Below are 57,671 nucleotides of genomic sequence, written 5' to 3' on the forward strand. Positions count from 1 at the left end.
TCTTTTTGCTGATCAGTTAAATAATGCTCAATATGATTAAGCCAATTCAAATTGCGTTGCTTTATGAGTATTTGATAAGTGTGGGGATCATGTTCTTTCAATGGCATGATGATAAGCTCATTCATTGCCCGCATATTGCCGTTTCGCCATGCAGCGAGCATGGCAATATAATCATGCTGATAGCGAGAAATTTGCGTTAACTGTGATTCAATAAAGGCATTTTCGTTTTGGCTGCCTAATTCCTTAAATAGATGTAATTGATAAGCTAAGCTTTCAAGGTAGGCTAATTTTTTGCTATCTTTTTTAGCTAATTTAGTAAGGTAGCTATCGACACCTTCACCCAAAAGCGATTGCTTTTTCAGCTCCAACGACATCATCAACAAACCCACCATAAACGGGCGAAAGCTATCGAATTCGCTGAGTTGCATGTCATATCGGTTTAGTTGCTCTTCTAATCGTTGCTTCACGTGTGCTGTCAGCTTGCCACTTAAGGTTTCACCCGCTGGGTAGCTGAGAGCTTTGAGCATTGTCAGTTGTGCCGAGCTATTGCTTGGTGCTGGCATATTAGCTTCAAGTACTAAGGTATCTGCCAGATGATAAGCCTGATTAAACTCTGCAGGTAATGGTATCTCTTTCGGAGGCAAAACATGAATTGAGCCAGCAATGTAAATATATTTATCACCTTTACTTACCAGCCAAACAGCACTTTTAGCAATACTAAATTCACATATTAATAAGCCTGATACTGCAATCGATGAGATGAGTAAGTGTCGAGTCAGTGTTTTCATTACTTAAGCCTGTTAATTAGATGAAGCTTGCCCAGTATATTGGACAAGCTAGATATTACTTATTGAGCTGTTGCTCAATTTGGTGATCAATTTTATTGTTCATTTGTTCAATAGAAGCCTCGATAGAGGTCTCTAATTGCTGATTTAGCTTTTGGGCATTTTGACTATTTAATAAGGTGTTTGGTGATGTAAAAACAATTACCGTTACTGTTAGAAGTGACATCATTTTTAAAACTGAGCTGGTCATAATTTAATTCCTTTAATTGGTTGGTTAGTTTTATCAGCGAAGCAAAATTGGTTGGTAGCCCGTTGATGGAAACTACAATAGCGAGGAAAATAGTGAGTGTCGCTTATCTACATCTAAGCGATTTATTTATAAGGTTCTAAAAAGTTAATCTTTTTAATTTCAATGTTTTATGTCTAATCCTTACGGGGTTAAATAAGGTTTTATTGTCTATTATTTTTGAGTCTGTGCATTTTGATGCTAGTGTAGGTGTATTAAAATAGGAACTAGTAGGTTTTGGTATGGGCTTTAAAGTAAAACATTATGCGGCTAAAACTGTGGCTGCGAATAGCTCATTAGAATGGGAGCTAATTTTAACTGAACTTATTATTGGTAGCCTTTGCGCAGCCTTCGCAAAGGTCGGCTATGACGCAAGCATGCTGCTTATTTTTATACCCAATTTAGTAATCGCCTTAGTTTGCTTTGGCTTTATTGGGCTTTCGGTATTTCATTTCATCAGAGAAAACGCAGTAAGCCAAGCGAGTAGTATTGATTGCTGCGTTACTTTGCTACTGGAGTGACACCAGGTGAGTCACACGCAATGACTTCAAATCGATAGCCGTATTCGGCATTGTGATCCGGGGTTACTTGCACAATTTCATAATCATTCAGCTCAACAGTTTTACTGTTCTGTGATTTTAAACAGCGAGAATAGCTATCAGCCTCAAAGCTATAAGCAAACATAGCAATTAAGCGTTTACTCCTTTCAAAGTAACCCTTAGTGTCTAAAAACTGACGTAGATTTTGCGCAGTTTCGCTATCACCTTCAATATCTACATCTCGCCTTAGAATCGGCACAGAATTGCTGCTGTCTGGTAATTGCTGCTCTATTTTTTCACTGAGTTCTTCAACTGCTTTTTGCTGATCAGTAGGTGTCTCCTCTGCAATAGCTTTGCTATCTGCAAAACTGCTGACAACATCGTCTACCACTTCTTCAACTGGCTTGTCGTCAATAAACGAAATTAGATTAATAAATACGACTGACGCTAATATAAAACGCAATATAGCGGTTAACAGCGGTGAGTAACTTTGGCTAATAAACTTAATTCGCTCAGAACCAAACGGTTTTATCAACAAAAGAATAAAAATATAAAAAGGTAAAAAAAGTTGAAATAACAACAATGTAACTAAGCTAATGCCCATAGCCCAAGGGGGTAAATATAAGAGGGTGGCAAAGTTATGTGTGTAGTTAAAATGACTGGCAGAAACATGTGTTACATCATTTACAATACCGCTCGCACTGGCTAACACAAAATTAGCGACACTGGCGTAGAATATTAAAATCAGTGCTTTACCAGCAAGCGAATGCCAAAGCTGATTAAACTTGGGCCAAAATTCAATAACTAACGCAACAATTGTGATAGAGGCACTTAGCCAGCCCGATTGCACAACAATCAGGCTGCTTAATGCTAAAAGATAAAGCTTTTGTGCGGTACTTAAGTTAAACCAAATAGCTTGTAATCGTTCAACCAGCCTTGTTCTATGTGGCTGCCAGCTACGTTGCTGTTGTTGAAACTGTTTATTAGCGCGCCATTTTGCAATTTTTAAATACCTACGCACGCAATTTCCTTTTTAAAGTAGTGGTTTTAAATATCTTCCGGTGTGTGAGCGCTCACAATCGGCGACATCTTCAGGTGTACCTGAAATTAAAATTTCACCACCGCCTGAGCCACCTTCTGGGCCTAAATCGACAATCCAGTCTGCGGTTTTGATCACGTCAAGGTTATGCTCAATAACAACAATGGTATTACCATGATCGCGTAAGCGGTGAAGTACTACTAATAATTGCTGAATATCGGCAAAGTGTAAACCAGTAGTTGGTTCATCAAGGATATATAAGGTTTTGCCGGTATCGCGTTTTGAAAGCTCACGAGCCAGTTTCACACGCTGCGCTTCACCACCAGAGAGGGTTGTTGCAGCTTGACCTAAGCGAATATACGACAAGCCCACATCCATTAAGGTTTGCAGTTTACGTGCAATAGCTGGAATTTTATCAAAATATTCACGGGCATCTTCAACAGTCATTTCGAGTACTTGGTGAATGTTTTTACCTTTGTATTGTACTTCGAGCGTTTCGCGGTTGTAGCGCTGACCTTTACACACATCACAAGGAACATACACATCAGGTAAAAAGTGCATTTCTACCTTGATCACGCCATCGCCTTGGCAAGCCTCACAGCGACCACCTTTAACGTTAAAGCTAAAACGACCGACTTTATAGCCTCGCGAGCGGGCTTCTTGAGTACCTGCAAATAGCTCACGAATACCGGTAAATATACCGGTGTAAGTTGCAGGGTTTGAGCGCGGAGTACGGCCAATTGGGCTTTGGTCAATATCAATGACTTTATCAAAATGATCTAGACCCTTGATTGACTTATACGGTGCCGCCTCTGCGGTAGTTGCGCCATTTAACTCTGTATGAGCCAGCTTAAATAAAGTGTCGTTGATAAGCGTCGATTTACCTGAGCCTGATACACCTGTGATACAGGTCATTAAGCCAAATGGAATACGTAAATCAACGTTCTTTAAGTTGTTACCTGTGGCACCAAATAGCTCAAGCCATTTGTCGTTGGTTTGATGGCGAGCCGCTGGCACTTCAATTTTCTTCTCTCCAGAGAGATACTGACCTGTGATTGAATCTTTGCTCGCTAAAATATCGTCATGGGTACCTTGTGCAATCACATGGCCGCCATGAACACCCGCACCTGGGCCAATATCGATAATATGATCCGCAGCGCGAATGGCATCTTCGTCATGCTCAACCACGATCACCGTATTGCCTAAATCACGTAAGTGAATAAGGGTTTTTAGCAGGCGATCGTTATCGCGCTGGTGCAAACCAATTGATGGTTCATCTAATACGTACATAACACCAACAAGGCCAGCACCAATTTGGCTTGCTAAACGTATACGCTGCGCTTCACCACCTGACAGAGTGTCGGCACTTCGTTCAAGCGATAAATAATTAAGGCCCACATTAATTAAGAAAGATAAACGATCGCGAATTTCTTTGAGAATTTTATCGGCAATTTGTGCGCGTTGACCAGTTAAATTCAAACCATCAAAAAATGCCATGCTTTCACCAATGCTCATAGTGGTGATGGCTGGTAGGTTTGTTTGGCCAATAAATACGTGGCGAGCTTCTTCACGTAATCGAGAGCCATGACAGCTCGGGCACGCTTGGCTTGTTTGGTATTTAGCGAGCTCTTCGCGAACCGAGTTTGATTCGGTTTCACGGTAGCGGCGATTCATATTATTCAAAACGCCTTCAAACTCATGGTTACGAGTAATTAAATCACCACGGTCGTTACGGTAGTTAAAGGCAATTTTGGTTTTGCCAGAGCCTTCAAGAATAACTTTTTGCGCATCTTTACTAAGTTCTTGGAAAGGCACTTCTAGGTCAAACTTATAATGCTCTGCGACTGCTTGCAGCATTTGAAAGTAATAAAAGCTGCGTTTGTCCCAGCCTTTAATTGCACCGCCAGATAAGCTTAGCTCTGGATTTTGCACAACACGGTTTGGATCAAAGTACTGGCGTACACCTAAACCATCGCAACTTTGACACGCACCTGCTGGGTTATTAAACGAGAATAAGCGAGGCTCAAGCTCACTCATGGCATAGCCACAAGTAGGGCAGGCAAAGTTAGCTGAAAACAGCATGTCTTCGCTAAGTGAGTCGTCCATTGCCGCTACATGGGCAATACCACTCGACAGCTCAAGGGCGGTTTCGAATGATTCAGCTAAACGCTGTTGTTGGCCATCTTTTACTTTAAAGCGGTCAACGACCACTTCGATGGTGTGCTTTTTATGAAGCTCAAGGGTAGGTGGATCAGATAAGTCACATACTTCGCCATCGATACGAGCGCGAATAAAGCCTTGGCTTGCTAGTTGTTCAAGCAACTTAACATGCTCACCTTTGCGATCTTTGACGACCGGCGCTAACAGCATTAGCTTACTGCCTTCAGGTAGGGCTAAAACAGTATCAACCATTTGGCTGATGGTTTGTGCTGCAAGAGGTAAGTCGTGAGTAGGGCAGCGTGGCTCACCTACACGGGCAAATAATAAACGTAGGTAATCGTAAATCTCGGTGATAGTACCAACCGTTGAACGCGGGTTATGCGACGTTGATTTCTGCTCAATAGAGATAGCAGGCGATAAACCTTCAATGTGATCCACATCGGGTTTTTCCATTAGCGATAAAAACTGTCTTGCATACGCTGACAGTGATTCAACATAACGACGTTGCCCTTCTGCATACAAAGTATCAAACGCTAAAGACGATTTCCCTGAACCAGATAGGCCAGTGATAACTATCAGCTTATCACGGGGAATGGTTAGGCTGATGTCTTTTAAATTGTGCGTACGGGCGCCTCGGACTTCAATGTTTTCCATGCTATCTCGTTTTATTACCTAATTATTTTTTCAGTATCTCATAATACGCGATAAGATTAATCCTTGATCAAAGAAAAAATCATCACTTACAGGTGATTATTTAGTTTTCGCTTGTGGTAGAATCCACGCTCAAATTTTAAATAGACAGCAAGATCAGTAATTCATGACAGCATCTTCACTCAACTCTCGAGAAAAACGCGCAGCCGTTTCGTTGGCGAGCGTATTTGCATTCCGTATGCTTGGCCTATTTATGCTGATGCCAGTGTTGGCGATTTATGGTCAGCAGTTGGAAGGGTTTTCACCGCTTTGGATTGGCTTTGCTATTGGTGCTTATGGTTTAACACAAGCTGTTTTGCAAATCCCAATGGGTTGGTTGTCAGATAAAATTGGCCGTAAAAAAGTCATTATAGGTGGCCTTTGTGTGTTTGCTCTTGGCTCTGTGATAGCGGCAACGGCTGAGTCTGTGCAAATGGTTACGCTAGGGCGCGCACTACAGGGGATGGGGGCAATTGCCAGTGCGTTATTAGCGCTTGCTTCTGATTTAAGCCGTGATGAACAACGCCCGAAAGTGATGGCTGTAATCGGTATGTGTATCGGTATGAGCTTTGCAGTCGCCATGTTACTTGGGCCAATTGTCGCTGCATCTTGGGGAGTCGCTGGGGTATTTTGGCTTACTGCTGGACTTGCCATTTTAGGTATTTTAATCGTGTTATTTTTAGTGCCAAATGCCGTTAGTAAGGCACCAAGAGGTGATACGCTAGCGACAGTTGATGACATTAAACAACTCATTAAACACCCACAATTAGCGCGCCTTGATTTCGGTGTAATGCTACTTCACCTTACATTAACTACCGTATTTGTAGCCTTACCAGGGCAGCTTATAAAAGATGGTTTAATTGCAGATCACCATTGGTACTTATATATCCCTGTGCTGTTTTTAGCGTTTTTCCTGATGGCACCGATGATGATTGTGGCGATTCGTAAAGAAAAAGAAAAACAAGCCTTTATTGGCTCAATCGCGCTACTTGTTTTAAGTATGTTAGCGATGTCGTTATGGGTTGATTCGGTGATTGGCATTGGCATTTGTATGCTGGTTTATTTTATTGCTTTTAACTTTTTAGAGGCAACCATGCCTGCACTTGTGTCGCGTATTGCCCCTGCAAACCAGAAAGGTTCTGCGATGGGGGTATTTTCATCTACGCAGTTTTTTGGTGCCTTTTTAGGTGGTTTATTAGGAGGTTACGTTGCTCAAGCATTAAGTGCGCAAGCAGTGTTTGCGGCGGCGGCACTTGTTGGGGTAATATGGCTTATCCTTGCTTGGAATATGCAAGTCCCACCAAGAAGTAAAATAATTAGCTTAATGACTGAATTAAGTTCAGAGCAGCAGGCACAAGCGCTTGCTTCTCGTCTTGTTGCTTTACCGGGCGTAATTGAAGCAACGGTCGTCTGTGATGAAAATCGCAGCTATTTAAAGATTAATGATAAAGAATTTGACCTAGACCAAGCACGCAAAGTGGCTGGTTTAATCTAACGTTTTATAGGAGAAGTTCCATGGCACGCGGTGTGAACAAAGTTATCTTGGTTGGTAATTTAGGCCAAGATCCAGAAGTACGTTATATGCCTAATGGCAATGGCGTAGCGAATATCAGCATTGCTACGACAGATAGCTGGAAAGATAAAAACACAGGGCAAATGCAAGAGCGTACTGAATGGCACCGTGTCGTGTTATTTGGCAAACTAGCAGAAGTTGCTGGTGAGTATCTTCGCAAAGGTTCACAAGTGTACATTGAAGGTCGTTTACAAACCCGTAAATGGACTGATCAATCAGGCCAAGAAAAATACACCACAGAAATCGTGGTAGACATGGGCGGTCAAATGCAAATGTTAGGCGGCCGTGGTGAGCAACAAGGTGGTGGCTATCAAGGTGGTCAATCACAAGGTGGTTACCAAGGTGGTCAGCAACAAGGTGGCGGATACGGCGGTGGTGCTCAGCAATCACAAAGCAATAATAGTTATGCTCCACAGCAACAGTCTGCGCCAGCACAGCAGCAACAGCGTCCGCAACAGCAATCTGCACCACAACAACAAAGCAATAACCAATATGGTGGCGGTTATGGTCAGCAGCAAAGCAGCGCACCTCAACAAGGTGGTTTTGCTCCTAAGCCTCAAAATGCACCACAAGGTGGCGCATCAAATCCAATGGAACCACCAATCGACTTTGATGACGATATCCCGTTCTAAATGACCAGACACCGTTAAGTGTTTGCAATATTTTAAACCCAGCCTAGTAGCTGGGTTTTTTATTTGCATAACACTCCGTATCACTACTCTTTAATTGAGTCGTGTTGGTTACAAAATAATTCTCATTAACTATTATTGCTAGGTGTTTAAAATTACAAAACTTTTGACAGCGCTGGTTATAGGATTTTTCTGATCTTGCTTTAAATCGCCCTGCAGCCTTGTATTTATAGGGTTCTTGGACAACACTTTGTATATGTTTAAGCAACTAACCTGTGAAATGAAACGAGATTTAACTTCACAATTCAAGCAACCGGTGGTCATCTATATGATGGCTGCGTTTTTGCTATTGGTTGTTTTTAATATTTTCTTAAGTGATGTGCTGCATGACAAAGTGCATCGCACAGGAACTGAGCTTGCCAAACAGGTTTATGAGTTAAATCTCGACCCAGTTGCCTCGCAAGATATTATTGCTTCATTAGCTAAGAGCCAAGGCTTTGCTGTGAGTGTCAGTGACGTACCCTCTAACTTTGCAAATTTTATTAACCTTGAACAAGAGGTGTTTAGCTATAAAACGGTTAATCTACGTCTTTTTCATTGGCCTTCTTGGCTGGTCGAAAGCCACTTATTTATTTTCTTAAATTTAATCTTGCTTGGAGCAGGGTATTGGGGGTTTCGCTGGTGGAAAAAAATGTTCAAGCAATTGGCTGTCGTAGATAAACCAATAATTAATCCAACTAAGAAGCCGAGTATTCAGTCGGCGACAAAAAAAATAGCATCGCCAAAACCTTTAGGCCATCAAGATTTGAATATTTTGTATGGTGTACCCACAAATTATAATCACTTGTTTGCGTTGTTTTTTTGGAAGAACCCATTTCCTGCCAACCTCGACGTTGATAATTACTTTAAATTAGTAATAGCTAAAGGGTTTGGTGAGCTTGTAAATCGTTCTGTTAAATTGTTGCCATCTGGTGGTATTGCCGTGACCTTAAATAGTGTACCTGCTACTGAAGTCGACAAATACACTAAGCGATTACATCAAGTTATATATCAAGCTTGCTTAAACTACCGAAGTGACTTGTCTCGCTCTGATATTAAAATTGGCGTATGTAATTACCGTACAGGCGCCGATCAGGCCGTTGTATATCAGCTTACGAAATCGGCATTAGCATTGGCGAAACAAAGTGCTTGGCAGCATATTCACCGCTTGCCTTTTGGTCATACACAGTCAAGTATTTTGGCTGATAGCAAAGAGCACCTTTTTGAATATATAAAGAAAAAGCATTTTATGTTGTTTTTTCAGCCGTTGTTTGACTTACAAACAGGTGACATTTTGCAGCACGAGGCATTGATCCGCATACGCCATAAAAACTTAGGTTTGTTGGCTGCGCGGCACTTTATTCCGCACATGAGCAGTAAAAAAGATGTCTTGCTGTTGGATAAAACAGTGGTTTCGCAAGTGAAGAAAATGCTGGTGAACGAAACTGGCACATTAATAGTAAGCATCAATTTGCATGCAATGAATTGGTTTAATGATGAGTTTTGGGTTTGGTTTAAACAGCAAATGGATGATTTTAATTGTACAGAAAAATTGCAATTTGAACTCAGTGAAGATGATTATTTAAAACAACATAAAAAGCTTAGTGCACAATTTGAATGTTTAGAAACACTGTCGGCAGGTATTGTTATCGATAATGTTCGCAGTGCAGAGCATCTAGCAACTTATAAAAAAAATATCAAAAGTGTACGCAGTATTAAGCTGGCGTTTGAGCTTATTCACAATATTGATACTAATACTCAGCAACAAAAAACCGTTAAACAAATAATTACTAAAGGCACAGAATTAAACTTTCCAGTGTATGCGGTTGGGGTAGAAACTCAAAACGAACTCGCTACCTTGAAAAACCTAGGTGTAGTAGCTGCACAAGGTTTTTACTTTGCAGAGCCATTGCAAAGGCTGGCTGATATTACGCCTCATAGTTAGTCTATTAGCCTTCGATATTTAAGGCCATCTAAACCTTGCAGCCCACCAGTATGGACAGCAATAATGCGCGTTCCTTCACTAAAATAACCTTGTTCAATTAGTTGCCAAACGGCATAAAGCATTTTACCGCTATAAATAGGTTCAAGTGGGATTGCGTGTTGCTTAGTAAACGTTTGACAAAACTGCCACAAAGTATCGCTAAACTTTCCGTAGCCACCATCATGGAAATCGCAAAGCAGCTGCCAGTTTTGCTGTAGCATTGCTTTATTGCTGAGCTGCTTTATTTCCTCAATTAAATAGTGAGCTTGCTTTAACACTGCCACACCTAATAACTGAGTATGCTCTGGCATACCTTCAATTAAGCCCGCTAATGTGCCACCACTACCTGTTGGACAAACAAGCACATCACAACTTGGTAAGCTCTGTGCTAATTCTTTGCAGCCTAAAAGCGCTGCTGCGTTGGTGCCACCCTCGGGTAATATGTACGCATTAGGAAACTGCTTTTGTAATTTTGCCAAATAAGTTTGATCGTGCCTTGAACGGTAAGTAATACGATTAACAGGGTGCAAGCTCATACCACATTGTTTAGCGTAATTTAGTGTTGGGTTTGCTTCATCTAATTCGGGGCCGCGGATAATACCATGGGTTTTAAAACCAAATAGTTTGCCTGCAGTGGCCGTAGCATGGATATGATTTGAAAACGCACCACCAAAAGTGAGTAACTCAGATTTCCTCTGTTGTTTCATAGCATCTAAGTTAAATTTTAACTTACGCCATTTATTGCCACTAATTTGTGGGTGAATAAGATCATCACGCTTGATACTAAGGTGAATTTTACGTGCAGTTAGTAATGGGTGATTAACAGTTTGTATTGGTGATTCAAAGAAAGTGTACACGGTATCATTCAGTAAAAAAACACATCCAATTGTAGCAAAGTTGTCTTACAGATAGAAATTAGTCAATTAAACCAAAATGATTTTGTTATTTACTGGCATCAACTAAGGTAATAGATGTAAACTCAGATAATAATTGAACAAAGCTTGTGTTTTGCTTTGCAAGTACATAGCATAAGAGTTTAATTATAAAAAAATAATAATGACCAAATAATTGCCGCTTTTTGGGAATGGAATATATGCGAATTGCTCCTTTATCTCTGTTAATTTCAGTTAGTTTGCTAGCAACTAGTGCATTTGCACAAGATACTGCTACGGTAACTGGCATTGAATCAGAGATCAGTAAAAAACAAGCCGAATACGATAACTCGACCCTAATCCTCGAAAAACACCTAAAAGAAGAAAGTCAGTTACAAAAACAACTCGAATTATTGCGCGCCCGCTCAACTGAGCTAGACAAAGAAAAGAATCAAGCGCTAGATGCAATGAACGAGATGTACCGCCGACTAATTGATGACCCAACCCTTGATATCAGCAATGCGCAGTCGCGCTATCAAAAAGCGGTTGTTGATCACAAACAAAACAAAGATGATATTTCGATGCAATTGGCGGCAATTGCTTCACATAGAAAAGACATTGAGCAAATTCGTGTATCAAAACATACACAGTTAAACACCTTAGAAAGTTTAAAAGAGCAGTTAGCAACGGCACGTGTTGAGCGTTTACGTAACGAATTCACTCGTGAAGGCACATTAGAGGTTAATCACACAATTAACTGTAAGCGCACTGAAACACTTGCTGCATGTGAACAGCGCGGCCAGCAAATGGGCTTACAAAAAGCCACTAAACGTTTTGTAGACCAAATTTTTGCTAACTTAACTGAAGAGCGTTTAGTTGAACCAAAACGCAACCTTGCTGGTGCACAAGTTAAGATTTTAAGTAGCCATGTAGTGAATAGCGCTTTTAGTGGGCAAGGTAACTACAACGTTAACTTAAGCGTGACGATGCGCGGTGATGTAAATAGTAGCCGTTTATGTAGCTTACTTAATTTAGACAACCGTTTTTGTGCAGACTATGGCACACCTTTAGCTGGAAACTTTCAGCCAAGCTACGGGACCACATATTCAGATAGTCAGTTAACATTCAGTGATCCTCAGGATAATGGGCAGGTGGTATCGGTTTCACGTATGAGTGAACAACCTGTAAGCGATTACTCTGTAAAAAAGCCAATAAAGGTTGAACCATTACCTGATCTAAAAAAATCTAAAATGGTTGAATTAACACTGCGTTCAAATGTTTATGATGACGAAGTGTTTATTGATGGTGTGAGCTATGGCGCAACTAGGTTAACGACATCATTACCAAAAGGTTTCCATGAAATTGAAATTCGCAAACGAGGCTACAAAAGCTATAAAGCGCGAATTGATCTGCGTAAAGCGCAAACAATTAATGCAAATCTAGTGAAAGTACCAGAACCAGTTGTTGCTGAGGTTACTACGGCACCAACTCAACCAGTAATAGCACCCGTTGCAAGTATTGTTAATAAAACCAGCTCTGCCAGCATTGTGGTTATACCCGCTGGTAAATTTAAGATGGGTGATATTAACGGCAACGGTTTAGCGAATGAACGTCCAGTGGTAGAAAAAACCATTGCTAATTCATTTGCAATGCAAAGCAAAGAAGTAAGCGTTGGCGAGTATGAGCAATTCGTTGCGAATACGGGCTACAAAACAGAAGCAGAAAAAGATCGCGGCTGTGCGTATTACTTAAATGGTGAACCAGTGTGGGAAGCAACCCTAAACTGGCGTAACCCAGGCTTTGATCAAGAAAGTGATTTTCCGGCGGTTTGTTTAACTTACAATGATGCCAAAGCGTATGCAGATTGGTTATCGGGTCAAACAGGCCAGTTATTTCGTTTACCCAATGAGGTTGAGTGGGAGTACGCTGCACGCGCAGGTAAAGAAACTGAATACCCTTGGGGTAACGAAATTGGAAAGAATCTAGCGAACTGTGGCTGGTGTGGTAGCGAATGGTCAAATAAGAGCGCTGCACCAACAGGATCGTTTTCTCCTAACGCATTTGGCCTATACGATACAGTAGGTAATGTGTGGGAATGGACAAACAAAAAGTCAGGACAGTCTGATGTGGCTGTTCGAGGCGGTGCATGGAATTTTGCCCCTAGCCTAGCACGTGTATCAACGCGCTTAATCTTAGCGCCTGATTTCCGTGCAAACTATATCGGTTTCCGTTTAGTACGCGAACGATAGGAATTTGAAAAGGAAGCAATGGATGCTTCCTTTTTTAGCAATTTAAATAAAGCAGTTGCGCTTTCTCATGATTAGCATGATAGAGTGAGAGCAGCTAGTATAAGAATGAATTTTTCAAAGGTCATCCAGCCTCATGTTTAAAAAACTCCGTGGTATTTTTTCAAACGATCTATCGATCGACTTGGGTACAGCCAATACCCTAATTTATGTAAAAGAAGAAGGTATCGTATTAAACGAGCCTTCAGTTGTTGCTATTCGTCAAGAGCGTGCTGGTGGCCCTAAGAGCGTGGCATCTGTAGGTACTGAAGCTAAGCAAATGTTAGGCCGTACTCCGGGTAACATTAAAGCGATTCGTCCAATGAAAGACGGCGTTATTGCTGACTTCTATGTGACAGAAAAAATGCTTCAACACTTTATTAAACAAGTGCATAACAACAACTTTATGCGTCCAAGCCCGCGTGTACTTATTTGTGTGCCTTGTGGTGCAACTCAAGTTGAAAAACGTGCTATTCGTGAATCAGCAATGGGTGCTGGTGCACGTGAAGTTTATTTAATTGAAGAGCCAATGGCTGCGGCGATTGGTGCAGGTTTGCCTGTATCTGAAGCAACGGGTTCGATGGTTGTTGATATCGGTGGTGGTACAACTGAGGTTGCCATTATTTCACTAAATGGTGTGGTTTACTCTTCATCTGTACGCATCGGTGGTGACAAGTTTGATGAAGCGATTATCAACTATGTACGCCGTAACTTTGGTAGTTTAATTGGTGAAGCAACGGCTGAAAACATTAAACACCAAATTGGTTCGGCCTTCAAAACTGACGAGCCAATTGAAATTGAAGTACGTGGTCGTAACCTCGCTGAAGGTGTACCGCGCTCTTTTACACTGAACTCACACGAAATCTTAGAAGCATTACAAGAGCCATTAATGGGTATTGTAAGTGCAGTGATGGTTGCGCTTGAGCAATCTCCGCCAGAGCTTGCGTCTGATATCTCTGCACATGGTATGGTATTAACAGGTGGTGGTGCATTATTAAAAGACTTAGATCGTTTATTAATGGAAGAAACCGGTATTCCAGTTGTGGTTGCTGATGACCCATTAACCTGTGTTGCTCGTGGCGGCGGTAAGGCACTAGAAATGATTGATATGCACGGTGGTGACGTATTTAGTTACGACTAATGAAGTTACTGTTTGGTCGTACCATCTCTTTGCAACTGCGACTTTTTGTCGCAGTGCTTTTGAGTGTCGTGTTGATCGTGGGCGATCGCTACACTCAAGGTGGTACAACAATCCGCACTAGTTTAAATACCCTAGTTAGCCCACTTATTTATCTTGCCAATTTACCCTATGAGTTATTTAGTATTGGCGCGAAGAATCTGCACACCCGCGAACAGCTATTAACTGAAAACGAAGCGTTAAAAAAGAAGCAGTTACTACAAAGCGAACAACTACAACAATTGCAATTTTTATCTCGTGAAAACGATAAGTTACGAGCGTTACTGGGTTCATCAGCTAAACAATCAAATCGTAAAATCATTGCACAAGTACTCTCTGTTCACTCTAATCCGTATAGCCATCAGGTGGTTATTAACCGTGGCACAACTGATGGTCTAAGTGAAGGTCAAGCCGTCATTGACGAAATGGGGGTTGTGGGGCAAATCACTCAAGTGGGCTCGACTACTTCTCGAGTACTACTGATGACAGATACAACCCATGCCACACCAGTGCGTATTCTACGTAACGATGTGCGAACCGTAGTTGAAGGGATTGGCAAAATTAACGTAGTAAAGCTTTCGCACGTTCCGCATAGCCTTGATGTTCGCATTGGCGATATTCTGGTTACCTCAGGTCTGGGGGGCACGTTCCCAGAGGGGTATCCGGTTGCAGTGGTGACCGAAATTAACCGCGATGAAGGGCGTCCGTTTGCACAAGTTTATGCTGAACCCATTGCACAACTCGATCGTATTCGCTTATTGGTTGTGCTGTGGCGTAATCAGCAGGAGAGCATGAGCAATGAATAGTCGTCACTCTTTGCTGATTGCTATCAGTATTTTCTTTGCATTGGTTATGGCGTTAATGCCGTTACCGATTTCGTTTGAGCCCTATCGTCCAGATTGGGTGTTAATGGTATTAATGTATTGGTCATTAGCGGTGCCACACCGTTTAAATATTGGCACAGCTTGGGTGGTTGGTTTATTGATGGACCTTGCATCAGGATCGCCATTAGGTGTGAACTCACTGACTTATTCGGTGTGTATATTTATCACTGCTAGTAACTTCCAAAAAATTAGAAACTTTTCTTTATGGCAGCAAAGTATATTAATTGCTTTGTTTTTAACGCTTTATCACCTCATGCAGTTTTGGCTTAACCACTTTTTAATGGGCGTTTACTTTAGCCCCCATTATATGTGGCCAGTGCTAACCGGCATGCTTTGTTGGTGGTGGATTTTCTTAATTTTGCGTAAATATCGCCGTCATTTCAGGATTAGATAATGCAAACCGCAATTTATTTGGCGTCTGCATCACCGCGCCGAAAAGAGTTGCTCAGCCAACTTGGCGTTGAGTTTTCTCAATTTAGCGTTGATGCAGATGAAAGCCAGTTCCCAAACGAAGCCCCTCGTGACTATGTAGAGCGTCTTGCCAGACTCAAGGCACAATCAGGCGTAGCTATGGGTTACATTGACCGTCCAGTACTTGGCAGCGATACCGTAGTTGTAATTGATGATACCGCACTCGGTAAACCGCTAGACCAAGCAGATTTTACTACCACGATGAAGCGTTTATCTGGCCGTACCCATCAAGTGATGACGGCTGTGGCAATTGCTGATAGTGAGCAAGTAAAAAGCTGTCTTGTTGTGACTGATGTCACATTTAAAGTGCTCAGCGATGCTGAAATTGATGCCTATTGGCATAGTGGTGAGCCACAAGATAAAGCTGGTGGTTATGGCATACAAGGCTTAGGTGGGCGCTTTGTTAGTCATCTTTCGGGTAGCTATTTTGCAGTTGTCGGCTTACCTTTATATGAGACAGAGCAGTTATTAAACGAATTTTTAAGAGGGTAACATGAGCACTGAATTACTGATCAACGTTACACCGAGCGAAAGTCGCGTTGCGCTTATCGAAAATGGCGTACTGCAAGAGATTCAACTAGAGCGAATTGGCAACCTAGGTATTGTCGGTAACATTTACCTAGGTAAAATCAGCCGTGTTTTACCAGGCATGCAAGCCGCGTTTGTGGATATTGGCTTAGAGAAAGCTGCCTTTTTACATGCATCGGACATTGTAAACAGTGCCTCGATTGTGGAAGGCGTTGATGAGCAGCCAATAAAGAAAGTACAAGATATTCGTGAGCTTGTGCGCCAAGGTCAATATATCATGGTGCAAGTGGTTAAAGACCCTCTTGGAACCAAAGGTGCACGCTTAACAACTGATATCACCATTCCTTCACGTTACTTAGTGTTCATGCCAGATGCGACTCATGTTGGTGTGAGCCAGCGCATTGAAACTGAAGAAGAACGTTTACGCTTAAAGAAAATTGTTGCTGAATATGGCGATGATGATGGCAGCTTTATTGTTCGTACCGCAGCAGAAGGTGCGTCGGAAGCTGAGCTACGTCATGATGCTGAGTTCTTAAAAAAACTGTGGCAAAAAATTGTTACTAAGCGTAAAAAAATCAGTAAAGAAAGCATCTTGCATGAAGACTTAACACTCGCTTTTCGAACTTTACGTGACTACGTAGGTGAAGACATGGAGCGTATTCGTGTTGACTCAAAGCTCACTTATCAGGAGCTTAAAGAGTTTACAGAAGAGTTTGTGCCTATCTTATCGGGAGCACTTGAATATTATCCTGGTGAGCGGCCTATTTTCGATTTATTCGATGTTGAAACCGAGATTCAAAAAGCACTCCATCGTAAAGTTGAGCTTAAATCGGGCGGTTATTTAATTATTGACCAAACCGAAGCGATGACAACCGTTGATGTAAATACTGGTGCGTTTGTTGGTCATCGTAATTTAGAAGAAACCATTTTTAATACTAATATCGAAGCGACCTCTGCGATTGCACGTCAACTGCGGTTACGCAACTTAGGTGGCATCATTATCATCGACTTTATCGATATGGTCAGTGATGAGCACAAGCGCCGAGTATTGCACTCGCTTGAGTCAGCTCTTGCAAAAGATCGTGCAAAAGCCAACATAAATGGTCTATCTGCACTAGGCTTAGTAGAGATGACCCGCAAGCGTACCCGCGAAAGCTTAGAGCATATCCTTTGTGATGTGTGTCCTGCGTGTTCCGGTCGTGGTTCACAAAAAACGGTAGAAACAGTTTGCTACGAAATTTTACGTGAAATCGTTAGGGTAAACCGTGCTTATGCGGCTGATAAGTTTATGGTTTATGCCGCTCCTTCGGTAAGTGAAGCGCTGATCAACGATGAGTATCACAATCTTGCAGAGCTGGAACTATTTATCGGTAAGCAAGTCAGTATTCAAACAGAGAGTTTATACAACCAAGAACAGTTTGATGTGGTAATGATGTAATGAAGGCAAAAACGGTCTGCTTTTATTGTTTACGTAAGTTATGGCAAGTATTTGCTATCACTCTCGTACTGCTGGCCGTTATTGTCTCTGTTGTGAAGTATTCACTCCCTTATGCGAATGACTATAAAGATGATATTGAAGCGTTTTTGTATGAACGTTTTGATGTTAATTTAGCGATTGGTTCTATCTCGGCTAGCTGGCAGGGCAAAGGTCCTGCCTTAGTCATTGAAGACATTTCGTTTGAAGATAACCAAACCTCACCCATCGCACTAACCATTGATAAAGCCAGCCTTGAAGTAAACTTATGGGAGTCGGTGAAAAGCCGTCAGCTTAAATCGAGCTACTTTGTGATCAATGGCTTTCATGCTGATGTTGATTTACCCACTATGCTTGATTTGGGTAATAACCAGCAAGCAGGCAACTTTGAGCAAAAAGAACTGATTGAAGGCTTATTCCTTGGTGAAACAGGCCACTTTGCAGTGCAAGACAGTAGCCTTAACCTTACCCTCAGTGATGGCAAAGAGCGTAAGCTGATCCTTGAAAACATTGTTTGGCAAAATACCCCAGAGCAGCATCAAGGCTCGGGAACATTAGCGTTACCGGGGATTTCTGTTGGTAGCTTTGACGCCCGTATGGCACTTAATGGCTCAACCCTCGAAACCATGGCTGGTGATATTTATGTCCAAGCAGCGAACGTCGATGTGTCTAAGTGGTTGGCGCAATATATTAATACTGACAAACAGCAGCTTAATTCAGACATCAACTTAAAGACGTGGTTTAGCCTTGAGAAAGGCCTGATCAGCGATGTAAAAGTGCAGTGGCTACCTAGCTTTATCAACTGGCAGCAAAACCAAGAAGCACATCAAATTAGCTTAAGTGAAGGTGGCTTTCATTTATTTCCAAAGCAAAATGGCTGGCGCTTAAAAAGCACCGGACTCACGTTTGAAAGTGACTTAAAAGAATGGCCGACCTTACAATTTGAAGCTCAACTTGGCGATAAAAGCCAAATCTGGCTTAAACAATTTGATTTTGCATTACTCGCCAAGTTATCGCAGTTAAGTAACTTTGAGGTGCTAGCACCATTTTTAGCACGCCAACCCAATGGTCAATTAAGTGATGCCTATTTAGAATTAGGTCAGCAAGATAAGTGGCAGTTCTGGTTTCAAGGTGATCAAATTAATTGGCTATCGCTGCAAGGTATTCCTGGTGGGCAAGCTATTCGTGTTGATGGCTTAATTAATCAATCAGCTGGTCGAATTCAGTTATATGGCGAGAATAATCAACTGCTCACGAACGGCAGCTTTAGCCAAGATATTGCTTATAACCAATTAAATGTCGAGCTAGACCTTCATCGTTACGACGATGGCTGGCGTATTAGTAGCGATAATATCTGGCTTGATAACGACGAAGTTACCCTTGCAGCTGAGATGATGCTTAGTCTTACTGATGAGCCGCGTTTAGATTTATATGCTGAAGCCTATGCCCCTGATGCCAACGTAGCTGGGCATTACTTCCCATTACCTGTGATGAGCGAAAAGTTGGTTAATTACCTCAATGGGGCAATTAAGGGCGGTGAAGTAAACAAAGCTCAAGTGTTGTTTTCTGGGCCATTTAAAGGTTTTCCATTCAAACAGCAGCAAGGTCAATTTGAAGTTTTAGCGAATGTTGAGAGTGCCAAATATAAATTCTCACCGAGCTGGCCTACAGTTGAAAATGCTAACGTCATTTTACATTTTGAAAATGAGCGCATGGATATCTATAGCAAGTCAGGCAAGCTAGTTAATTTATCTCTCGGAGAGAGTGTGCACGTCAGTATTGCAGATTTAATGAATGCAGAGATACTAAAAGTTGCTATAAACAAGCGCGCCCATGGCAATAAGCTTAATCCTTTCTTTACTGAGACTCCGCTTGCAAAGCCTTTAGCAAGTGTCTTTGAAGTCGTGCAACCTCAAGGTGAAGCAACCGCCGAGATTGAGCTGTTAGTTAATTTACGTTCTGGTCATGTTGATGCGATTGGTGAAGTTGAACTTGCAAATATTCCGGTTTACCTTGCACAACCGGGGATCACACTTAATAACATGACTGGTATCGTTAAGTTTAATAACGATAAAATCGACCTAAAAAATGCTAAAGCAAACTGGATGGGGATGCCACTCACTGCGAGTTATAACAGCGAAAGCGTGGCTGATAACTACCTCGCAGAAATTGATATAAAACTGGCGCTTGAAGCTGAGCCTTTAATTGAACAAGCCCATGGTTTGCTTGCAGGTTACTTAAGCGGTCAAAGCGATGTTGATATTAATGTTTCACTTAATTTTTTACCGAATGATTTCAATTATCGTGCAGATGTGAGTGGCGACTTAATCGGTGTGACTAGCCAGTTGCCGGCACCTTATAACAAGAGTTCAGAGCAAAGTTGGCCATTAACCGCGGTGGTACAAGGCGACCGCATCTCAAATCTGATTACTGCTAATATCGATGAGCAGCTTTTCTTTAATGCGATTTTAGATAATGGTAAACAGAAATTTAGTAATGCCCATTTAATTTTAGGCGCACAAGATTTAGGTCTTAATCGTGAAGGTTTTGCTGTATCTATCGATTTGCCAGAAACTAAAATAGTGCCTTGGTTTGGCTTAATTGATCAAATTATTGCGCTCACCAAAGTGAAGTCTGACGCGCCAAGTGTGATGCCTGCATTCAATAACGTAACGGGTAAATTTAATAAGCTGGCATTACATAATATCGACTTTAATGATTTTGAATTTCGCTTAGCACCAAAACAATCAGACTTAGAGTTAAGGTTAAATGCTAAAGAATTACGTGCCGACGCACTTATTCCAACCGGTGAAACGCGCAGACCAATTCAAATTTTTACTGACTATCTGCGTATTAACTTCAACGAAGTAGCAGAGCAAGCAGATCAAGTTTCTGAACCTGAAGATTTAAGATGGTTAACTCGTGTTCCAGCTATCGAGTTTAACTGCGAAGATTGTAAAGTGGCAGAATATCAATTCGATAAAATTAAAAGCAGCTTAGTAGGAGAGCAAGGTAAACTCTTGTTCACTGAGCTTGTTATTGACAAAGGCGATCATGTATTGCGTGGTAAGGGGCAATTTGCTGATGGTCAAACACGCTTTACTGGTAACTTACAAAGTGACGATATCGGTGAGTTATTTGATGAATTTGATATCACAACAACAGTAAAAGATTCTGATGCCGATATTAAGTTTGATCTTGCATGGCAAGGCGCACCTTATAACTTTGACGTACCCAGTTTAGCGGGGGAGCTAGATTGGCGTTTAGGTGAAGGTCACCTTACAGAAATTAGTGATGGTGGTGCACGGGTATTCTCATTACTGAGTTTAGATTCGTTAGTGCGTAAGCTGAAACTCGATTTTAGAGATGTATTCTCTAAAGGCTTTTTCTATAACAGCATGCAAGGCACGATGCAGCTAGAAAAGGGCATTGCTTACACTCAAGATACCAAGCTTGATGGTGTACCTGCCGATTTAACGATTAAAGGCCACACTAACTTAAACACCTTTGAAATTGACTACGACCTGGCTGTTGCACCGCAGGTAACCTCAAGTATTCCTGTTATTGTGGCATGGATGGTCAACCCCGTAAGTGGTCTTGCAGCGCTGGCAATCGATAAAGTAATTCACTCGGCACGAGTGATCTCTGAGATCAACTTTAAAGTAACAGGGAGTATGAATGATCCTGTAGTGAAAGAGCTTGATCGTAAGAGTCGTGAAGTGACGTTACCGCAAGCTGCGCAAAGTCAGCCACAGTCGTCGACGCAATTAAAATTAAAAGATGCCGCATCTTCAGCGAGTTTAGGTAACAATGAAGACTAATCATCAACCACAGGTTGTCGCAGTACAAATGTGCTCAAGCATGAATGCTGAGCAAAACCTCGCTTTTCTAGCAGATACACTGACCAAGTTACCTGCTACTCGGCCATTGCTTGTGTGTTTACCTGAAAGTTTTTTGATTTTTAGTAAGCACAGCCAAGCAAGCTATGAATTAGGTCTACAGAGTGAGGTTTATAAAGCGAAACTTGCCGATTTATGTAAGCAGCATGATATCTGGTTAGCTGCTGGTACCCTCCCTGTTTCGCAGCAAAATGGTAAGTATTTAGCTGCCTCGTTTTTATTTAATAACCAGGGTGATGTGGTTGCACAGTACAATAAAATTCACTTATTTGATGTAGATGTTGCCGACACGACGCGCAGTTACCGAGAGTCTGATGCGACGCAGGCGGGCGAGGATATTGTGGTGGTTGATTCGCCATTTGGTAAAATTGGCCTAGCAGTATGTTATGATCTACGTTTTAGTGGCTTATTCACCGCGATGCAGCGCCAAGGGGCTGACCTCATTTTAGTGCCAAGTGCCTTTACTACAGTCACCGGCGCTGCTCATTGGCATATTTTATTAGCTGCGCGCGCAATCGAAACACAATGTTATGTGGTTGCCGCAGCACAGTGGGGCGAGCACGAGAATGGCCGTCACACTTATGGCCACAGCATTATTATTTCACCATGGGGAGAAACGCTCAGTGAGCTTGCCTCTGGTACTGGGTTTATCAGCCATTGGCTTGATTTAAACCGCTTGAATACAATTCGCCAAGACATGCCTATGCAGTCTCAGCAACGATTTAGAGAGCATTTATTATGAACACGGTTGAACAGCATTTATTACATGACAGCCAACTAACGAGAGAAGAATTAGAAAAAACGCTCGCTTTTATTCATCAACACCAAGTTGATTATGCCGACCTGTATTTTCAATCTAGTCACCACGAATCTTGGGTGCTTGAAGATGGCTTAGTGAAAGAAGGTTCTTACAACGTTGAACGCGGTGTGGGTGTGCGTGCTGTTAGTGGTGAAAAAACCGGTTTTTCATACTCAGATGCGATTAATCTTGAAGCGTTAAATAAAGCCGCAACCGCAGCGCGTAGTATTGCCAATGCAGGCGAAAACAAAACGATTCAGGTGTTCAGTGATGTTGCTGCTAAAGAGCAGTATGCGCCGCATCAACCTATTCAAAGCATGAGCAATGATGACAAAGTAAGTCTGCTACGTGAGCTTGAAAGCTATATTCGTCAATTAGCACCTGATGCTGAGCAAGTGATCAGTTCAATGTCGGCGGTTTATGAAGAAGTGTTAATTGCTGCAAGTGATGGCACCTTTGCAACCGATATTCGCCCGCTTATTCGTTTAAATTGTTCAGTGTTACTTGAGAAGAATGGTCGTCGTGAGCGCGGTGGTGCAGGGGGCGGTGCTCGTTTAGATTATGGTTATTTTAAAGAGTTAGTCGATGGCAAACCGCGTTGGATGGAATACGCGGAAGAAGCTGTTCGCCAAGCGAAAGTAAACCTAGAAGCTATCGATGCACCTGCAGGTAGCATGGAAGTAGTACTAGGTGCAGGTTGGCCGGGCGTGTTACTACACGAAGCGGTAGGTCATGGCCTAGAAGGTGACTTTAACCGTAAAGGCGCATCAGCTTTTAGCGGTAAGGTAGGTCAAAAGGTGGCATCTGAGCTGTGTACAGTCGTGGATGATGGCACCATTGCTGATCGCCGAGGTTCATTGAACGTAGATGACGAAGGCACTCCTGCTGCGTATAACGTGCTTATTGAAAACGGTATTCTAAAAGGCTACATGCAAGATAAGCTAAATGCGCGTTTAATGGGGGTTAACCCTACCGGTAATGCGCGCCGTGAATCGTACGCTCATTTACCTATGCCACGTATGACCAACACTTATATGTTAGGTGGAGAGCACAGCCAAGCCGATATTATCAGCTCGGTGAAAAAGGGTATCTTCGCGCCTAATTTTGGTGGCGGCCAAGTGGATATCACGTCAGGTAAATTTGTATTTAGCGCCTCTGAAGCCTACTTAATTGAAAACGGTAAAATCACGCAACCTATCAAAGGTGCCACACTAATTGGTAATGGCCCAGAAGTGATGCAACAGATCTCAATGGTAGGTAACGATCTAGCACTTGATAAAGGCGTTGGCGTGTGCGGTAAAGATGGCCAAAGCGTACCTGTTGGGGTAGGTCAACCAAGCCTTAAAATTGATAACTTAACGGTGGGTGGTACGGCTTAATATTCCCACATTATAGTTATAATGAACGCGAGGGGAATCCCTCGCGTTTTTGTATTAGCTTACTAGCATCCATATACCTGCGGCTATCATAAATAAGTTTTCACTCAGAGAGATAAAGCCGAGCGGCACATTACTGTCGCCACCAACACAGGCGCATTTCAGATCTCGTTTATCGATATACACAGCCTTAATAACCGATACTGCACCTATACCACCAATAAATAATGAAAATGGGGCAACAGCTAAGTCAGGTAATTCAGCTACCATACCTATCGCTACATACGCCTCAATAAACGGGTATACATAAGCGTAGGGCACAATACGCATCGCTAGTAAGTCATAGGTAATAAATGAGTTAGAAAAGCTGTATAAGTCTTGTAGCTTTTGTATCGCTAATACCGCCATTGATACTGCAACGAACAGCATCAGGTTTTGCAAAGAGAATAAAGCCTCACCGCTGGCATAAGTAAAACCGCAGCTAAGTAGCATAGCGACCGCAAAAATGGCTAATACAGGCGTGTAACTGGTGCCCTGTTGACCAGCCTTAGGTAGATTAAAAAAGTCGCGCAAATCATCGTAACCACCAATGGGTTTATCATTGATAAAGGTTTGTGGTGTGGTTTTTACATCATGCTGCTGTTTGAATGCGTCAGTTTGCTCACGGCTGGTTAAGTGACGATCGTCAACATCGTAACCATGTCGCTCTAATAAATCTTTTGATTTTAAACCAAACGGGCAAATATGCTCATCGGTCACCATGCGGTATAAAATTGCAGACTTAGACACAGTGCCTCCTTGTAAAAATGCCTTGAGTACTGCGTAAAAGTTGCTTAATTACACAGTAAACAAGGGCAAATTGTTGCTATAACTGGTTACTTTATTAACAGTTACAAGGTTTGTGCCAGCACTGTTTATTGCTTGGTTATGGTTAAAACAGCATCCATTACTGGGTCTACACCTGCAAAGTAGTCTTTTGCAGAAAGCGTAATTGGCATATCGGGCGCTAACCAAATACGATGGTCTTCAGCTCTGCTTTGCTGGTGGAATTGGCTCGAAATAAGGCCTGTTTGTTTACTGTATGGTAGGTTAAACCAGCCTGCTTCACCTGCCACGTTAGGGCGGGTGCCTGATGGTTCACCTACAAAAATTGCTGGCACTATATTGGTAATCTTAACTGCTAGATCATGGCCTGCCGAAAATGTATTTCGGCCAATTAATATAAATAACTTTCCTTGTGGCTTTAATACTTTAAAAAATGCGGCCGTTGCTACCAAAGGTGGGGTGAGCGAGCCATTACCACCACTGTTATGGCGAAGGTCTATCACCATATGCTCAATGTCATCGTGTTTGATTTGTGCTTGTAGCTGCATAGCAAATTCAGCAAGGGTGAGATCTTTGCTATTACGTACATCATTGAATTGTACATACAGTAATTTATTCGCTTTTATTTGTTCGCTCCAAAACGGTGTGTTGTTTTTCGCTAAGTATCTAAGCGTAGGGTGTTCAGCAAGTTTTGGTAACTTAGGAAAACCTGCAAATTGCATTGGCTTGAGCGCTGGTGTAACTGTGGTGAGAGCGCCTTTTGGCGAGCTGAGCGTGAGCGTTACCTCGTTACCTTTGCTAATGCCAAGCCCGTTTAGTACATCAAGCAAACTTAAATAATATGGTCCCAGCCAAAGGGTTTGCATTTCATTATCGCGAGCATTAACACGTTTAGTTAACTCAAGAGCTTGCTGGGCTGGTGTATCGGCAAATGCCTCAACTTTATGGCCAACATATTGCTGGTAATCGCTACTTGCTTTGGTGATGTATAAGCCGTCACTAAATTGATAAAACTGAAATGGTAGTTGCTGAAAGTTGCCTTTTTCACCCCATGCTGGGATCAATAGATTATGACCATTGCCAAGTAACGCAATTAGCTCCATAAACTGAAAAACAATTTGCTGATCAGTCAGATCAGGAATCGATTTATCAATCTCAGCTACTTTTTCTGCAAACTGTTGTGAGCTCATGTTTTGATACATTGCCACGTGTAAACGTTTAATCTCTGCAACTAAAAACGCTAAATCGGCGCGCCATTTTTGATCTCGATTGAGCTCAGTATTTAAATCATTACCTGCAAGTGATTTGTAACTGGCTGATTGCGCAAAGCGTTCAAAGTGAGGATTAGTACCAGATTTAAATAAGCTGGTGCCAGCAAGTGTTGGGCGGTCATCCCATCTTGCTGCCAGTGCTTTTTTAAGCCAATATTCTGCTTGCTGTTGGTTGTTAAGCCCTGCGTATGCCTCTGCAATTTTCACCATTAAATCGTTAGGGTTACTGGCCCCATTAGGAATGCCTTTTAAGCTAGTCCCAATTGCAAGTGCGCGTTGCAAAGCATTGCTGGCATTTTGATAATCAGCCAATTGAAAATAACTGAGACCAAGTAAATACCAAGTATCGCCATCATTTTGATATTCATTAATGAGCTGTTTTGTGAGTTTATTCACCAGAGCCCAGTTTTGTTGTTTAGCTAATTCTATAGCCGTTGTTTTCGATTGAAAGTAAGCGATTGGGTCGCTTGCACCAACACGACTTGGTTGCACTTTTAAGGCTTGATTCGTTACTTCTAAAGAGTGATTCGTTGCTAAAGCAAAGCTCGAAAAGCTTATTAATAGGCACAATGTTAGTAGTAAAAAATAGGACTTGTACATCTGGAGTCTCAAAGTTGTTTTTTGTTTAAATTAGCGTTAGGGCTGTAAAAAAGCGTCCTAAAACAGGATTTAGGACGTTTTTTGTCTGTTTTATGAGCAGGTTTTTAGTGTTTGCTTCTTAAATTGACTCGGCGTTAATCCCGTTTCTTTTTTAAACACTGCATTAAAAGTCGATTTAGAATTAAAGCCAGCTTGAAATGCCAGTTCTATCAGGCTGAGTTTTTGAGATGAGTCTTGCTCTATTTCGCGTTTAACATCATTCACTCTATGCTGGTTGATGTACTCACAAAAGTTGTTCCCCGTTGTGCTGTTAATAGCCCAAGATATTTCTTTACTACCGAGCCCAGTTTGATTTGCTAAGTCGTTTAATGACAACCTAGGTTGTCGATAAAGCGATTCATTAATAATCAAGTTATCAATGGTTGAGAAAATTTGCTGCGCAAGTTGCTCGTCAGACGAATCAGTTTGTTCAGCTTCGGGTTCTTCAGGCAATGTGACTGGCTCGAATTGAAAGCTATTTTTGATGGTGTGAAACAACAAAAAGCTAAACATTAGCAGTAACAGTATTTCGTTTAATAAATACCAGTGCATCTTTAAATCGAGCGGCGTGATTGGTTGCACATTCATACGCAGCAAATCGAATACGACAATAATGGCAAAAATAAATAATGCTTTGATCAGCCACTTTAATTTAAGGCTCTCAGCATCTGAGCGCGCATGCATAAGTTGTTTGTGGTAGCCCTTTAAAGTGCCATAAGCAAAGTAGAAGTAGCCAAGTTGACTGAGCGAACCGAGTAAAATGATCTCCTGCGTGTAGTGGGTAAAGGCCAAGGAAATAGCCGCAGGAATTAAGTGAACCGCGTAGTGTGATGTTATAAAGGGCTGCTTACCTGTAATCGACAAGGTAAAAAAGTAAATCATAGGCCCATACAGTAATGTAAATGCCGGTGTGATTAAGTAATCAGAAAGGCCTAACCCTTCTAACAGGTTAAAGGCGCATACACAGCCTTGAAATACAAATAGCAGTACCAAGGAACGACTTTGTTTTTGGCTATTAATTAATAATGCACCAAATAACATTTGGAACAGAAAGATACTCTGTACAAGGTGTACAGGGAATAAAGTGATTGATTGCAAAGTAGTTTACGTTCTTATTCTTTTAACTGAGTTTAACAACTCATCATCACTTTGTAATCATAGGCATAAAAAAACCTTGTGGCAGCACCACAAGGTTTTAATTTAGCTTAAAGCTAATCTTATCTCATCGTCACAAACTCTTCTGAGCCTGTTGGGTGAATAGCCACAACAGCATCAAAGTCTGCTTTTGTTGCGCCCATTTTCATGGCAACCGCAAAACCTTGGATCATTTCATCAACTGTGAAGCCAATGCCGTGTAAGCCAACAACTTTTTCGTCTTCTCCAGCACACACCAGCATCATGTTACAAGCTTGGCGGTGCTGAGTAACCGCTGTGTACATTGCTGCAAAGCTTGATTTATAAACCTTTACGTTTTCAGCACCATATTGCGAAATAGCTTCTTGTTCTGTTAAACCAATCGTGCCAATAGGCGGGTGGCTGAATACCACAGTCGGTACTAGCTCGTAGTCCATTTTTAAATCATCAGGTAATTCTTTATTAAATAAGCGCTCTGATAAAATACGACCTGCTTTAACGGCTACTGGCGTAAGTTCAATACCGTTTTCGATGATATCACCTACTGCATAGACGTTTTCAGCGGTGGTGTTTTGGAATTCGTCTACTTTTACGTAACCGCTTTCGTTCACTTCAACACCTGCTGCTGCAAGGTTGATCTTGTCAGTTGTTGGTGTACGGCCAATTGCCCAAATAACTTCATCAACGTTTTGGCTGTGACCATTTTCAAAGTGAATTGTTAAGCTACCATCGCTTTCTTTAATTACTTCTTTTGGAGTGCAATCAGTGTGAAGCGTAGGGCCTTCTTTTACCATGATATCGACAAGCGTATCAATAATGTACGGGTCAAAAGTACGTAGTGGTTTGTTTTTACGAACAAACAGGTGGGTTTCTGTGCCAAGGCTATGAAGTACACCAGCGATTTCAACGGCAATGTAACCTGCACCAACCACAGCAACACGTTTAGGTTGTGCGTCTAGCTCGAAGAAGCCGTTTGAATCAATACCAAGCTCAGCGCCAGGGATGTTAGGAATAGTAGGACGACCACCAACAGCAACAAGGATATGATCTGCGGTGTAAAGTTCACCGTCAACTTCAACTGTTTTGTTATCAACAAACTTAGCAAAGCCATTGATCACAGTCACACCATTGCTAGATAAGTACTTGTTGTAACCTTGGTGAATACGACCAATGTAAGCTTCGCGGCTTTCAACTAATTTAGCCCAGCTAAAACCTTTTAACTCAACATCAAAGCCGTAATCAGGTGCATATGCGTTAATAGCTTCAGCGATTTGTGCGCCGTGCCACATAACTTTCTTTGGAACACAACCGACATTTACACAAGTGCCACCCATGTGTTTTGCTTCAATAAGAGCGACTTTTGCGCCACGCATTGCTGCACGGTTTGCAGAGGCAATACCGCCACTACCACCACCAATTGCAATGTAATCAAAATGCTGAGCCATAGTTTGTCCTCAAAAATAGATAATTTTTTATTAATTAATCGATTTAGTAATAACTTGATAATAGCATAATAAAGACCAAGGTTAAGCCCCTTGTATTTCATCAATTCGCCCCAACTTCAAAATCATCTTCGCATAAAATTTGAGAACAAAAATGACAATTGCAGAAAATAACCCACTCATTGGTTTAGAAGGGCTTCCGCCGTTTTCTAAAATAGAACCTGTACACGTAGTGCCAGCAGTAAAAGCGGCAATTGCTGAGTGCCGCGCTAAAATCGATGAGGTACTGGCAACCAAATCATACACATGGAATGATTTGGTACTTCCGCTTGAGGAAGCTGATGACAAGTTATCACGCCTATTTTCACCGGTATCACACATGAACTCAGTCGTTAACAGTGATGAGTTACGTGAAGCCTATGAGCAATGTTTGCCATTGTTATCTGAGTATTCAACGTTTGTTGGTCAGCACCAAGGTTTGTACGATGCTTACAACACACTTCATAATAGCGATGAATTTAAATCATTAACGATTGCCCAACAAAAAACCATTACTAATGCATTACGTGATTTTGAGCTCTCTGGGATTGCTTTAAAACCTGAACAACAAAAACGTTATGGCGAAATCAGTGCGCGTTTATCTGAGCTGGCTTCTAAGTTTGGCAACAATGTTATGGATGCTACACTTGCTTGGCAAAAACACATTACTGATGAAAGTGAACTGGCTGGCTTACCTGAGTCTGCTTTAGCACTTGGTGCTGATACCGCACAAAGTAAAGAGCTAGAAGGTTGGGTGTTTACTTTAGACTTTCCATCTTACTTACCTATTATGACCTACGCAGATAACCGCGAGTTACGTGAAGAGTTTTACACTGCGTTTGTGACCCGTGCCTCTGATCAAGGCCCTAATGCTGGTGAATTTGATAACTCTGCCATTATGAGCGAAGAGCTTGCACTGCGTCATGAGCTTGCCGAGTTACTTGGCTTTAGCAGCTACGCTGACATGTCACTGGCAACTAAAATGGCAGAAACGCCTGAGCAAGTTTTCTCATTCTTAGAAGATTTAGCTGATAAGTCAAAACCGCAAGCTGAGCAAGAGCTTGCTGAGCTAACAGCTTATGCAAAAGACAAGCACGGTGTGACGGAACTTGCTGCATGGGACTACGCTTATTATGGCGAAAAACTTAAGCAAGAGAAGTATGCGATTTCTGATGAAGTACTGCGCCCATATTTCCCAGCCAATAAAGTATTAAGTGGCTTATTCACTACAGTAAATCGTTTATTTGGCATTAGTGTTAAAGAAGTAACAGAGTTTGATACTTATCACCCTGATGTACGTTTCTTCGAAATTTACGACAGCAGCAATACCTTACGTGGTCGCTTTTATCTTGATTTATACGCCCGCGATCGCAAACGCGGAGGTGCGTGGATGGATGACTGCATGGGTCGTAAAGTACGTGCTAACGGCGAATTACAAACCCCTGTTGCCTACTTAGTGTGTAACTTTAATAAAGCAGTGGGTGATAAGCCCGCCTTGTTTACTCATAATGAAGTGACAACTTTATTCCATGAGTTTGGTCATGGTATTCACCATATGTTGACGCAAGTTGATGCTGCGCCGGTTGCAGGTATTAACGGTGTTGCATGGGATGCGGTTGAGTTACCAAGTCAGTTCCTTGAAAACTGGTGTTACGAAGAAGAAGCGCTGAGCTTTATTTCGGGTCACTATGAAACAGGTGAGCCGTTACCAAAAGAGTTATTAGATAAACTCCTTGCGGCGAAGAACTTCCAATCAGGTATGCAAATGCTGCGTCAGCTAGAGTTCTCGTTGTTTGACTTTACTATTCACCATACTTACAAAGCGGGTGAGCCATGTAATATTCAAGCAACACTTGACGAGGTGCGCAGTAAAACTGCTGTTGTTAAAGCGCCAGCGTTTAACCGTTTTCAGCATGGCTTTAGCCATATTTTTGCGGGTGGTTATAGCGCAGGTTATTACTCTTATAAGTGGGCTGAAGTGCTCTCGGCTGATGCGTTTTCTAAGTTTGAAGAAGAAGGTATCTTTAACCCTGCAACGGGCGAAGCTTTCTTAAAGAACATTTTAGAGAAAGGGGGTAGTGAAGAGCCTATGGAGTTATTTAAAAAGTTCCGAGGACGCGAACCGCAAGTCGATGCACTACTGAGACATAGCGGCATTGCTGCATAATAATTTTTGTTGATTTAAAGCGCCGTAAGGCGCTTTTTTTATTAATATTTCTTCGCAAAATTACGCTCTCGTACTATTCTTCTTAAAAAAGAGTTTATAGGAATTAAGCATGTCAAAACTGGTATTAGCCATTGATGATGATAAATATATCCATCATGTGATTGAGGAATCGCTATCGGGCTTCTGCACACTGATCCATGCTAAAAATGGCGACGAAGGATTAAGACAGGCGTTAAAGTACAACCCTGACATCATCTTACTTGATATCGAAATGCCGGGTAAAACGGGCTTTGAGGTATGTAACGAATTAAAAGCCAACCCGCAAACAAAAGATACGCCTGTGATGTTTTTGTCGGGTAAAGCTGATTTACCTGACCGTGTAAAAGGTTATAACGCAGGTGCAGCTGATTACATTGTAAAACCATTTAATGCTGAAGAGCTCATGGCACGTATTCGCGTGTTATATCAATATCGTCAGCACTCTAAAAAGCTTAAAAGTGATGTAGAGCGAGCGCAAATCACTGCCGAAATCGCGATGACAGATTCAGGCGATATGGGTCGTATAATGCGCTACGTTGGGCAGAGCTATCATGCACACGATATCAAAGCGTTATCTGAGCATATGTTTGAGTTTTTTAATCCGATGGAGCTCGATGTAGTGCTGGCGTTTTGGTATCAAGATATTGGCGTATTTTGTAGTGCTGAGGGCGGAGTGTGTCCACTAGAGCAAGAGCTACTCGAAAAACACCGTGATGCAAATCGCTTTGTTGACTTTAGCCATCGCACAATTATTAATTACCCTAAAGTGTCGATGCTGGTTAAAAACATGCCACTTGATGATGCCCAGCTTTATGGCCGTTATAAAGATTTATTTCCGCATATTCTTGAAGTGACTAACGCTAAAGTACAAGACATGGAAAACAATGAGCGGGCACTGACTCAGGCGCAGCAAATAGGTAACTCGTTTAATGAGTTATCTGATCAAATGTACCAAAACAGTGATTCGCGCGAACGTGCTGTTGAAAAGTTTGCCGCCCAACTAGATGAGCTAAATAAGTCAATTGAACAAAGTGGTTTATCAAGTAGTGAAGAAGTCGCATTTCACCTACAGCAATTAAAACAAACTCAATTGCAGTTTACCTCGCTCAATGAAGACTTAGCGTTTATAAAGTATCAGCTAAAGCATATTATCGAATCGCGTAGTGAACTTTTAGCTAGCTTACAAAAAATGGCTGAACCGAGTGAGACCGAAGATGTCACTTCACAAACGGATATCGAGCTATTTTAAGCCATGCTATACTGGCGCCGAATAATTTAGCTCGGAGTTTTGCGTGGTAATTCATTGTCCTTTTAAAGAAATGCGTCCTTATTTAGATGCCATCGAACAGCGTTTTGGTTTGGCTAAGTGGGCTGAGCAGAATGTTGGCTTTTCGCTTCATTATGACGATCAGGGTCTCAGCTTAAAGAAAAAGGACGAGCCAAAACTTGGTGCTATCCATGTTGATTTTGTAACCGGTGCTGCCGCCCATCGCCGTAAGTTTGGTGGTGGTAAAGGGCAAGCAATTGCAAAGGCTGTAGGGTTAAACAAAGGTGCCACGCCAGTGGTGCTTGATGCCACTGCAGGCCTTGGCCGCGACGGCTTTGTACTGGCATCGCTAGGTTGTAAGGTGATTTTGCATGAACGCCACCCTGTTGTTGCTGCGCTTTTATTTGATGGTCTAGAACGCGCCTATAACGATGCTGAAATTGGTCCTTGGATGAAAGAAAACATGAGCCTAGTGTTTGGCTCAAGCCATACTTTACTGGCGCAGTGCAGCGATACACCAGATGTTGTGTACTTAGATCCTATGTTTCCTCATCGTGAAAAGTCAGCCCTTGTTAAAAAAGAAATGCGAGTATTCCAAGAGCTTGTGGGCGGAGATAACGATGCCGATGATCTTCTTGATTTTGCTTATCCGCTTGCTAGTAAACGAGTAGTCGTAAAGCGCCCAGATTACGCCCCATTTCTAAATGATAAAACCCCGAGTATGCAAATCAAAACTAAAAAGAACCGCTTTGATGTGTATGTGAAGGCAGCAATGGTTTAATACCATTAATCCGCAATAATACTTAATCATTTTGAGGGATTAAACCTACCGCTACCAGCGTTAAAAATTTTCCATTAAGAGCAACTTAATAGCGAAATTTTTGCCTTGTTATCGACGAGGTTTTATTGCCTCAAAATAGACCCCTTAATTAAGCAAATTGGTATTTATGTAACCCTTTTAGCTTAGTTTGATTCGTTTTTACCTGTTATTTTTTACGGTTTACATCAAATTGTCATAAAAGGTTAATATTCTACGCGCGTAACGTTACTTGGGAATATCGTTTATGCGCGTGTCATCATTTACTCGGCTATTGGCCGTTTTACTCACTCTCGCTAGTATTTTACTGGCAGCAACCCTGTTCTGGGCTAGTCAAACTTTACTCGGTTTAGAGCAGCAAGATAACGCTTATAATAAGCTTAAAAACACCATCATTATTGATTTAAAAAGTTACCTTGATGATTATTTAGAGCAAGGTGACAGCCAACACTTAAATAAAGCCTCAACGCTAATAAGCGATGTTAAAAAGCAGCATTTAACTGAGCTATCTAATGACTTGGCGGGCCAACTAAATAGCCAACTGACGGCGCTCGATAAAGACATTAATGGTAAGTATCGTGCTTTAGGTAAGCTATCGGGTAACGAAATGGCGCTGCTCGATAACTCGTTAAGGCAAATGGCAGGTTCGGCCTCATCGTTAATTGGCTATGCAAGCAAAGCCGAGCCGCAAACAGTGCTTGCACTTGAGTATTATCAACTTGCTGCTGACTACTACAGCGAAGTTACATCACTCGCTTTGTATACATACAAGTTAGTGCTTAACTATGATCAAGACACTAAAAATAGCCTCAATCAAAGTGTTGAAAACCTAAATGACCTTGCTGCTAAAATCGATAGACTTGAAAACCTAGGTGTTATGAGCGAAGTGGATGAAGACGCTTTGTTTTTTGGTGAAGAAGCTGAAGACTTAGCCGGTGATATTAAAGCTGAACTAAGTAGCTGGCCTAAACGTTTCCCACGTGATTTAGCATCCACTCTTGAGCAAGCTAAGCAACGTCAAACTGGCATGCAAGCACTTCGAGAACAGATTGAAGCCCTATCTGCGACGGTGCTTGGTGCTGAGCAACAGTTAAAAGATGAACAAAGTAATCTTAAGCAACAAGTGTTTATCGTGTTCTGTGTGGCCATTAGCATGCTGGTGGTTTTAGCGGGGGGTGTTTACTTTGTACAGCGTAACCAAGTGCTTAACCCATTGCGCCAATTACGTGATGGTTTTGCTTTCTTAATTGAAAGTAATGAGCTTAAAAACATCGAGAGTAAAAACCCGAAAACCGAAATAGGTGAAATTGCCCATTACTTTAATCAACTGATTGAGCGTCAGCGTGGTGAGGCAGAAGAACGAGCACAAATGCTGAAGGTTATTAATGACTTTATGCTAGAGATGAGCGAGCACTTACATACCATTGCACAGCAAACGGATGCCAGCCATTCTCAGGTTGAACAAAACCAAGGTTTACTTTCTGATATTCAACACATTGGTGAGCAGGTCAATAACATAAATGGTCAAGTTGCTGATAATGCTAAACAAACTTTTGGGGCGATGGAGCAAAGCTTAGGTTTTGCCGACAGCATGTTAACCGCAAGTTCTCGAACTGAAGAGCGCGTTGAACAAGGTCTTGATAGCTTAAAAGAGCTATTAAAAGGGGTTGATGATGTTGGCCAAGTCATAGAGGTGATCAAAAACATTGCTGAACAAACAAATCTATTGGCACTGAATGCAGCGATTGAGTCGGCTCGTGCCGGTGAACATGGTCGAGGTTTTGCGGTTGTAGCGGACGAAGTCCGAAAACTTGCCAGACAAACACAAGGTTCACTTGATGATATTAATAGTCAGCTAAACCGCTTAAGTGAAAATTCAACCATGGTATCAGAGCAAATTAGTGCGTTGGCTAATGATGCCGAGCTGCAAACACAAAATGCCCAAGAGCTTAAACGTAACTCAGAAGGCGTAGCTGACAACGCGCAAGATGCCAATAAAGTAGCGTTTGATGCTATGGAGCTTGCTAAGCAGCAAAATGCTTTACTCGAAAACTTTAGCCAATCAATGCAAAGCATGAAGGGGCAAGTAAGCGAGTCGAACTCACTGGTTAGTGATATTCAGCTGCGCCTACAAGAGCAAATGCACACTATTAAATCCAGCTTAGGTTTATAACACTTAAAAGGGCGAACAATGTTTTGCATTGTTTCCCCTTAAATCATGCGGTATTCAATTTTTTGGGTATATACTCTGTACTCTTATTTTCTTTCAAGGAATCACGATGATCGAACAAGGCCAAACTTTACCTGCAGCAACCCTTAGCGAATTAACTAGTGAAGGTATGCAAACCTTATCAACAGAGGCATTATTTGCAGATAAAAAAGTGGTGTTATTTGCCGTGCCTGGCGCATTTACACCAACCTGTTCTAATGCTCACTTACCAGAATTTATCACCTTAGCTGATAAAATTACTGCCAAAGGCGTTGATGCAATTTACTGTGTATCGGTAAACGATGCATTTGTAATGAAAGCATGGGGTGAAGCGCACAATGCTGAGCACATTCGTATGTTGGCTGATGGTGATGCCAGCTTTACTAAAGCACTTGGTTTAGATAAAGATACGGCAAGTTTTGGTGGTGTGCGCTCAAAGCGTTACGCGATGATCGTTGAAAACCAAATAGTAACAGGGCTTTTTGTTGAACAAGATAAAGAGTTTGTTGTGAGCCGCGCTGAATCTGTGCTAGAAAAACTTTAATAGCAATTCGTGCTTAATTAAGTAAATACAAAAAAGCCGGACGTAAGTCCGGCTGAAAGTCCCAGGGGGGAACTGGGGAGATCAACTATTAAGGTTGATACTGTGCATCCAATGTCACACCAGAGAAAGTCTTGTAAGCATTTAAGCTTAAGTGCCAAGTACCTGCTTGTGGGTTACTGAATGTACATGTTTCTGCGTTACCGTTTTTGTACGGACGACAGTCATAGCTTGATGTCGTTGGTTGGCTACCAAACTTAACGAATAAGTCAGCATCACCCGAGCCACCAGAAGTCGTTACTGTGAAGCTTGCCATACCTGCTGGTACTTCTAATGTGTAATGTTTCCACTGACCTGCACTTGCCGAGATATCAGTCACTGTGCCGCCACCTGCTTGTGGTGAACCTGAGCCTGAACCTCCGCCTGATACAGTTAAATCACCCACTAAGCTAACACCTGAGTAGGCAGAATAACCATTCAGCATTACATGGTAAGTACCTGCTGTTGGGTTATCGATAGAACATACTTCATTGTTACCGCCTTTGTATGGACGACAATCATAGGTTGACGTTGTTGGTGCGCTACCTGCACGAACGTAAAGGTCAGCATCACCTGTACCGCCACTCATAGTGAAAGTTACGTTAGTAGCTCCACTAGGTACTTCCATTGTGTAGAAAGTTTGGCTGCTAGCAGAGCCACTTAAACCTGTTAGTGCTTGACCATCTTCTAACACATTCCCCGTTGGTGGTGGCGGAGTTGTACCTGATGCCGCTGCAACTGCTGCTGCCGCATCCACAATACCTGTCCCACAGCTAGTACATGTTGCTGGGAAAGAACGGGTTGTTGATTTTAAAATGTTTTCGATTTCATCAGGCGTTGCTGAAGGTTTAGCTTGCTTGATTAGCGCAGCGACACCCGCAACATGTGGTGCTGCCATCGATGTACCTTGCGAGTAGTGATATGAATCGCTGCTTGGGCCTGTTGAGCCTGAGTTGTGAGTTGATAACACACCTTCAGAATCATTAGCAAAGCTTTGCGCGCCACCCGGTGCTGCAACATCAATGTTGCTACCGTAGTTTGAGTAGTATGCACGACCACCGTTACGACCTACTGATGCAACGTTTACTACGCCATTACAGTTACCTGGGTTGTAGTTTGCAGAGTTATCGTTGTCATTACCTGCTGCGATAACGACTACAGTGCCGTTGTTACGGGCTTGGTTAATTGCATTTTGTGTTGTAGAGCTACATGAGCCGCTACCGCCTAAACTCATGTTAATAACATCAGCAGGGTTAGCATTTGCTGGTACACCAGAAACTGAACCACCTGAAGCCCAGATAATACCGTCAGCGATATCAGATGTTAAACCACCACATTTACCAAGTACACGAACAGGAACTACTTTCGCATCGTAAGCAACACCTGCAACACCTTCACCGTTGTTAGTAACAGCTGCAACTGTACCGGCAACGTGCGTACCGTGCCAGCTAGAGTCTTGAGCACCGTGTGTGTAACCACACTCGTTAGCACTGATTGCATCACCTGGATCGCGAGCATCGCTATCACGACCGCCCCCATCGTTTGCTACAGACACGTTAGAGATCATGTCATAGCCCTGAAGGATGTTTGCGTTTAGATCAATATGAGGACGGTAACCTGTATCAAGTACCGCAACTACCACACCGCTACCTGTTGCTGTATCCCAAGCTGTAGGAAGGTTTAAACCACCTGCTTGCTCGTAGTAGTGCCATTGGTCGTCATAACGAGGGTCGTTAGGCGTTGCAAATGGCTTTAACATTTGGTCAATTTCGATGTATTCAACATTACCTGTTGCAAGCACCTCTTGCATGAACTCTTGTGCTTCTTGAGCAGAAAGTTTTTTATCAGCACGCATTACGTGGTGATTATTCATCGCCATTGCACGAACATATTGTGCTTTTACTTTACCTTTCTTACTGGTGAAGTTTTTAACAAAGCCTTTTGCTTTTTTGTTCATCATAGTTGGCGATTGTTCTGCTGCCGACATAGTCATCATTTCATCATTGTTATTTTTATATTTGATGATGAATTGCGTACCAAAGCCTTCTTGACCTTGTAATTTTGCTGCAGTTTCCTGCATAGATGGCGACATAAGTTGGTTTGGAGTAGCCATTGCTGCTGTTGTCCCAAACAACGCAGTCAAGCTCAGTGCAATTGCGCACTTCTTCAAGTTGTTGTTAGTTGTCATAATGATCCCTAGATTGTTATGTAAATCTTCACGGTATTTTTCGCGAAGGGGGACAAAGGTAAAATAAATGTAAATTTAGTTAAAATATCGTTTTATTATGGTTGTCTCTATTTTGGTTATAACCGAATGTATAGACGTCTAAATCAGTCTTTTTATGGTGTTTTTTAATACTTTTCTCATAATAAAGTTATAAATTTTTAGTTTTGAGTTTTTACTTTATTTCGTTTTTTGGTTTTATCTTTTTTGTAAAAACACCGTACTGTTAACACTGCAGCGAAAATAACTTGTTATAATCAGCTAAATTTTTTTAGTGAGTATGAGTAATGACCCAAGTAGACGTAATTGTGATTGGCGCCGGTGCCGCAGGTTTGATGTGTGCTGCACAAGCAGGCTACCGTGGTCGCAATGTTACTGTGCTTGATATGGGCAAAAAGCCGGGCCGTAAAATATTAATCAGCGGCGGTGGTCGTTGTAACTTCACCAATGAAAACGCAAGCCCAGACAATTACTTGTGTGGCAATCCTCACTTTGTAAAATCGTGTTTAAGCCGTTATACCCAACATGACTTTATTGAGCTGGTGGACCGTCACGGTTTGGCTTATCACCATAAAACGCTGGGCCAGTTATTCTGCGATAACAGCGCACAAGATATCGTCGATATTCTTTTAACTGAGTGCGAGTGGGCGGGAGTTAACATAGCGCTGCGTAACGAAGTACTCAGTGTGACCAAAACAGATGCTGGTTATGAAGTTATTACCGAGCAAGACAGCTATCAATGCGAGTCGTTAGTTGTTGCATCCGGTGGGTTAACCATGCCTAAGCTCGGTGCAACACCAATTGGTTATAAAATTGCAGATCAATTTGGTTTAACAGTGTTACCAACCATGGCGGCATTAGTGCCATTTACTTTGCACCAGCACGATAAAGATCGCTTTGAAGGTTTATCGGGGATCAGTATTCCTTGTCTGGTTAGCAGTGAAGATGGCACCCAGTTCAAAGAGAACATCCTGTTTACTCACCGTGGCCTTTCGGGCCCAGCGATTTTGCAAATCAGCTCTTTTTGGCGTGCAGGGCAAACTGTGTACATCAACTTGTTACCCGAGCTCGATTTAAAACAGCAGCTTGAGCAGTGGCGTCAAAGCCAAGGGCAAAAGTCACTAAAAAATACTCTTGCGACAATTTTACCAAAGCGTTTTGTTGAAATGCTGCACGACACCAAGGCTATTCCAGATTGCAATGTAAACCAGCTAAGCCATGCGCAAATCGACGCGTTACATGACTACGTTCATAATTGGCAAATTAAACCCAACGGCACAGAGGGTTACAGAACCGCCGAAGTCACGCTTGGCGGTGTAGACACCGACGAGTTAAGCTCAAAAACCTTCGAAGCGAAAAAGTCACAGGGCCTTTATTTCATCGGCGAAGTAACCGATGTCACCGGCTGGTTAGGCGGCTACAACTTCCAATATGCTTGGAGCTGCGGCTTTGCAGCAGGGCAGTATTGTTGAGCTAAGTTACTAGCTGCTAGTTGCTAGGGGAAAGACATTACTGGCTAGGAGCCAGGAGCCAGGAGCTAGGCTCTAGGAACTAGGTGCTAGGTTAGCACTTGTTTGGAGGTCAGGCTTTAGCGTTTTTTTATAACGCCATATGACGGCCTTAATAATTTAGCTTACAGCTCCTCCCATACAGCCAAGTTCCGATTTATGGTCTATTATTTCATTTTGCTGAGTAGTAATAATGTATTGGACTCGAGTTGCCCATGAAGCTTAACGACGCACAGATGTTTATTAACCCTGTTTATCGGTTAATAGAAATTACACCTATCCCCGTTACTGTTTCTTCGCCTAGCGGTAAACTTGAATATGCAAACCCGGCACTAAAACAATTATTAGGTTATGAAGGCGATGAAGTGTACGCAGATGATGTTGTTATAACTCATGCTGATGACAGGGAGTTAAATAAAACTATTCGTGCCAAGCTTAATCAGTTCCCTGAGCAGCCATTACAAATCGAAAAGCGTTACAAGCATAAGCTTGGGCATTCTATTTATTGCCAGCTGAACATTGTCGCAGAGGTAGATAATGACGGTAATGTCGTTCGTTATATTTCACAGATAATTGATTTAACAACGGTCAATAAAGAGGCGGCAGCAGATATTCTACTGACATATTTGGTTGATAAATCAAATGATGCCATGTTTATTGCAGACCCTCAGTTTGGTCAAATTCTTAACTGTAATCAATTAGCTTACAAGTGCTTAGGTTATGAAAAAGAAGAGCTACTAAAACTGACTGTGCCAGATATTAACCCAGACTATGATACGAATAGCAAATGGCTGGATAGGGTAGCGCGAATAAAAGCCCAAGAAACCACTATTTTTGAGTCGTGCTTAAAACATAAAGATGGTCATACTTTTCCAACTGAAGTGAGTGTTTGTTATATCGACCATCAAGGAAAAAGTTATCTTCTTGCGATTGTGCGTGACATTTCAGCTCGAAAAAATAAAGAACAGGCGTTGATTGAGCTTGCTAACCTTGACCCGCTTACCCAATTACCGAACCGTCGTTATCTAGAGCAATTATTGAATGATGTATTTAGTGAAAATGGTGATGTGGCTGAGGGAATGGGCTTTATTTATATCGATTTGGATGAGTTTAAACAAATCAACGATCAATATGGTCATGCAATAGGTGATGAAGTTTTAGTATGGGTTGCAAAGCAACTTCAAGCCGCCGTTAGAAGTACCGACTATGTAGTAAGAATGGGCGGCGATGAGTTTTTAGTGACTATATCAGGAGTAACTAATACGATGATTTTGAATCGCTTAGCGCATAAAATTGCGGCTCAGTTTACAAAACCATTTAGTTCTAAAGGTATATCAATTGAGGTTACAGCGAGTATAGGTGTGACAGCGCATTTTCTAGGAGATGGTGTGTACGCAGCGAATCAGTTAATTGAAGAAGCCGATGCGGCTATGTACCAAGCTAAAAAGCAACCTGGAACAACCATTATTCACTTTAGCTAATCGTTTTAAAGCCTTAAGTTACTTTGAAACTTGAAACTTGAAACTTGAAACTTGAAACTTGAAACTTGAAACTTGAAACTTTTCCCGTCTAAGCAGCCACTTCAACACAATTACGGCCGTTACTTTTCGCTTTATACAATGCTTTGTCGGCAACGGTGAGGGTTTCTTTCACGGTTGTTGAAGAGTGAGCTACGCTGTGTATACCAATACTCACGGTAAACTGCACGGTTTGCACTTCATCAATAGTGATGTAGGTTTCTTGCGCCTTTTGGCGAATTCGCTCGGCAACTAGCTTTGCATCAAGTAGGTTACAATTGAGTAGTAACACAAACTCTTCGCCGCCGTAACGGCAGGCTATATCAGCAAGGCCTTGTTCTGAGGTGAGTATGTTGGCAAATGCGATAATAACTTTATCGCCAACATCGTGGCCGTATGTGTCGTTAATGTTTTTGAAGTGGTCGAGATCAGCAATTAGGAGGGTAAACTCTTGCTGATTGGTTGCCATCGCGGCAATCAGTTCTTCACTTTTTCTGTCAAAGTAACGGCGATTATACAGGCCTGTCATAGGGTCTGTATCGACCAAGCGGTTGAGCTCAGTTTGCTGTGCTTTAATTTTTTCGAGGCTCTTAATTCGATAGGAAAGAATAAACGCCATCATTAACGCTTCGAGCAAAATACCTATGCCAACACCGTGGCTATTAATCACGTTTGCGTCGCTGATCCCTTTGTAATAAAGCACCGCCAGCATATTGAAAATAACGAACATAGAGTGGCCGAGCAAAAAGTATTTTGCCAGCGCGTTACCTTTGCGCCACAGCGAAATAGATACTCCAAATGTCACAGTCATCATTAATGCAGCCAAGCTGCTGGCAGGTTTTAATGCACCTACAATATCGAACAAGCTATAAACAAAGTCCGCAACGAGTAAGAACAAAATAATCGAAAGTGCAATATGCTCTTTAGGGTAGAGCTTTTTGGTTTCGAAAATAAGCATTACAAAGATCACTAAAAAGCTTGGCATACTTAGCAAGTTAGAATTGAGTTGTAATAGTTCGGCACTAAAAATACCGAAAAAGTTAGCGGCAACACCATAAGATAGCGCCACCCAAACTGTGCCAGAAATAAGGTAAAGGGCGTAAACGATGTTCTCGATTTTACGTGCCGATAAATACAAGAAAAAGTTATAAATCATCAGTGCTAACATCATCCCAACAAGTAGAGCAATATAATTACCATTCCCTACAAGAGCACGTTTTGAGTGCTCTTCATCAAAAATAGCGAGTGCAAACCATTGATGAGAAAAGGTCACGCTTTTTATGTAAATTGTTTTTTGCTGATTGGGTGCAATATAAAACGAAAATACGGCACTACCACCAAACATGTTGGTTTTAGGTCCTGCTTTATCAAGCTGAATGACCGATTGGTTTATCAGTTGCCCTGCTTGCGTTTCGTAAAAGCTCACTTCTTCTAAGTGATAGGCATCTGGGTTATGTACAAATAAGCGCAGGGTGTCGCTGTAGGTATTTTTTATAACTATTTTTGACCATGTTGTTTTGGCATTCGTGCCTAAAGTGAGCTTGTTTTGACTGTTTATAAAACTTTGCAGCTGAACTTGTGAAAGAGGCATAGTGCCAGAGCCATCAATAAAATAGCTCATATCAAATTGGGTGAGGTCAATGCTACGTTGGTTAATATTAACAATAGGGGAGTTATCGGCGCGGCTTTGATTAGCCAAAGTTAGGCATATTGAGTAGATAACAAAAAGCAGTATAAAGCGCGTAATCATCCCTGGTGCCTGTATCCAAATAAAAATAGTAATAAAGTTTTATTTTTAACGTAAACTGCTGGCTTGTCGAGTAAATTATTAACGAAAAATAAAAAAGCCGCTAACTTAGCGGCTTTGTTGGTTGCGAAAATATATTAACGTAGGTCGAAACGATCTAGCGTCATTACTTTAGTCCACGCTGCTACGAAATCATCAACGAACTTTTGTTTAGCATCGTCAGATGCATACACTTCAGCAATTGAACGAAGCTCTGAGTTGGAGCCAAAGATCAAGTCTACAGGTGTTGCTGTCCACTTAAGTTTGCCTGACTTACGGTCACGGCCTTCGTAAACACCTTCTTCAGAAGATTTAGACCACTTCGTTGACATATCGAGTAGGTTAACGAAGAAATCGTTACTTAATGTGCCTGGTTTTTTCGTGAATACACCGTGTTTAGTTTGGTCAGTATTCGCGTTAAGAGCACGCATACCACCTAGTAGTGCAGTCATTTCTGGTACTGATAAGCTTAATAAATCAGCACGTTCAACAAGCATTTCAGCCGGTGATTTCCATGCTGAGCTATAGTAGTTACGGAACGCATCTGCCGTTGGCTCAAGCACTTCGAATGATTCAACGTCAGTCATTTCTAATGATGCATCCATACGACCTGGCTTGAATGGTACTGCGATAGAGAAACCAGCGTCGCTTGCTGCTTTTTCGATTGCAGCCGCACCACCAAGAACAATCATATCTGCTAGTGAAATTTCTTTACCGCCAGATGCGTTTTTGTTGAACTTAGTTTGGATTTTCTCAAGTTTGCTAAGTACTTTAGCCACTTCTTTCGGGTTGTTTACCGGCCAATCTTTTTGCGGAGCAAAACGAATACGTGCACCGTTTGCACCACCACGCATATCTGTGTCGCGGTAGCTTGCTGCTGATGCCCAAGCAACACGCACTAGTTCAGATACAGATAAACCTGAATCTAAGATGCTAGCTTTAAGTGACGCGATATCTTTGCTGTCTACTAGTTTGTGATCAACCGCAGGGATGTAGTCTTGCCAAATTAATACTTCTTCTGGCACTAAGTCACCTAAGTAACGAGCTCGTGGGCCCATGTCACGGTGGTTTAGTTTGAACCATGCTTTAGCAAATGCGAGTTCGAACTCTTTCGGGTCGTTTAAGAAACGTTCTGAGATCTTACGGAACTCAGGGTCAGCTTTTAACGCGATATCGGTTGTGAACATGATAGGTGCATGACGCTTACCTTTGATGTGTGCATCTGGCACAAGATTAGATGCTTGACCCTTTTCAGGGATCCACTGAGTTGCCCCTGCTGGGCTCTTGGTTTTAACCCATTCAAAGCTGAACAAGTTTTGAAGGTAGTTAATTGACCAACGTGTTGGTGTCACAGTCCATGCACCTTCAAGACCTGAAGTGATGGTATCTTCTGAATGGCCTTTACCACATTTATTTTTCCAACCTAAGCCTTGTTCTTCGATACCTGCTGCTGCAGGTTCTTTGTCTAAACAGGTCGCTTTTTTGGCACCGTGAGCTTTACCAAAGCTGTGACCACCGGCGATTAGGGCAACGATTTCTTCATCGTTCATTGCCATGCGGCCGAAAGATAAACGAATATCTTCTGCTGCAAGAAGTGGATCAGGATTACCGTGTGGGCCTTCAGGGTTTACATAGATTAAGCCCATCTCAACTGCCGCTAGTGGACCTTTTAGTTTGCCTTTTTTGTCACGACGTTCGTCAGTTAACATTTTGCCTTCAGGGCCCCAGTATACGTAGTCTGGTTCCCAATCGTCTTCACGACCACCGGCATAACCGAAAGTTTTGAAGCCCATTGATTCAAGTGCAACGTTACCCGTTAGTGCCATTAAGTCAGCCCAAGAAATACTGCGGCCATATTTCTGCTTTATTGGCCAAAGTAAACGACGCGCTTTATCAAGGTTTGCGTTATCTGGCCAGCTGTTTAGTGGGTCGAAACGTTGTTGACCACCGCCAGCACCACCACGGCCATCGAATGTACGGTAAGTGCCTGATGCGTGCCACGCCATGCGGATGAAGAATGGACCGTAGTGACCGTAATCAGCAGGCCACCAGTCTTGAGAGTCAGTCAGTACCTTCTCAATGTCGGCTTTTACCGCATTTAGATCTAATTTTAAGAATTCTTTTTTGTAATTAAAGTATGGACCCATAGGATCAGACTCTGCGCCATGAGCACGAAGTTGGCTAAGGTCTAATTGCTCTGGCCACCAGAATTGGTTTGATTTTATTTCGTTCGTAGCTTGTACGCCTGTTGCCACCAACAGTGACACTGCAACAGCGACTTTAGAGAAAGCTGAAGTTGATTTTTTTAACATTGTGTTGTCTCCAGTTAGAAGTTGGGTGAAATATAGAGTTGTTCTGATTAACTTTCCACTTACAAACTGGGGTTTAAATCGATTGATAAAATCGATAAAATAGATGGTGTGATTGATTTTTTCGAACAAAGCCAGCAATAATGCTGGCTCTAGGGGAGGGGGACATTAAGCTGAAATTCAGCTTATTGTTTATTCTTCAATAAAAGGGACGCCGTTTTTGATCCACTTAGCAGCAGGTTTACCTTTTAAGTAATGATCAAAATATTCCATCATGCGCACCGAAAAATCCACTTGGTTAGGGAATTTCTTCAAGTGGTGTGGTTCACCTTCGTATTGTAAGAAGGTTGCATCTTTACCGGCACGGCGAAGAGCTAAGTAGTATTGAACCCCTTCGTGCCATGGCACTGCATCATCTTTGTCACCAAACATAATCAGAATTGGGGTATTCACTTTATCGGCAAAGAACACCGGTGAGTTTTCGATATATAGCTCTGGCGCTTCGAATAAAGTTTTGCCTATACGGCTTTGCCCTGTTTCGTATTGAAACTGACGGGCAAGACCTGATTTTAAGCGAATACCGCTGTAAGCACTGGTCATATTAGATACTGGCGCACCTGATACAACGGCCTTGAACATGTCTGTTTGAGTGATCATAAAGGCGCTTTGGTAGCCTGCCCAAGAGTGACCTTGTAAACCAATTTTATCTGGATCAGCAATGCCTAAATCAATTAACTTTTGAGTTGCGTTGATCATAGTTTGCGTTGATGATTTACCAGGATGACCAATCTCAAAACGGATATCAGGTAAGAAAATCGCATAGCCATTTGAGGTAAACATCGGGAAGTTAGGACGATGATTTAACTCCATTTTCGGGAAGTCATACATGCGTTGGCTCATATAGCGGTAGAAGTACACAACTACAGGAACCTTATCGCCTTTTTTATAGCCTGCAGGCTTAATTAATACGCCTTGTAAATCTTCACCATCAAACCCTTTGTAGCTAATAAGCTCAGGTTTTTCACCCCATGCAAAGTTGCTAATTTGCGGGTTTAGGTTAGTAACACGTTGTGGCTTTTTGAAGCTAAAATCAGTTTGGTAGTAATCAGGGAATTGCTGGTATGTTTGTGCAGTAAATAGGTATTTGTCGGCATTTTTAGCCTTTTTCACTACGTCATAGCGCTTTTTACCCGAAAGTACTTTGCTGACTTTATTGCTCGATAAGTCAAGTTTGGCAATCTCTGTTTGCTTATCTTGCACGTTGGTTGCGCTTAGCAATAATGTTTCATCTTTGGCAAAACCAACTTGGTCTTTATCAAGTTTAATAACACGATATTGGGTGTTAGTTTCTTTACCTTGAGTTAAGCGCGTTGCCTTTTGTGATGCGACATCAAAAGCCCAAATATCAAATTTGCTGTAAACCAATACTTGGCTGCTGTCGTTCAACCAGCCCGCAAAACCATAACCCGGCTGAGGTGATGGGTAGTCATGTTTATCATCAGCAAAAACAGCGTTAATTGCTTTAGATAAGGTCGAAACCTTGTTGCTACCTAAGTCTTTTAGCTGAACTTGGCTATCTTGGAAAAATGCTGCAAATTGACCATTTGGCGCAAGGCTTGGTCTAAATGGATAGTCGCTGACGATAGCTGTTTGTTTACCGGTTTTAACATCAACACTGAAGTAATCTGCATAAAAACCACCATACATAACGCGCTCTAAGTAAGGTCGGTCTGAATAGCCTAATAGTGCTTCGCGATTAGTGTTAAGCGAAACTTCAGGCATGTTTGGTGTGCTTAGCTGCACAACGTGCTGACCATTTATATGATACACAGCTTGGTAGTGACGAAGCTTATTCGCTTTGTTCCATTGCTGCTCTTCGCGAGGCTTAATTTCAGCGTCTTTATTGTGCCAAACGTTTAGGCCCTTCTGGTCGCGTATGGTATCGAAATCATATAAAGAGGCTTCATCTTTGTATTCTTTCAAGACAGATTTTGCGGCGAGTTTAGGGTGGTTTTCATAGTATAAACGAGCACCATCTTCAGACCATTTTAATGATGCTGTTTTGCCGATAGTCCAGCTGCTATCTGCTGAGTTAATGGTTGAAAGAGCCCCGTTTTGTAAAAGCTGTAAGCTGTGATCGCGACGTCGTGTATCATCATTAACATAATTACCAATTAATAGTGCTGCGGTATTGCTGTTTGGTTGCCATGCAATTTTATTTGCAACAACACCAGGCTCATCAATCAACACGTTAGTTGCAAAGTCATTATTAAGATCAACTAATACAACTTGGTTGTCGGCACCATCGCTGTAGCTTTGGCTTGCTAATAATTGCTCGCCTGTACTGCTAATCGCATAGCTAAATACATTATTTATAGTGTGAGTGGTTTTGTCTTGAAGATTAACAAGCACTAAATCAAAGCTTTTATCTTTTTTATCTGGCTTGATTTCGCTGCTGTTTTCGTCTTTTTCTTCGCCGTCTTTTTTATCTGCTTTTTCTGCTTTCTTATCTAGTCGATAGGCAAGCCATATACCATCATCCGATAACGCATAGTCTTTTACATCGTTAAAAGTCTGCTGCTCGCCATTTTTAGTATTTACTAAAACAAGGTTATTTTTCAGCTGGTCTTTTTTCTTGGTGGTTTCTTTTTCAAGTAGGGTAGGTACCTGAGTAAAAGCCACCCAGTTTGCCGCTTTATTAATAGTAGGGCGAGTACCGCGCTCAACGCTGGTAAGTAGGTGGTTATTGTTTAACGTATAAACCTGACCTTCAGCATTACCGCGATAAGGGTCTGCACTAAAGCTAAGAATTTGGCCGTCTTCAGAAAGTTGGGTGCCTTTTGCGTATTTAAAATCAAACACGTCTTTAAATTGCAGAGCCTCTTTCGCACTAACATGTGCACTACCAAGGCTTGTCACCAAGGCTAAGCTCAAAAGTGATAATTGCGCTTTCATTAGTCTTTCTCGTTGTTTTTAAAATTTACGCACCCAGTGTAGCGTTTTTAATAAACAATTCGAGTAGATACGATAAGTGGCGTGTTTGGGGAGGTGAGCTGATAGCTGTAAGCTTTAAGCTTTAAGCTATCAGCCATAAGCTAAAAAAAGTTGTCGGTAGGTTTTGTTAAAAGGGTAGCAGCGGGTTTATCCCGCGTAATTTTAATTTCACCGCTGCGCGATATGAGATCGCGCCTACGGCTAATTTCCTACAACCAAATCTTCTGTAGTTCTGGCCATTGTTTTTCAAATTGTGCACTTGGTTTTGCTTTAAAGTCGCTGCGCACGAATTGGTTCATCTTACCTTCAACATAGGCGAGTAAGAAATTGGCTAGGGTGCTTTCGTCTGATTGGAATGCTTTGCCTTCGCGAAGTTTGCGCTCGCGTAGCACTTGCTTGAATTGAGTTTCTAGCTTCTCGAATAAGCCTTGTACTCGTTCACGTAAACGCTCTTGTTCACCTTGTAAGGCATCACCGGTCAAAATACGGGTAATGCCTGGGTTTTTCTCTGCAAAGGCTAACAATAACAGCAAAATATTGTAGACTCGAGTTTGGCTTTCTTTCTCATTTTCTAAAATGAGATTAATGCGTGATAACAGAGTATCTTCAATAAACTCGATTAGGCCCTCAAACATCCGTGCTTTACTCGGGAAATGACGATATAACGCAGCTTCAGACACACCTACCTCCGCCGCTAGTTTTGCGGTTGTGATACGTTGACCTGGGCTGGTTTCTAACATTTGTGCGAGTGCTTGCAGAATCTGCTCTTTGCGATTACTTCTTTTTGTCGCAGGCATGACCATTCCTTTCTTATAATTTATTACTTGCGCTGTTGGGAGTCAGACAAGCCATTTTTTGTGCAAATGAGTGGCTTATGTTAATGTTTTATTCAGTTTCTTTCCAGCATTTTTACAAACGCTTGGCAAGCTCAGTCATTACGCTCATGGCCAAATCTTTTTTACTTCCCATTGCTAAATCTAGTTGCTCATTGTGCCAGAACAGTGTTAAAGCATTATGATCAGAATTAAAGCCAAGGCCTTCTTTTGATACGTCATTTGCGCAGATCATATCGAGGTTTTTATTCTTTAATTTACCTTGTGCGTAACTGGCAACATCTTGGGTTTCGGCAGCAAAACCAACTGTATAAGGACGGTTTTCGTTCAGCGCGGCGACGTTAGCTATGACATCTGGGTTTTTAACTAAGGTGAGGGTTAGTTCATCACCTTGCTTTTTCATTTTTTGCTCATGAATCGCTGCTGCACGGTAATCTGCCACCGCTGCACAGCCGATAAAGGCATCCGATTGCGCGGCTAGCTCCATCGAGGCGGTGAGTAATTGCTCAGCACTTTCTATATTAGTAAGCAGGGCATTAGCAGGTGCTTTAATTGTCACTGGGCCTGAAATCAGGTTTACCTTTGCACCTAACGCAAGTGCAGCTTCAGCAAGGGCATAACCCATTTTGCCAGAGCTGTGATTAGAAATATAACGAACTGGGTCGAGGGCTTCTCGGGTTGGTCCTGCTGTGATCGTGATGGTTTTGCCTGCAAGTAAAGGCTCAACCTCAGGTTGTGTACACAGCGCGACTAACTCATGAGGCTCTAACATACGTCCTGCGCCTACATCACCACAGGCTTGCTCACCTTTACCTGGGCCCCAAATAGCAACGCCACGTTCACTAAGTGTGGCAATATTTGCTTGTGTAGCTGGGTGGGCGTACATCTGTTGGTTCATGGCAGGTGCAACCGCGACTTTTGCAGGGGTGGCTAGTAGTAGGGTTGTCAGTAAGTCATCTGCAATACCCATCGCCATTTTCGCTAAAATATTGCTGGTTGCAGGGGCGACTAAAATAAGGTCTGCCCATTTGGCAAACTCAATATGACCCATTGCGGCTTCTGCTGCAGGGTCGAGTAATGAATCAGAAACAATCTCACCGCTTACCGCTTGCATAGTTAAAGGAGTAATAAAGTGTTTTGCTGAGTCGGTCATGACGACTTTTACTTCACAGCCTTTATCTTTTAAACGGCGAACAAGCTCTGCGCATTTATAGGCTGCAATACCACCACTCATACCTAGCAGGATTTTTTTATTTACTGATTTTGTCATTACGTGAAATTTAACCTTTGTCGATATGGGCTAACGATAGCAAATCTTTACCGATAGCATGAAGTTTTCTTTTTTCTTACAGGAAAAAACGCGATTTTATAGTACAGTTTATTAAATGGAATAGTTGTTTTAAGGATGAAGCAATGCCGTTAACCGATCTACCTTTATCAGCAAGGCCGCGGGAGAAGTTACTCGCCCAAGGCGCAAAAGCACTCTCAGACGCTGAGCTATTAGCGATATTTTTACGTACCGGCGTGCCGGGTATGAATGCCATTGAGTTGGCCGAGCACCTACTAGATATAAATAGCACCCTGCACAATTTATTTAATGCCACTGAACAAGAGTTTTGTTCACAAAGGGGGTTAGGAGCCGCTAAATATGTGCAGCTCCAAGCTGTGCTTGAGTTTAGCCGGCGCTATATGCTTGAGCAATGTAAACGCGAGGCACTATTTAATTCGCCACAGGCTGTGTATAACTATTTAACTATTCAGTTGCGTGGCTTACAGCAAGAAGTATTTATGGTGCTGTACTTGGACAGTCAAAACCAATTGATAAAAGACGAAGTGCTTTTTTATGGCACTATTAATGCGGCTTCCGTCTATCCTCGTGAAGTTGTTAAAGCTGCACTACGTAATAATGCGGCGGCACTGATTCTTGCCCATAACCATCCAAGTGGGGTAGCAGAGCCAAGTCAGGCCGATAAATTGATCACTACAAAATTACAACAAGCTTTAGCCTTAATAGATATAAATGTACAGGATCACATCATAGTGGGTGGTGAAAATTGTGTATCGTTTGCCGAAAGGGGATTAATTTAAGCGGAGCTAAGGCAGGAGTGTGTTAAAAATGAGCAGTTTAGGGCGATTTTAGAAATTAGTTTAATTTAAATGCAGTTTTTACTTTCCCTAAGGGCATTCGATCATTATAATTAGCCGCTATCAAATTTACACATGAGCTGATTGGATAAGATCTGTTACTTGATCTTTGCCTGTATAAGCTGTATAAAGAGCGCCCTTCGATTTATCCCGGGGCACAAATACTGGCCTAAGGGAAAATTAAGCTCGAGCGAAGTTATTGGAGATATATAGACATGTCTAAAGTATGTCAAGTTACAGGTAAGCGTCCAGCGGTTGGTAACCACCGTTCACACGCGAGAAACGCGACTAAACGTCGTTTCCTACCTAACCTACAAACTCACCGTTTTTGGGTTGAAAGTGAAAAACGTTTTGTAACACTACGCACTACTACTAAAGGTATGCGTATTATCGATAAAAAAGGCATCGACGCGGTTCTTACAGAAATCCGTGCTCGTGGCGAAAAAGTTTAAGGAACTGAATCATGCGCGATAAGATCCGTTTAGTTTCAACTGCTGGTACTGGTTTTTTCTACACTACCGACAAGAACAAGCGTAACATGCCTGAAAAAATGGAAATCAAAAAATACGATCCTAAAGCTCGTAAACACGTGATTTTCAAAGAAGCTAAAATCAAGTAATTTTAGTTTTCAGAATCTCAAAAACCCAGCCTCGGCTGGGTTTTTTGTTTTTCAGCTTAGATTTGCAGTTTAGAAAATAGCAATCAGCACAAGAATCTTATTTGCTCTGCTGTTTTATCTTGCTTAATTATCAATCTAAGCGTAAAATGCGCGCTCATTTCGGCTTATTAAATTTAATTCCTTGCCTTAAACCGACTGGCCGAAACGGTAGAAGGCTCTATTAACCGTAAGGAATATCCATGCGTCATTACGAAATCGTATTCATGGTTCACCCTGATCAGAGTGAGCAAGTACCTGGTATGATCGAACGTTATACTGGTTCTATCACTGAAGCTGGTGGTACTATCCACCGTCTTGAAGACTGGGGCCGTCGTCAATTGGCTTACCCAATCGACAAGCTTCACAAAGCTCATTATGTTCTTATGAACGTTGAAGCACCTACTGAAGTAATCAGCGAGCTAGAAACTACTTTCCGCTACAACGATGCAGTGCTTCGTAACTTAGTTATGCGTACTAAAGACGCTGTAACTGAAGCATCTCCTCTTGCGAAAGAAGAGAAGAAAGAAGCACCAGCTGCTTAATCGTTTTGAGTTCAAGCATGGCGCTTGCAGTTGAGACAAAAAGATGAGCCAACCGGTTAATCCTTATATGAATCAGCTGACATTATCTGGGGTTGTTTGTAAAACACCTAAATATAGTCAAAGCCCTGCTGGTATACCGCATTGTATTTTTGTTCTTGAACATAAATCGATGCAAGTTGAAGCAGACCTTAACCGTAATAGTTATGTCAGACTTCAAGTTGTTGCCAGCGGCACGCCAATGCAACAACAAACTCAACAATTGCACGTTGGGCAACAAGTGCAAGTGACGGGGTTTTTAAACCGTCACGAAGGACGAAACGGCTTAAGCCAGTTAGTCTTGCATGCTCAACATATAGAAAGAATTTTTTGAGGAATTTTACTCATGGCACGTTATTTCAGACGTCGTAAGTTCTGCCGCTTTAAAGCGGAAGGCGTACAACAAATCGATTATAAAGATCTAGCTACTCTTAGAAACTATGTTACAGAAAGTGGCAAAATCGTACCTAGCCGTATCACAGGTACTAGCGCTAAATACCAGCGTCAGCTAGCAACTGCTATCAAGCGTGCTCGCTACTTAGCCCTTCTTCCATACACTGACTTACATAAGTAAGCAGCGGATTAACAGTTTTTAAAAGGTGTAGAGACATGCAAGTTATTCTACTAGACAAGATCGCAAACCTAGGTGGCCTAGGTGACCAGGTTGTAGTTAAATCTGGCTTCGCACGTAACTTCCTTTTCCCACAAGGTAAGGCAGTTCCTGCAACTAAAGCTAACATCGAAACTTTCGAAGCACGTCGTGCTGATTTAGAAGCTAAGATCGCTGAAGATCTAGCTGCTGCTCAAGCTCGCGCTGACAAGTTAGAAGCATTAGCTGAAGTTACACTAGTTTCTAAAGCTGGTGACGAAGGCAAGTTATTCGGTTTCTATCGGTACTCGCGACATCGCTGAAGCTATTTCAGCTGTTGGCGTTGAAGTTGCTAAATCAGAAGTTCGTTTACCTCTAGGTACTATCCGTGAGACTGGCGAATTTGACGTAGCAATCGCAGTACACTCAGACGTATCGGCTACTATCAAAGTAATCGTTATCGCTGAAGCTTAATAGCAATATTAAGTAGAAAAAGCCGCGCTTTATGTGCGGCTTTTTTGTGCCTGAAATTTTTGTATAAACAACGTTATTCATTCGCCTAAACACTATTAATTTCAGCGTGTTGTACCTCCATTAATCATCAGTATAGATACTAATAGTATTAGTTTTTTATGTTTTAAACACACAAGTACTAACCCTATAATCTTACCTATTTTGCAAACTGACCTTCTTTTTTCTTAATTTTCTTAATCTTATTAGTATAATCGGATGAGTAAAAGTAAATTGGTTAAAATTGACACTGACAACGCTGTCATTTATATTGTGCTGGTTAAAAAGTAGTAAGGAGTTGAAGTTGAGAAGTTCATTATTACCATATGGAAAGGGTAAACAAACTGGCTTTACATTAGTAGAAATTCTTATTGTTATCGCTATTTTGGGCATTCTGTATAGCGTAGCACTGCCTGCTTACACTGAGCATATGCAACGTAGTCGCCGCGCAGATATTCAACAAGAGTTATTGCAATACAGTGCCAGTCTTGAGCGTATTTATTCACGAAATGGCGGCTACCCCAATGCATTTTCAACCCAAAATACTGATTACTACACCTTTACCTATACAGCAACTGACAAAGTATCAGGTGCTGTAAGCGACTTTAAAAATCGTGGCTACAGTTTAAAAGCCTCTCCTAAATCGGGTTCGGCGCAAGCAAGTGATCGCTGTGGTGACTTAACCATTAAACATGATGGTAGTTACAACGCTTCATTTAGTGATTGCTGGGAGTAACTAAGTTGCGTCGAATTGCAGGGTTTACCTTAATCGAGTTAATGGTTGTGCTAAGTGTTATTGGCATTATGGCAGCCCTTGCTTTTCCGTCATTTAGTCAACAGATCTTGCAAGATCGCGTTGTAACTACTGCAAATCAATTAAATAGTGTCTATAAGTTTGCACGCAGTGAAGCGGTAAAGCGTGACAAACCTATTAACCTAGTTGTTAGCAATAAGAACTGGCAAGTGACCCTCAATGAGGGCGGGGCAGACACGATTTTGAAAGAATTTTCGATCACTAAAAGCGGTGTTACTGTCAACTTGGTGGCACTGGCAATTAGCGCCAGTGGCGAAGTCGATAAACAAGCTGAAATTTTAGTTAAAGATGAGCACACAAATACCACAGATTACATAATGTGTGTGCTTAAAAGTGGTCAAAACTGGTTAGTTGAAAGTTCACAGCGAGGATGTGCATGAATAAGCAGGCAGGCTTTTCATTATTAGAGGTGATGATTTCAGTGGTGATTGCTGGAATCGCATTATTAGGGTTGGCTGCTGCGCAGCTAAAATCGCTGCAATATGCAACCAATAGCTTTAATTACACCGTGTCACTCATTCAAGGCCAAAATACTATTGAGCGTTTGTGGCCGCGCATTTGTGAAATTCAAAAAACTAATACCGCACTTTTTCAAGACGCGACTTTTAGAGCTTCGCTAGCACCACAAGTCAGTGATTATCAACTGACTATCCCAGCTAATTACAGTGATGATATGCAAATTAATGTCGCTTGGGTTGATAAGCGCATGACAGACAGTGCAAAAAATCAAATTAGTCTAAATGCCAGTTTCCCAGACTTAACGGCGGTATGCTCATGAATAAACGCGCTCAGGGCTTTACTTTAGTTGAACTTATGGTGGCATTGGCCGCAGGCGCTTTTTTACTAGCTGGAGTGAGTTTGTCTTACTCGGCGATTAAAAGCACTGTTGAAGTGAGTAAAGAACTCGAAAACGCCCAAGAGGTGATTCGCTATACCAGTAAAGTATTCAATCGTAGTATTAAGCAAACTCAGTTAGCTCCGATCATAAGTGCTGATAAAAGCACGATTACCATTACTCAGCCTAGTGGTGTTATTGCCTGTGATGGCTCTGCGACAACAGCGCAAGTGATTGAGGTCTATAGCTTAAATGGTAGTAATTTAATGTGTTCACTCGATGGCGCTGCTGCTGAGCGATTACTCACAGGTATCGAAACTTTATCATTTGATATCGCTGGTGAGCTTGTCACTGTAACTGTGAAGCCAAATGATTTACCTGCGCAATTTGGCAATGGCATCAATATTGATATTGCTCTAACAAATGTAATATTAGTTAAAGCATACGGAGCAGGTAGTGTATAAAAAGCAAGGTGGTTTTACTCTAATTACAGTTTTGATCTTGACCAGTATGGCCAGTATCGTGGTGCTTAGTTCGCTGCGCGAGAACGTCGTTCAAGAGCGCTTAAGTGGTAACTTTCAAAAGAAATTAAATAGTCGCTTATTGGCTGAAAAAGGTGTTTTTGAACAAGCTAAGTTATTACAACAAACCTTGGATGAGGAAGGTGTATTAGCGGTTGAAGACTTGATCAGTAAAACCAGTCATGCATCTGGTTCAGGTGTTATCGCTGATGATGCAATTTTTAATGCAAGTTTAAGTCAAAATGCTGCAGGTGAGCTAGAAATTGCAAGCCTAGGACAACGATTTGATGGCGATGCACAAAGTAACTTAGTTGCTCGTTTTGCAGTGCAAGGCGCGAAGGGAAGTTCGATTTTCACGAATGCTATGGTGGGTTGTAAAGGGGTTAACTTGTCTGGCAGTGGCAGTATCGACAGCTATGACTCTAGCAAAGGCACTTACGAAGAAACTAAGTCAAATGATGGCGATGTTTCAACGATTGCTGGCGATTCAGATGTGGTGCTATCGGGTCATTCACCGATAAAAGGCGATGTTAAAGCGACCGGGGTGATCTACTTAAATGGTTCATCACCGATTATTGGTAACATCCATTCAAATACCGGTGTTTATATTTCTCCAGGCAGCGGTTTACGTGTTGACGGTAATGTATATACCCGAGGTTATTATACGCATCGTGGCGGGACAGTTTCGGGGGTAGTGCGAGCGAATGGTGATGCAAAAATGCAGTGGTCAACATTCATCACGAATAGCCAAGCTGAAGCGTTAGATATTATGTATGGTGGCTCAGGCGATTTTAAAGATACCTACAATAATCAACAGGATGGTGTGCACTACAGTGATAGCAAGTTTAATGTAAACCCGAATGTTGAACCGATAACCGTTGCTGACCCAACTGCGCCAGATTATGACCCTACAAACCCAGATACGAGTTGTGATCCTTTGATATTGCCAGAGAAAATGGCAGACATCACGGATCAAGTGAGCAGTTATAGTTCTGTTGCTATAGGCCCTACGCAACAATTTAAGCTAAATACCGAAAAGGGTTATTACAGTAGTGGTGGTAGCCAAGTGATTTTACCAAGCCTTGCTGATATTTTCTTGTTTAACTCTAAAGCTCAGAACCAAGCCAATGGTAGTAATAGCAAAGAGTATATTTTTTCACTTGATAGACTCAAGATGACCAGTGACGGTAAAATGGAAGTGTCTGGTGGTGATGTTATTTTACTGATTGATGGTGACTTTTCGATGGAAGGGGACACCAGTCTAACAATAAAAAAAGATAGCAGCTTAACGGTGTTATTAACCGGAAAAGTAAATATTGGTGCAGGCGCAAAAGTAATTACTGAGCAAGAAGGGCTAACCACCAGTGGTCATCCTTCGTTATCATTCTACTCATCATTTAATGGTGTAAATGGTGTACAATTTAGCGGCGCTGCTAATTTATATGCGGCTATTTATGCGCCTTTGACTACGGTGAAATTGTCAGGTAGTGGTGAGTTGTTTGGTAGTGTACGTGGCTCAACAATTACCGCATCGGGGGGCAGTGGCGCTCACTATGATGCTGGTCTATTACAAGTACAAAATGGTGGTACACCAGCCTCTCCAGCACGCATCGTATTTTTAGGTTGGAGTTACAAAACTGCAGAAACAACTGAAGAATAAAGCGAAGCATCCCCTGCCGAATAACGCAAATCCCCAAATAAAATTGTGTAAGCTCAATTATTTGTAGCTTACACAAAAAATTTAATTTCATTTAAACCTTTTGAATCCCTCCTTACGTCTAATACACTAAATTCACAACAATAATCATAAAGGACAACATCCAGGATGTTGATAGATGCAGAACAAGCGTTCGCCCAGCAAAGTGAGCATGCCTTGATAGAGCGCGTAAAAAGCGGTGATCAAGCTGCTTATGCAACACTTTATGAGTTGCA

The 57,671-nt window shown here is 42.0% G+C and carries 47 protein-coding genes and 1 pseudogene (2 of these 48 only partly in view); 33 read left to right on the forward strand and 15 right to left on the reverse strand.

Annotation, left to right across the window (positions count from 1 at the left end; translation table 11 throughout):
• Nucleotides 1–788 carry the 5' portion of a TraB/GumN family protein gene (locus HYD28_04615; protein ID QLE08302.1) on the reverse strand. 106 nt of this gene lie to the left of the window's left edge, so 788 of the gene's 894 nt are visible here — the first part of the coding sequence; the start codon lies at nucleotides 786–788; its stop codon lies beyond the left edge, outside the window.
• A 55-nt stretch (nucleotides 789–843) separates the two neighbouring features.
• Nucleotides 844–1,035, reverse strand: coding sequence for a hypothetical protein (locus HYD28_04620; GenBank protein QLE08303.1), 192 nt, complete (start codon nucleotides 1,033–1,035; stop codon nucleotides 844–846).
• Nucleotides 1,036–1,313: 278 nt separating this feature from the next.
• Between HYD28_04620 and HYD28_04625 the strand changes: the two genes are divergently transcribed.
• A complete protein-coding gene (locus HYD28_04625; protein QLE08304.1) occupies nucleotides 1,314–1,592 on the forward strand; it encodes a hypothetical protein in 279 nt (92 codons plus the stop codon).
• On the opposite strand, the gene HYD28_04630 is transcribed toward HYD28_04625, so the two are convergent.
• Together HYD28_04630 and uvrA are read right to left on the reverse strand one after the other, a co-directional pair.
• A complete protein-coding gene (locus tag HYD28_04630) occupies nucleotides 1,573–2,631 on the reverse strand; it encodes a hypothetical protein (GenBank protein ID QLE08305.1) in 1,059 nt (352 codons plus the stop codon). The two genes, HYD28_04625 and HYD28_04630, sit on opposite strands and share 20 nt — an antisense overlap.
• A 12-nt stretch (nucleotides 2,632–2,643) precedes the next feature.
• A complete protein-coding gene (gene uvrA, locus HYD28_04635; GenBank protein QLE08306.1) occupies nucleotides 2,644–5,463 on the reverse strand; it encodes an excinuclease ABC subunit UvrA in 2,820 nt (939 codons plus the stop codon).
• Between the two features lie 163 nt (nucleotides 5,464–5,626).
• On the opposite strand from uvrA, the gene HYD28_04640 reads away from it, so the two are divergent.
• The 3 genes from HYD28_04640 (at nucleotide 5,627) to HYD28_04650 (ending at nucleotide 9,685) form a co-directional block, all read left to right on the forward strand.
• On the forward strand, nucleotides 5,627–6,994 hold the full coding sequence (locus tag HYD28_04640) for an MFS transporter (protein ID QLE08307.1): 1,368 nt from the start codon (nucleotides 5,627–5,629) through the stop codon (nucleotides 6,992–6,994).
• A 20-nt stretch (nucleotides 6,995–7,014) separates the two neighbouring features.
• Nucleotides 7,015–7,704: a single-stranded DNA-binding protein gene (gene ssb / locus HYD28_04645; GenBank protein ID QLE08308.1), complete on the forward strand. Its 690-nt coding sequence runs from the start codon at nucleotides 7,015–7,017 to the stop codon at nucleotides 7,702–7,704.
• A 253-nt stretch (nucleotides 7,705–7,957) separates the two neighbouring features.
• A complete protein-coding gene (locus HYD28_04650) occupies nucleotides 7,958–9,685 on the forward strand; it encodes an EAL domain-containing protein (protein ID QLE08309.1) in 1,728 nt (575 codons plus the stop codon).
• Here the strand turns inward: HYD28_04650 and HYD28_04655 are convergent.
• Nucleotides 9,682–10,593, reverse strand: coding sequence for a 1-aminocyclopropane-1-carboxylate deaminase/D-cysteine desulfhydrase (locus HYD28_04655; GenBank protein ID QLE10486.1), 912 nt, complete (start codon nucleotides 10,591–10,593; stop codon nucleotides 9,682–9,684). The genes HYD28_04650 and HYD28_04655 overlap by 4 nt on opposite strands.
• A gap of 224 nt (nucleotides 10,594–10,817) precedes the next feature.
• On the opposite strand from HYD28_04655, the gene HYD28_04660 reads away from it, so the two are divergent.
• From HYD28_04660 to tldD, 9 genes are all read left to right on the forward strand, one after another.
• On the forward strand, nucleotides 10,818–12,845 hold the full coding sequence (locus HYD28_04660; GenBank protein ID QLE08310.1) for an SUMF1/EgtB/PvdO family nonheme iron enzyme: 2,028 nt from the start codon (nucleotides 10,818–10,820) through the stop codon (nucleotides 12,843–12,845).
• Between the two features lie 133 nt (nucleotides 12,846–12,978).
• Entirely contained in the window at nucleotides 12,979–14,022 is a 1,044-nt protein-coding gene (locus HYD28_04665) for a rod shape-determining protein (protein ID QLE08311.1), read from the forward strand.
• A complete protein-coding gene (gene mreC, locus HYD28_04670) occupies nucleotides 14,022–14,864 on the forward strand; it encodes a rod shape-determining protein MreC (protein ID QLE08312.1) in 843 nt (280 codons plus the stop codon). The genes HYD28_04665 and mreC overlap by 1 nt, the downstream gene beginning before the upstream one ends.
• Complete coding sequence (gene mreD, locus HYD28_04675) at nucleotides 14,857–15,336, forward strand: rod shape-determining protein MreD (protein QLE08313.1); 480 nt, start codon at nucleotides 14,857–14,859, stop codon at nucleotides 15,334–15,336. Before mreC ends, mreD begins: the two co-directional genes overlap by 8 nt.
• Entirely contained in the window at nucleotides 15,336–15,905 is a 570-nt protein-coding gene (maf, locus tag HYD28_04680) for a septum formation inhibitor Maf (GenBank protein ID QLE08314.1), read from the forward strand. Before mreD ends, maf begins: the two co-directional genes overlap by 1 nt.
• Before the next feature lies 1 nt (nucleotide 15,906).
• Nucleotides 15,907–17,379 carry a ribonuclease G gene (gene rng / locus HYD28_04685; protein QLE08315.1) on the forward strand — a complete coding sequence of 491 codons (1,473 nt, stop codon included), beginning with the start codon at nucleotides 15,907–15,909 and terminating at the stop codon, nucleotides 17,377–17,379.
• The gene (locus HYD28_04690) at nucleotides 17,379–21,236 is read left to right on the forward strand and encodes a TIGR02099 family protein (GenBank protein QLE08316.1); all 3,858 of its coding nucleotides are present in this window, start codon (nucleotides 17,379–17,381) and stop codon (nucleotides 21,234–21,236) included. The genes rng and HYD28_04690 overlap by 1 nt, the downstream gene beginning before the upstream one ends.
• On the forward strand, nucleotides 21,226–22,056 hold the full coding sequence (locus HYD28_04695) for a carbon-nitrogen hydrolase family protein (protein QLE08317.1): 831 nt from the start codon (nucleotides 21,226–21,228) through the stop codon (nucleotides 22,054–22,056). The genes HYD28_04690 and HYD28_04695 overlap by 11 nt, the downstream gene beginning before the upstream one ends.
• Nucleotides 22,053–23,492 carry a metalloprotease TldD gene (gene tldD, locus HYD28_04700; GenBank protein QLE08318.1) on the forward strand — a complete coding sequence of 480 codons (1,440 nt, stop codon included), beginning with the start codon at nucleotides 22,053–22,055 and terminating at the stop codon, nucleotides 23,490–23,492. The genes HYD28_04695 and tldD overlap by 4 nt, the downstream gene beginning before the upstream one ends.
• Nucleotides 23,493–23,546: 54 nt before the next feature.
• Here tldD and HYD28_04705 read toward each other — a convergent pair whose 3' ends face one another.
• From HYD28_04705 to gorA, 4 genes are all read right to left on the reverse strand, one after another.
• The gene (locus HYD28_04705; protein ID QLE08319.1) at nucleotides 23,547–24,278 is read right to left on the reverse strand and encodes a glutaredoxin; all 732 of its coding nucleotides are present in this window, start codon (nucleotides 24,276–24,278) and stop codon (nucleotides 23,547–23,549) included.
• 125 nt (nucleotides 24,279–24,403) lie between these two features.
• Nucleotides 24,404–26,185 carry a hypothetical protein gene (locus HYD28_04710; GenBank protein QLE08320.1) on the reverse strand — a complete coding sequence of 594 codons (1,782 nt, stop codon included), beginning with the start codon at nucleotides 26,183–26,185 and terminating at the stop codon, nucleotides 24,404–24,406.
• 90 nt (nucleotides 26,186–26,275) lie between these two features.
• Nucleotides 26,276–27,322 carry a helix-turn-helix transcriptional regulator gene (locus HYD28_04715; protein ID QLE08321.1) on the reverse strand — a complete coding sequence of 349 codons (1,047 nt, stop codon included), beginning with the start codon at nucleotides 27,320–27,322 and terminating at the stop codon, nucleotides 26,276–26,278.
• A 119-nt stretch (nucleotides 27,323–27,441) separates the two neighbouring features.
• Nucleotides 27,442–28,803, reverse strand: a complete 1,362-nt coding sequence (gorA, locus tag HYD28_04720; GenBank protein ID QLE08322.1) for a glutathione-disulfide reductase — start codon at nucleotides 28,801–28,803, stop codon at nucleotides 27,442–27,444.
• A gap of 151 nt (nucleotides 28,804–28,954) precedes the next feature.
• Between gorA and prlC the strand changes: the two genes are divergently transcribed.
• From prlC to HYD28_04745, 5 genes are all read left to right on the forward strand, one after another.
• Nucleotides 28,955–31,006 carry an oligopeptidase A gene (gene prlC, locus HYD28_04725; protein QLE08323.1) on the forward strand — a complete coding sequence of 684 codons (2,052 nt, stop codon included), beginning with the start codon at nucleotides 28,955–28,957 and terminating at the stop codon, nucleotides 31,004–31,006.
• A 109-nt stretch (nucleotides 31,007–31,115) separates the two neighbouring features.
• The gene (locus tag HYD28_04730; GenBank protein ID QLE08324.1) at nucleotides 31,116–32,294 is read left to right on the forward strand and encodes a response regulator; all 1,179 of its coding nucleotides are present in this window, start codon (nucleotides 31,116–31,118) and stop codon (nucleotides 32,292–32,294) included.
• A gap of 43 nt (nucleotides 32,295–32,337) precedes the next feature.
• Nucleotides 32,338–33,093: a class I SAM-dependent methyltransferase gene (locus HYD28_04735; protein QLE08325.1), complete on the forward strand. Its 756-nt coding sequence runs from the start codon at nucleotides 32,338–32,340 to the stop codon at nucleotides 33,091–33,093.
• Between the two features lie 283 nt (nucleotides 33,094–33,376).
• The gene (locus HYD28_04740; protein QLE08326.1) at nucleotides 33,377–35,302 is read left to right on the forward strand and encodes a methyl-accepting chemotaxis protein; all 1,926 of its coding nucleotides are present in this window, start codon (nucleotides 33,377–33,379) and stop codon (nucleotides 35,300–35,302) included.
• Nucleotides 35,303–35,408: 106 nt separating this feature from the next.
• A complete protein-coding gene (locus HYD28_04745; protein ID QLE08327.1) occupies nucleotides 35,409–35,882 on the forward strand; it encodes a peroxiredoxin in 474 nt (157 codons plus the stop codon).
• Nucleotides 35,883–35,970: 88 nt separating this feature from the next.
• Here HYD28_04745 and HYD28_04750 read toward each other — a convergent pair whose 3' ends face one another.
• Nucleotides 35,971–38,106, reverse strand: a complete 2,136-nt coding sequence (locus HYD28_04750; GenBank protein ID QLE08328.1) for a S8 family serine peptidase — start codon at nucleotides 38,104–38,106, stop codon at nucleotides 35,971–35,973.
• Nucleotides 38,107–38,429: 323 nt separating this feature from the next.
• On the opposite strand from HYD28_04750, the gene HYD28_04755 reads away from it, so the two are divergent.
• Together HYD28_04755 and HYD28_04760 are read left to right on the forward strand one after the other, a co-directional pair.
• On the forward strand, nucleotides 38,430–39,614 hold the full coding sequence (locus tag HYD28_04755; protein QLE08329.1) for an NAD(P)/FAD-dependent oxidoreductase: 1,185 nt from the start codon (nucleotides 38,430–38,432) through the stop codon (nucleotides 39,612–39,614).
• Nucleotides 39,615–39,865: 251 nt separating this feature from the next.
• Nucleotides 39,866–41,131, forward strand: coding sequence for a diguanylate cyclase (locus HYD28_04760; protein QLE08330.1), 1,266 nt, complete (start codon nucleotides 39,866–39,868; stop codon nucleotides 41,129–41,131).
• Nucleotides 41,132–41,219: 88 nt separating this feature from the next.
• Here HYD28_04760 and HYD28_04765 read toward each other — a convergent pair whose 3' ends face one another.
• From HYD28_04765 to coaBC, 5 genes are all read right to left on the reverse strand, one after another.
• The gene (locus tag HYD28_04765; GenBank protein ID QLE08331.1) at nucleotides 41,220–42,917 is read right to left on the reverse strand and encodes a GGDEF domain-containing protein; all 1,698 of its coding nucleotides are present in this window, start codon (nucleotides 42,915–42,917) and stop codon (nucleotides 41,220–41,222) included.
• 134 nt (nucleotides 42,918–43,051) lie between these two features.
• The gene (katG, locus tag HYD28_04770) at nucleotides 43,052–45,265 is read right to left on the reverse strand and encodes a catalase/peroxidase HPI (protein ID QLE08332.1); all 2,214 of its coding nucleotides are present in this window, start codon (nucleotides 45,263–45,265) and stop codon (nucleotides 43,052–43,054) included.
• Between the two features lie 189 nt (nucleotides 45,266–45,454).
• Entirely contained in the window at nucleotides 45,455–48,217 is a 2,763-nt protein-coding gene (locus HYD28_04775) for a S9 family peptidase (GenBank protein ID QLE08333.1), read from the reverse strand.
• 248 nt (nucleotides 48,218–48,465) lie between these two features.
• Complete coding sequence (gene slmA, locus HYD28_04780) at nucleotides 48,466–49,053, reverse strand: nucleoid occlusion factor SlmA (GenBank protein QLE08334.1); 588 nt, start codon at nucleotides 49,051–49,053, stop codon at nucleotides 48,466–48,468.
• Between the two features lie 112 nt (nucleotides 49,054–49,165).
• Complete coding sequence (gene coaBC / locus HYD28_04785; protein QLE08335.1) at nucleotides 49,166–50,359, reverse strand: bifunctional phosphopantothenoylcysteine decarboxylase/phosphopantothenate--cysteine ligase CoaBC; 1,194 nt, start codon at nucleotides 50,357–50,359, stop codon at nucleotides 49,166–49,168.
• A gap of 143 nt (nucleotides 50,360–50,502) precedes the next feature.
• On the opposite strand from coaBC, the gene radC reads away from it, so the two are divergent.
• The 13 genes and pseudogenes from radC to HYD28_04850 form a co-directional block, all read left to right on the forward strand.
• Nucleotides 50,503–51,177, forward strand: a complete 675-nt coding sequence (gene radC / locus HYD28_04790; protein QLE08336.1) for a DNA repair protein RadC — start codon at nucleotides 50,503–50,505, stop codon at nucleotides 51,175–51,177.
• A 272-nt stretch (nucleotides 51,178–51,449) separates the two neighbouring features.
• Nucleotides 51,450–51,686: a 50S ribosomal protein L28 gene (gene rpmB / locus HYD28_04795; GenBank protein ID QLE08337.1), complete on the forward strand. Its 237-nt coding sequence runs from the start codon at nucleotides 51,450–51,452 to the stop codon at nucleotides 51,684–51,686.
• 11 nt (nucleotides 51,687–51,697) lie between these two features.
• Nucleotides 51,698–51,853, forward strand: coding sequence for a 50S ribosomal protein L33 (gene rpmG, locus HYD28_04800; protein ID QLE08338.1), 156 nt, complete (start codon nucleotides 51,698–51,700; stop codon nucleotides 51,851–51,853).
• A gap of 239 nt (nucleotides 51,854–52,092) precedes the next feature.
• On the forward strand, nucleotides 52,093–52,434 hold the full coding sequence (gene rpsF / locus HYD28_04805; protein ID QLE08339.1) for a 30S ribosomal protein S6: 342 nt from the start codon (nucleotides 52,093–52,095) through the stop codon (nucleotides 52,432–52,434).
• 67 nt (nucleotides 52,435–52,501) lie between these two features.
• A complete protein-coding gene (priB, locus tag HYD28_04810) occupies nucleotides 52,502–52,804 on the forward strand; it encodes a primosomal replication protein N (GenBank protein ID QLE10487.1) in 303 nt (100 codons plus the stop codon).
• A gap of 12 nt (nucleotides 52,805–52,816) precedes the next feature.
• Nucleotides 52,817–53,044 (forward strand): 30S ribosomal protein S18, encoded by a 228-nt coding sequence (gene rpsR / locus HYD28_04815; GenBank protein ID QLE08340.1) that lies wholly within the window; start codon nucleotides 52,817–52,819, stop codon nucleotides 53,042–53,044.
• 35 nt (nucleotides 53,045–53,079) lie between these two features.
• Nucleotides 53,080–53,533 (forward strand): annotated as a pseudogene (gene rplI, locus HYD28_04820) (50S ribosomal protein L9).
• 334 nt (nucleotides 53,534–53,867) lie between these two features.
• Entirely contained in the window at nucleotides 53,868–54,305 is a 438-nt protein-coding gene (locus HYD28_04825) for a prepilin-type N-terminal cleavage/methylation domain-containing protein (protein QLE08341.1), read from the forward strand.
• Between the two features lie 5 nt (nucleotides 54,306–54,310).
• Nucleotides 54,311–54,763 (forward strand): GspH/FimT family pseudopilin, encoded by a 453-nt coding sequence (locus HYD28_04830; protein QLE08342.1) that lies wholly within the window; start codon nucleotides 54,311–54,313, stop codon nucleotides 54,761–54,763.
• Nucleotides 54,760–55,161 (forward strand): prepilin-type N-terminal cleavage/methylation domain-containing protein, encoded by a 402-nt coding sequence (locus HYD28_04835; protein ID QLE08343.1) that lies wholly within the window; start codon nucleotides 54,760–54,762, stop codon nucleotides 55,159–55,161. The genes HYD28_04830 and HYD28_04835 overlap by 4 nt, the downstream gene beginning before the upstream one ends.
• The gene (locus HYD28_04840; protein QLE08344.1) at nucleotides 55,152–55,682 is read left to right on the forward strand and encodes a prepilin-type N-terminal cleavage/methylation domain-containing protein; all 531 of its coding nucleotides are present in this window, start codon (nucleotides 55,152–55,154) and stop codon (nucleotides 55,680–55,682) included. Before HYD28_04835 ends, HYD28_04840 begins: the two co-directional genes overlap by 10 nt.
• Before the next feature lie 46 nt (nucleotides 55,683–55,728).
• The gene (locus HYD28_04845) at nucleotides 55,729–57,399 is read left to right on the forward strand and encodes a polymer-forming cytoskeletal protein (protein QLE10488.1); all 1,671 of its coding nucleotides are present in this window, start codon (nucleotides 55,729–55,731) and stop codon (nucleotides 57,397–57,399) included.
• A 165-nt stretch (nucleotides 57,400–57,564) separates the two neighbouring features.
• Nucleotides 57,565–57,671, forward strand: the 5' portion of a protein-coding gene (locus HYD28_04850; GenBank protein QLE08345.1) for a sigma-70 family RNA polymerase sigma factor. The gene runs 445 nt beyond the window's last position; 107 of the gene's 552 nt are visible here — the first part of the coding sequence; the start codon lies at nucleotides 57,565–57,567; its stop codon lies beyond the right edge, outside the window.

The sequence above is a fragment of the Pseudoalteromonas shioyasakiensis genome, from assembly GCA_013391845.1.
GTDB classification, from domain to species: Bacteria; Pseudomonadota; Gammaproteobacteria; order Enterobacterales; family Alteromonadaceae; genus Pseudoalteromonas; species Pseudoalteromonas apostichopi.

Bases quoted from the DNA above. Each gene is read 5' to 3' on its own strand.
- HYD28_04765 (QLE08331.1), bottom strand. From the start codon at position 42,917: ATGATTACGCGCTTTATACTGCTTTTTGTTATCTACTCAATATGCCTA.
- priB (QLE10487.1), top strand. From the start codon at position 52,502: ATGAATCAGCTGACATTATCTGGGGTTGTTTGTAAAACACCTAAATAT.
- HYD28_04740 (QLE08326.1), top strand. From the start codon at position 33,377: ATGCGCGTGTCATCATTTACTCGGCTATTGGCCGTTTTACTCACTCTC.
- HYD28_04660 (QLE08310.1), top strand. From the start codon at position 10,818: ATGCGAATTGCTCCTTTATCTCTGTTAATTTCAGTTAGTTTGCTAGCA.
- HYD28_04845 (QLE10488.1), top strand. From the start codon at position 55,729: ATGGCCAGTATCGTGGTGCTTAGTTCGCTGCGCGAGAACGTCGTTCAA.
- rpmB (QLE08337.1), top strand. From the start codon at position 51,450: ATGTCTAAAGTATGTCAAGTTACAGGTAAGCGTCCAGCGGTTGGTAAC.
- uvrA (QLE08306.1), bottom strand. From the start codon at position 5,463: ATGGAAAACATTGAAGTCCGAGGCGCCCGTACGCACAATTTAAAAGAC.
- slmA (QLE08334.1), bottom strand. From the start codon at position 49,053: ATGCCTGCGACAAAAAGAAGTAATCGCAAAGAGCAGATTCTGCAAGCA.
- ssb (QLE08308.1), top strand. From the start codon at position 7,015: ATGGCACGCGGTGTGAACAAAGTTATCTTGGTTGGTAATTTAGGCCAA.
- tldD (QLE08318.1), top strand. From the start codon at position 22,053: ATGAACACGGTTGAACAGCATTTATTACATGACAGCCAACTAACGAGA.
- HYD28_04750 (QLE08328.1), bottom strand. From the start codon at position 38,106: ATGACAACTAACAACAACTTGAAGAAGTGCGCAATTGCACTGAGCTTG.
- HYD28_04745 (QLE08327.1), top strand. From the start codon at position 35,409: ATGATCGAACAAGGCCAAACTTTACCTGCAGCAACCCTTAGCGAATTA.
- prlC (QLE08323.1), top strand. From the start codon at position 28,955: ATGACAATTGCAGAAAATAACCCACTCATTGGTTTAGAAGGGCTTCCG.
- HYD28_04775 (QLE08333.1), bottom strand. From the start codon at position 48,217: ATGAAAGCGCAATTATCACTTTTGAGCTTAGCCTTGGTGACAAGCCTT.
- HYD28_04640 (QLE08307.1), top strand. From the start codon at position 5,627: ATGACAGCATCTTCACTCAACTCTCGAGAAAAACGCGCAGCCGTTTCG.
- mreC (QLE08312.1), top strand. From the start codon at position 14,022: ATGAAGTTACTGTTTGGTCGTACCATCTCTTTGCAACTGCGACTTTTT.
- HYD28_04840 (QLE08344.1), top strand. From the start codon at position 55,152: ATGCTCATGAATAAACGCGCTCAGGGCTTTACTTTAGTTGAACTTATG.
- radC (QLE08336.1), top strand. From the start codon at position 50,503: ATGCCGTTAACCGATCTACCTTTATCAGCAAGGCCGCGGGAGAAGTTA.
- gorA (QLE08322.1), bottom strand. From the start codon at position 28,803: ATGGCTCAGCATTTTGATTACATTGCAATTGGTGGTGGTAGTGGCGGT.
- HYD28_04625 (QLE08304.1), top strand. From the start codon at position 1,314: ATGGGCTTTAAAGTAAAACATTATGCGGCTAAAACTGTGGCTGCGAAT.
- HYD28_04690 (QLE08316.1), top strand. From the start codon at position 17,379: ATGAAGGCAAAAACGGTCTGCTTTTATTGTTTACGTAAGTTATGGCAA.
- HYD28_04755 (QLE08329.1), top strand. From the start codon at position 38,430: ATGACCCAAGTAGACGTAATTGTGATTGGCGCCGGTGCCGCAGGTTTG.
- HYD28_04760 (QLE08330.1), top strand. From the start codon at position 39,866: ATGAAGCTTAACGACGCACAGATGTTTATTAACCCTGTTTATCGGTTA.
- rpsF (QLE08339.1), top strand. From the start codon at position 52,093: ATGCGTCATTACGAAATCGTATTCATGGTTCACCCTGATCAGAGTGAG.
- mreD (QLE08313.1), top strand. From the start codon at position 14,857: ATGAATAGTCGTCACTCTTTGCTGATTGCTATCAGTATTTTCTTTGCA.
- rng (QLE08315.1), top strand. From the start codon at position 15,907: ATGAGCACTGAATTACTGATCAACGTTACACCGAGCGAAAGTCGCGTT.
- HYD28_04710 (QLE08320.1), bottom strand. From the start codon at position 26,185: ATGTACAAGTCCTATTTTTTACTACTAACATTGTGCCTATTAATAAGC.
- katG (QLE08332.1), bottom strand. From the start codon at position 45,265: ATGTTAAAAAAATCAACTTCAGCTTTCTCTAAAGTCGCTGTTGCAGTG.
- maf (QLE08314.1), top strand. From the start codon at position 15,336: ATGCAAACCGCAATTTATTTGGCGTCTGCATCACCGCGCCGAAAAGAG.
- HYD28_04835 (QLE08343.1), top strand. From the start codon at position 54,760: ATGAATAAGCAGGCAGGCTTTTCATTATTAGAGGTGATGATTTCAGTG.
- HYD28_04730 (QLE08324.1), top strand. From the start codon at position 31,116: ATGTCAAAACTGGTATTAGCCATTGATGATGATAAATATATCCATCAT.
- coaBC (QLE08335.1), bottom strand. From the start codon at position 50,359: ATGACAAAATCAGTAAATAAAAAAATCCTGCTAGGTATGAGTGGTGGT.
- rpsR (QLE08340.1), top strand. From the start codon at position 52,817: ATGGCACGTTATTTCAGACGTCGTAAGTTCTGCCGCTTTAAAGCGGAA.
- HYD28_04620 (QLE08303.1), bottom strand. From the start codon at position 1,035: ATGACCAGCTCAGTTTTAAAAATGATGTCACTTCTAACAGTAACGGTA.
- HYD28_04650 (QLE08309.1), top strand. From the start codon at position 7,958: ATGTTTAAGCAACTAACCTGTGAAATGAAACGAGATTTAACTTCACAA.
- rpmG (QLE08338.1), top strand. From the start codon at position 51,698: ATGCGCGATAAGATCCGTTTAGTTTCAACTGCTGGTACTGGTTTTTTC.
- HYD28_04695 (QLE08317.1), top strand. From the start codon at position 21,226: ATGAAGACTAATCATCAACCACAGGTTGTCGCAGTACAAATGTGCTCA.
- HYD28_04665 (QLE08311.1), top strand. From the start codon at position 12,979: ATGTTTAAAAAACTCCGTGGTATTTTTTCAAACGATCTATCGATCGAC.